This is a genomic window from Pedobacter miscanthi, from assembly GCF_032678605.1.
In the GTDB taxonomy this organism is placed as follows: Bacteria; Bacteroidota; Bacteroidia; order Sphingobacteriales; family Sphingobacteriaceae; genus Pedobacter; species Pedobacter miscanthi_A.
The window spans coordinates 403,464-461,134 of sequence record NZ_JAVTSU010000003.1 but is presented as its reverse complement, the minus strand read 5'-3'; the positions used below and the strand labels follow the sequence as shown (position 1 = coordinate 461,134).

General features: G+C 37.4%; 51 protein-coding genes, 5 tRNA genes and 1 pseudogene (2 of these 57 cut by a window edge). 15 read left to right on the top strand and 42 right to left on the bottom strand.

Annotated elements, in window-relative coordinates; genetic code table 11:
• Together R2R28_RS07125 and R2R28_RS07120 are read left to right on the top strand one after the other, a co-directional pair.
• Nucleotides 1-51: the end of an OmpH family outer membrane protein gene (locus tag R2R28_RS07125; RefSeq protein ID WP_025143235.1), read on the top strand. The gene continues 546 nt to the left of window position 1, outside the view; only the last 51 of its 597 coding nucleotides appear in the window; its start codon lies beyond the left edge, outside the window; its stop codon occupies nt 49-51.
• A 101-nt stretch (nt 52-152) separates the two neighbouring features.
• Nucleotides 153-629 carry a nucleoside deaminase gene (locus tag R2R28_RS07120; protein WP_316825001.1) on the top strand — a complete coding sequence of 159 codons (477 nt, stop codon included), beginning with the start codon at nt 153-155 and terminating at the stop codon, nt 627-629.
• Nucleotides 630-809: 180 nt separating this feature from the next.
• On the opposite strand, the gene R2R28_RS07115 is transcribed toward R2R28_RS07120, so the two are convergent.
• Nucleotides 810-2,732, bottom strand: coding sequence for a TlpA disulfide reductase family protein (locus tag R2R28_RS07115; RefSeq protein WP_316825000.1), 1,923 nt, complete (start codon nt 2,730-2,732; stop codon nt 810-812).
• A gap of 110 nt (nt 2,733-2,842) precedes the next feature.
• Here R2R28_RS07115 and R2R28_RS07110 point away from each other — a divergent pair, with 110 nt between their 5' ends.
• Nucleotides 2,843-3,616 carry an EcsC family protein gene (locus R2R28_RS07110; protein WP_316824999.1) on the top strand — a complete coding sequence of 258 codons (774 nt, stop codon included), beginning with the start codon at nt 2,843-2,845 and terminating at the stop codon, nt 3,614-3,616.
• 74 nt (nt 3,617-3,690) lie between these two features.
• On the opposite strand, the gene R2R28_RS07105 is transcribed toward R2R28_RS07110, so the two are convergent.
• The gene (locus tag R2R28_RS07105) at nt 3,691-4,089 is read right to left on the bottom strand and encodes an RNA-binding S4 domain-containing protein (RefSeq protein WP_316824998.1); all 399 of its coding nucleotides are present in this window, start codon (nt 4,087-4,089) and stop codon (nt 3,691-3,693) included.
• A 203-nt stretch (nt 4,090-4,292) separates the two neighbouring features.
• Between R2R28_RS07105 and R2R28_RS07100 the strand changes: the two genes are divergently transcribed.
• Complete coding sequence (locus R2R28_RS07100) at nt 4,293-5,111, top strand: 2,3,4,5-tetrahydropyridine-2,6-dicarboxylate N-succinyltransferase (RefSeq protein ID WP_187593748.1); 819 nt, start codon at nt 4,293-4,295, stop codon at nt 5,109-5,111.
• Between the two features lie 81 nt (nt 5,112-5,192).
• The gene (locus R2R28_RS07095) at nt 5,193-6,302 is read left to right on the top strand and encodes a glycosyltransferase family 1 protein (RefSeq protein WP_316824997.1); all 1,110 of its coding nucleotides are present in this window, start codon (nt 5,193-5,195) and stop codon (nt 6,300-6,302) included.
• A gap of 620 nt (nt 6,303-6,922) precedes the next feature.
• Here the strand turns inward: R2R28_RS07095 and R2R28_RS07090 are convergent.
• Together R2R28_RS07090 and R2R28_RS07085 are read right to left on the bottom strand one after the other, a co-directional pair.
• Entirely contained in the window at nt 6,923-7,474 is a 552-nt protein-coding gene (locus R2R28_RS07090) for a DUF4136 domain-containing protein (RefSeq protein WP_316824996.1), read from the bottom strand.
• A gap of 177 nt (nt 7,475-7,651) precedes the next feature.
• A complete protein-coding gene (locus R2R28_RS07085) occupies nt 7,652-8,203 on the bottom strand; it encodes a DUF4136 domain-containing protein (protein WP_316824994.1) in 552 nt (183 codons plus the stop codon).
• A gap of 233 nt (nt 8,204-8,436) precedes the next feature.
• Between R2R28_RS07085 and R2R28_RS07080 the strand changes: the two genes are divergently transcribed.
• The 4 genes from R2R28_RS07080 (at nt 8,437) to miaA (ending at nt 12,287) form a co-directional block, all read left to right on the top strand.
• Entirely contained in the window at nt 8,437-9,003 is a 567-nt protein-coding gene (locus R2R28_RS07080; RefSeq protein WP_316824993.1) for an L-threonylcarbamoyladenylate synthase, read from the top strand.
• A 90-nt stretch (nt 9,004-9,093) separates the two neighbouring features.
• Nucleotides 9,094-10,548, top strand: coding sequence for a CCA tRNA nucleotidyltransferase (locus R2R28_RS07075; RefSeq protein WP_316824991.1), 1,455 nt, complete (start codon nt 9,094-9,096; stop codon nt 10,546-10,548).
• 98 nt (nt 10,549-10,646) lie between these two features.
• On the top strand, nt 10,647-11,297 hold the full coding sequence (locus R2R28_RS07070; RefSeq protein WP_316824990.1) for an IS1096 element passenger TnpR family protein: 651 nt from the start codon (nt 10,647-10,649) through the stop codon (nt 11,295-11,297).
• Nucleotides 11,298-11,372: 75 nt separating this feature from the next.
• Nucleotides 11,373-12,287: a tRNA (adenosine(37)-N6)-dimethylallyltransferase MiaA gene (miaA, locus tag R2R28_RS07065; protein ID WP_316824989.1), complete on the top strand. Its 915-nt coding sequence runs from the start codon at nt 11,373-11,375 to the stop codon at nt 12,285-12,287.
• 147 nt (nt 12,288-12,434) lie between these two features.
• Here miaA and R2R28_RS07060 read toward each other — a convergent pair whose 3' ends face one another.
• From R2R28_RS07060 to rpsU, 25 genes are all read right to left on the bottom strand, one after another.
• Nucleotides 12,435-13,730 carry an SGNH/GDSL hydrolase family protein gene (locus R2R28_RS07060; RefSeq protein WP_316824988.1) on the bottom strand — a complete coding sequence of 432 codons (1,296 nt, stop codon included), beginning with the start codon at nt 13,728-13,730 and terminating at the stop codon, nt 12,435-12,437.
• A gap of 11 nt (nt 13,731-13,741) precedes the next feature.
• The gene (locus R2R28_RS07055) at nt 13,742-14,965 is read right to left on the bottom strand and encodes an OmpP1/FadL family transporter (RefSeq protein ID WP_316824987.1); all 1,224 of its coding nucleotides are present in this window, start codon (nt 14,963-14,965) and stop codon (nt 13,742-13,744) included.
• Nucleotides 14,966-15,042: 77 nt separating this feature from the next.
• Entirely contained in the window at nt 15,043-15,354 is a 312-nt protein-coding gene (locus R2R28_RS07050; RefSeq protein WP_316824986.1) for a DUF3467 domain-containing protein, read from the bottom strand.
• Between the two features lie 91 nt (nt 15,355-15,445).
• Nucleotides 15,446-17,680, bottom strand: coding sequence for an alpha-L-fucosidase (locus tag R2R28_RS07045; RefSeq protein WP_316824984.1), 2,235 nt, complete (start codon nt 17,678-17,680; stop codon nt 15,446-15,448).
• Between the two features lie 92 nt (nt 17,681-17,772).
• Nucleotides 17,773-18,900 carry an SGNH/GDSL hydrolase family protein gene (locus R2R28_RS07040; protein WP_316824983.1) on the bottom strand — a complete coding sequence of 376 codons (1,128 nt, stop codon included), beginning with the start codon at nt 18,898-18,900 and terminating at the stop codon, nt 17,773-17,775.
• A gap of 1 nt (nt 18,901) precedes the next feature.
• A complete protein-coding gene (locus tag R2R28_RS07035) occupies nt 18,902-20,635 on the bottom strand; it encodes a DUF4091 domain-containing protein (RefSeq protein ID WP_316824982.1) in 1,734 nt (577 codons plus the stop codon).
• A 122-nt stretch (nt 20,636-20,757) separates the two neighbouring features.
• A complete protein-coding gene (locus R2R28_RS07030) occupies nt 20,758-21,000 on the bottom strand; it encodes a hypothetical protein (RefSeq protein WP_316824981.1) in 243 nt (80 codons plus the stop codon).
• Nucleotides 21,001-21,093: 93 nt separating this feature from the next.
• Entirely contained in the window at nt 21,094-25,380 is a 4,287-nt protein-coding gene (rpoC, locus tag R2R28_RS07025; RefSeq protein WP_316824980.1) for a DNA-directed RNA polymerase subunit beta', read from the bottom strand.
• Nucleotides 25,381-25,467: 87 nt separating this feature from the next.
• Entirely contained in the window at nt 25,468-29,271 is a 3,804-nt protein-coding gene (rpoB, locus tag R2R28_RS07020) for a DNA-directed RNA polymerase subunit beta (RefSeq protein ID WP_316824979.1), read from the bottom strand.
• A gap of 157 nt (nt 29,272-29,428) precedes the next feature.
• The gene (gene rplL / locus R2R28_RS07015) at nt 29,429-29,806 is read right to left on the bottom strand and encodes a 50S ribosomal protein L7/L12 (protein ID WP_029279312.1); all 378 of its coding nucleotides are present in this window, start codon (nt 29,804-29,806) and stop codon (nt 29,429-29,431) included.
• Between the two features lie 64 nt (nt 29,807-29,870).
• Nucleotides 29,871-30,392, bottom strand: a complete 522-nt coding sequence (gene rplJ / locus R2R28_RS07010) for a 50S ribosomal protein L10 (RefSeq protein ID WP_108200815.1) — start codon at nt 30,390-30,392, stop codon at nt 29,871-29,873.
• Nucleotides 30,393-30,394: 2 nt separating this feature from the next.
• Nucleotides 30,395-31,093 carry a 50S ribosomal protein L1 gene (rplA, locus tag R2R28_RS07005; protein ID WP_187593734.1) on the bottom strand — a complete coding sequence of 233 codons (699 nt, stop codon included), beginning with the start codon at nt 31,091-31,093 and terminating at the stop codon, nt 30,395-30,397.
• Nucleotides 31,094-31,113: 20 nt separating this feature from the next.
• A complete protein-coding gene (gene rplK / locus R2R28_RS07000; protein WP_010601094.1) occupies nt 31,114-31,557 on the bottom strand; it encodes a 50S ribosomal protein L11 in 444 nt (147 codons plus the stop codon).
• Nucleotides 31,558-31,782: 225 nt separating this feature from the next.
• Nucleotides 31,783-32,301, bottom strand: coding sequence for a hypothetical protein (locus R2R28_RS06995; protein ID WP_316824978.1), 519 nt, complete (start codon nt 32,299-32,301; stop codon nt 31,783-31,785).
• A 132-nt stretch (nt 32,302-32,433) separates the two neighbouring features.
• On the bottom strand, nt 32,434-32,973 hold the full coding sequence (gene nusG, locus R2R28_RS06990; RefSeq protein ID WP_025143263.1) for a transcription termination/antitermination protein NusG: 540 nt from the start codon (nt 32,971-32,973) through the stop codon (nt 32,434-32,436).
• Between the two features lie 9 nt (nt 32,974-32,982).
• A complete protein-coding gene (gene secE / locus R2R28_RS06985; RefSeq protein WP_025143264.1) occupies nt 32,983-33,180 on the bottom strand; it encodes a preprotein translocase subunit SecE in 198 nt (65 codons plus the stop codon).
• A 110-nt stretch (nt 33,181-33,290) separates the two neighbouring features.
• Nucleotides 33,291-33,361: transfer RNA gene (locus R2R28_RS06980), tRNA-Trp, on the bottom strand.
• Nucleotides 33,362-33,417: 56 nt separating this feature from the next.
• Nucleotides 33,418-34,605 carry an elongation factor Tu gene (gene tuf / locus R2R28_RS06975; RefSeq protein WP_187593732.1) on the bottom strand — a complete coding sequence of 396 codons (1,188 nt, stop codon included), beginning with the start codon at nt 34,603-34,605 and terminating at the stop codon, nt 33,418-33,420.
• 127 nt (nt 34,606-34,732) lie between these two features.
• Nucleotides 34,733-34,804, bottom strand: a tRNA-Thr gene (locus tag R2R28_RS06970).
• 79 nt (nt 34,805-34,883) lie between these two features.
• A tRNA-Gly gene (locus R2R28_RS06965) sits at nt 34,884-34,959 on the bottom strand.
• Nucleotides 34,960-35,039: 80 nt separating this feature from the next.
• Nucleotides 35,040-35,122: transfer RNA gene (locus R2R28_RS06960), tRNA-Tyr, on the bottom strand.
• 39 nt (nt 35,123-35,161) lie between these two features.
• Nucleotides 35,162-35,234 (bottom strand) — tRNA-Thr (locus tag R2R28_RS06955).
• Nucleotides 35,235-35,786: 552 nt separating this feature from the next.
• Entirely contained in the window at nt 35,787-36,134 is a 348-nt protein-coding gene (gene hpf, locus R2R28_RS06950; protein ID WP_025143266.1) for a ribosome hibernation-promoting factor, HPF/YfiA family, read from the bottom strand.
• 14 nt (nt 36,135-36,148) lie between these two features.
• A complete protein-coding gene (locus R2R28_RS06945) occupies nt 36,149-37,030 on the bottom strand; it encodes a tyrosine-type recombinase/integrase (protein ID WP_316824977.1) in 882 nt (293 codons plus the stop codon).
• A gap of 161 nt (nt 37,031-37,191) precedes the next feature.
• Nucleotides 37,192-37,386: a 30S ribosomal protein S21 gene (gene rpsU / locus R2R28_RS06940; protein ID WP_025143268.1), complete on the bottom strand. Its 195-nt coding sequence runs from the start codon at nt 37,384-37,386 to the stop codon at nt 37,192-37,194.
• A gap of 168 nt (nt 37,387-37,554) precedes the next feature.
• Between rpsU and R2R28_RS06935 the strand changes: the two genes are divergently transcribed.
• Nucleotides 37,555-37,941 carry a hypothetical protein gene (locus tag R2R28_RS06935; RefSeq protein ID WP_316824976.1) on the top strand — a complete coding sequence of 129 codons (387 nt, stop codon included), beginning with the start codon at nt 37,555-37,557 and terminating at the stop codon, nt 37,939-37,941.
• A gap of 95 nt (nt 37,942-38,036) precedes the next feature.
• On the opposite strand, the gene R2R28_RS06930 is transcribed toward R2R28_RS06935, so the two are convergent.
• From R2R28_RS06930 to R2R28_RS06915, 4 genes are all read right to left on the bottom strand, one after another.
• Nucleotides 38,037-38,213 carry a DUF6496 domain-containing protein gene (locus tag R2R28_RS06930; protein ID WP_316824975.1) on the bottom strand — a complete coding sequence of 59 codons (177 nt, stop codon included), beginning with the start codon at nt 38,211-38,213 and terminating at the stop codon, nt 38,037-38,039.
• Nucleotides 38,214-38,398: 185 nt separating this feature from the next.
• Nucleotides 38,399-39,550, bottom strand: a complete 1,152-nt coding sequence (locus R2R28_RS06925) for an acyl-CoA dehydrogenase family protein (RefSeq protein WP_316824974.1) — start codon at nt 39,548-39,550, stop codon at nt 38,399-38,401.
• Between the two features lie 386 nt (nt 39,551-39,936).
• Complete coding sequence (locus tag R2R28_RS06920; RefSeq protein ID WP_316824973.1) at nt 39,937-40,203, bottom strand: helix-hairpin-helix domain-containing protein; 267 nt, start codon at nt 40,201-40,203, stop codon at nt 39,937-39,939.
• The gene (locus tag R2R28_RS06915) at nt 40,175-40,837 is read right to left on the bottom strand and encodes a helix-hairpin-helix domain-containing protein (protein ID WP_316824972.1); all 663 of its coding nucleotides are present in this window, start codon (nt 40,835-40,837) and stop codon (nt 40,175-40,177) included. Before R2R28_RS06915 ends, R2R28_RS06920 begins: the two co-directional genes overlap by 29 nt.
• Before the next feature lie 95 nt (nt 40,838-40,932).
• On the opposite strand from R2R28_RS06915, the gene R2R28_RS06910 reads away from it, so the two are divergent.
• The 5 genes from R2R28_RS06910 to R2R28_RS06890 all read left to right on the top strand — a co-directional run bounded on the left by R2R28_RS06910 (nt 40,933) and on the right by R2R28_RS06890 (nt 46,051).
• Nucleotides 40,933-42,684, top strand: a complete 1,752-nt coding sequence (locus R2R28_RS06910) for a lysophospholipid acyltransferase family protein (RefSeq protein ID WP_316824971.1) — start codon at nt 40,933-40,935, stop codon at nt 42,682-42,684.
• A gap of 340 nt (nt 42,685-43,024) precedes the next feature.
• Nucleotides 43,025-43,852, top strand: a complete 828-nt coding sequence (locus R2R28_RS06905) for a lysophospholipid acyltransferase family protein (protein ID WP_316824970.1) — start codon at nt 43,025-43,027, stop codon at nt 43,850-43,852.
• A gap of 201 nt (nt 43,853-44,053) precedes the next feature.
• Complete coding sequence (locus R2R28_RS06900; protein ID WP_316824969.1) at nt 44,054-45,202, top strand: hypothetical protein; 1,149 nt, start codon at nt 44,054-44,056, stop codon at nt 45,200-45,202.
• Between the two features lie 139 nt (nt 45,203-45,341).
• Entirely contained in the window at nt 45,342-45,617 is a 276-nt protein-coding gene (locus tag R2R28_RS06895) for a hypothetical protein (RefSeq protein WP_316824968.1), read from the top strand.
• 119 nt (nt 45,618-45,736) lie between these two features.
• The gene (locus R2R28_RS06890; RefSeq protein ID WP_316824967.1) at nt 45,737-46,051 is read left to right on the top strand and encodes a hypothetical protein; all 315 of its coding nucleotides are present in this window, start codon (nt 45,737-45,739) and stop codon (nt 46,049-46,051) included.
• A 124-nt stretch (nt 46,052-46,175) separates the two neighbouring features.
• Here R2R28_RS06890 and R2R28_RS06885 read toward each other — a convergent pair whose 3' ends face one another.
• The 9 genes and pseudogenes from R2R28_RS06885 to radC form a co-directional block, all read right to left on the bottom strand.
• Nucleotides 46,176-47,558, bottom strand: coding sequence for a hypothetical protein (locus R2R28_RS06885; protein WP_316824966.1), 1,383 nt, complete (start codon nt 47,556-47,558; stop codon nt 46,176-46,178).
• 116 nt (nt 47,559-47,674) lie between these two features.
• The gene (locus tag R2R28_RS06880; protein ID WP_316824965.1) at nt 47,675-50,458 is read right to left on the bottom strand and encodes a TonB-dependent receptor; all 2,784 of its coding nucleotides are present in this window, start codon (nt 50,456-50,458) and stop codon (nt 47,675-47,677) included.
• A gap of 111 nt (nt 50,459-50,569) precedes the next feature.
• Nucleotides 50,570-51,085: a DUF962 domain-containing protein gene (locus tag R2R28_RS06875; RefSeq protein WP_316824964.1), complete on the bottom strand. Its 516-nt coding sequence runs from the start codon at nt 51,083-51,085 to the stop codon at nt 50,570-50,572.
• A gap of 140 nt (nt 51,086-51,225) precedes the next feature.
• Nucleotides 51,226-52,797, bottom strand: a complete 1,572-nt coding sequence (gene rny, locus R2R28_RS06870; RefSeq protein ID WP_316824963.1) for a ribonuclease Y — start codon at nt 52,795-52,797, stop codon at nt 51,226-51,228.
• 331 nt (nt 52,798-53,128) lie between these two features.
• Complete coding sequence (locus R2R28_RS06865; protein WP_025143281.1) at nt 53,129-53,419, bottom strand: cell division protein ZapA; 291 nt, start codon at nt 53,417-53,419, stop codon at nt 53,129-53,131.
• A gap of 33 nt (nt 53,420-53,452) precedes the next feature.
• Nucleotides 53,453-53,743, bottom strand: a complete 291-nt coding sequence (locus R2R28_RS06860) for a hypothetical protein (protein WP_316824962.1) — start codon at nt 53,741-53,743, stop codon at nt 53,453-53,455.
• A 31-nt stretch (nt 53,744-53,774) separates the two neighbouring features.
• Nucleotides 53,775-56,174, bottom strand: coding sequence for a phenylalanine--tRNA ligase subunit beta (pheT, locus tag R2R28_RS06855; protein ID WP_316824961.1), 2,400 nt, complete (start codon nt 56,172-56,174; stop codon nt 53,775-53,777).
• Between the two features lie 258 nt (nt 56,175-56,432).
• Nucleotides 56,433-57,272, bottom strand: a complete 840-nt coding sequence (locus R2R28_RS06850; protein ID WP_316824960.1) for an endonuclease/exonuclease/phosphatase family protein — start codon at nt 57,270-57,272, stop codon at nt 56,433-56,435.
• Between the two features lie 94 nt (nt 57,273-57,366).
• Nucleotides 57,367-57,671 (bottom strand): annotated as a pseudogene (radC, locus tag R2R28_RS06845) (RadC family protein); it runs 393 nt beyond the window's last position.

Sequence of the window (57,671 nt, the reverse complement as noted above, 5' to 3'; positions counted from 1 at the left end):
GTAACTTCGGAAGTAATTAAAGGCTTAAACGCAGAATACAGCAAAAAATAAGCAAAAAGATATTTAAATCAGGATGCCCCGTATAAATCGGGGCATTTTTTTTGTGCTGTTATTTTGGAAATTTTAACGGCCAGGATATTAATAAAATCAACATGGAGAATCAACATCAGGAATATATGCAGATGGCAATCGACTTATCTGTAAAAAATGTAAGCGAAAGCATAGGTGGCCCGTTTGGTGCTGTAGTGGTAAAAAATGGTAAATTGATTGCTAAATCGGCCAACAAGGTAACCTCAACCAACGATCCTACGGCACACGCAGAGGTTTCGGCCATTAGGCTGGCCTGTACGGAATTGAATACTTTTGATTTAAGTGGCTGTGTAATTTATACCAGTTGTGAGCCCTGCCCCATGTGTTTAGGTGCCATTTATTGGGCAAAAATTGATACTATTTATTATGCGAATACCAAGGCAGATGCCGAAAATATTGGCTTTAGCGACAAATTTATTTACGAAGAGCTGGATAAACCAATGGAAAAAAGGAGCTTACCGGTAATCCAAATGATGCGGGACGAGGCTTTGTCGGCTTTTAAATTATGGGAAACCTCTGCGATGCGGGTAGATTATTAAGAAGTTACAATAAAAATATCTAAATAAAAAATCGTCATTGCGAGGCACAGCTAGTCCCGTTTTAGGAGAAAGCAATCTTAAAGCGTACGCCAGGCAGCGATCGTTGTAAGATTGCTTCGCTGGCTAAAAAAGATTTCTCGCAATGACGACCTTACTCAACACGAGGTGTAAAAAAGGTTCTTATTTACTTGCCTCTTTAGGCGCCAATAATCCGATCATGGCATCTATTTCTTTCACTACACCATCATCGGAACCAGAGAAACCTACCGCTTTAAACCTGATATTTCCATCTCCATCGATTACAAACTTGGTCGGGATTCCGTCAACTTTATAAGCACTTACTACATCAAATTTTGAAGGATCTTTCTCATTTTTTGTATCGTAAAGCACGTTGAAATTATATTTCTTTTCGGCAATAAAATCTGTAACCAGCTTTTCTCTATTATCTTCAGTTTGCCAGGTATTTACAAATAAAAACACCACATTAGGGTTGTTTGAATATTTTGCCAGCGCTTTTTGCATACCTGGAAAAGAGGCCACACATGGGCCGCACCAGGTTGCCCAATAATCTAAAATCACAATCTTTCCTTTTAGGCTGGCCAAGCTGATTTTTTCGCCCTTTAAATTGGTTAGAGAGAACGCTGGCGCCGGCATATTGATCATTTTTTTTGTCCACTCGGCCCTTTCTTTTTCAAATGCTGCTTTTTCTAAATTGGCAATATAGGTTTCGTAAGTACCTTCTTTCTTTAAAGTGATATAAAGTCTCTTAAAATCAGCTTTTAACGAATCTGTAGCTTTTCCATCCTTAATTAGTTTTTCGGCTTCACCATAAGCTTTATCATTTTGTCCTTCTTTAATGAGGTACGTAATATAACGGCCTGATACATCAGGTGGCACTGTACCATAGAGTGGCAATGCTTTTTCCTGTACGGCAAGGGCATCTTTAAAATTACCCTGACGGTAAAGTAACAATGCATAAGTATCGGCGTACATGCCATACGATTGATCCAAAGATTTCAGAAAAGATTCTTTTGAAGCAAAATAAACTGGTATATCGCCATTTTTTGCTTCTTCTAGTAAGCTTAGCGATTGCTTAGATAGTTTTGTAGCTAAATCTACATTCTCATTTTTCTCAGCCGATGGCCAGGCGAAAGAATTATACAGATTTGCCTTGCTTTGCTTATTACTCACTTTACCGGCATAAAGCTCAAATTTTTCGGTATTTTTTGCCTGTATGGCTGTGTTTGCCAAAATACCATATATTGCATTTAACTTATCTGCATCTGTTTTTTTGCTGGCATCAAATTTAAATTTGGCAATCATATCTGTTGCCTTTTTCTCTTGTACTACAAAATCTTTTGTGCCATAAAGGGTGTTCATATCTTCTCCCCAGGCAAAATTTCCGGTCGGGTATTTTTTTAGCAAAATTGCTTTTACCGAATCGGCCTGATTTTTCTTCTTCAACAACGAATATAAACCTACGGTACCACTAAGATCATCCTCCTGTGGATGCTTTATTTTTGATAACCTGGAAATATTTTCATTAATTAGTTTGGTACCGTTTTCTTTATCAGCTTTATACGCTAACGATAGGTATTGGTTTAAATTTTTCTTTTTCAGTTCCGGTTTTAAAGCAAAAGCCTGTTTATAATTCGCAATGGCTTTTTCGGGATCGCTGGTAAGCCCGAGATAATAATTTCCCGCCAATCCATATAAAAAAGCTTTATTCAGATAAGCCTCTGCCGGCACTTTACCGGCTTTTGTAAACTCTAAAATATAACCATCCGGTGCTTCATCTTTCTTATCACCCACCGCGAAAGCAAGTCCAACAAGGGTTACACTATCGGCTGTAGAAATTTCACCCTTATAAATAGCACCTTCTTTAACCAGTTCTATTTTGGCATTTTTAGGATTGGTTTTGGAAAAAAAAGTAAAACCGGTACATTTTACATCAGCCAGGTTTTCGAGGTTGGTTCCCTTTGGGTCGTACGTAAAAGTAACTTTGCTTCCTGCCACAGGTTTATCGGCAGAAAATTTCACACCTTGGGCACTAACCGCTCCCGCGGCCAACACCAGTAAGCATAATAATTTTAAGGCTTTCATAATGAAAAGATTAAGTTTTAATTAGGTAAACTAAATATATAGTTTAATTTTGATTTTCCATAGTTTATTTGTGTTAAATTTTAAGGAATAATTATTGCAGGTAAATAAACATGACCTACGAACAAAAAATGAACAACGAACTGGATTTCTGGAAGTTTAAAACCTTGCAAAAACCTTCTCTTTTTAATAAAGTAACCGATAAAGTTCAAAAGAAAATAAACAGCTATATCCCCGATAAGGTACACAGTGCTATTACTACAGCCATTAAACAGATGGTAAAAGCGGTACTTTTTGGTTCAACATTTACCACATCTAAACCAGTTACCAACCTAACATTAATGCACCGCGAAGCCCTGGTGAAGCAAAAAATAGATAATTATAAAAAAACCGGCGCTGCTGAAGGTGGAATTACAGGTGCCGGAGGTTTTTTAATGAGCCTGGCAGATTTCCCGCTTTTGCTGGGCATAAAAATGAAAATGCTTTTCGATATTGCCGCTGTGTACGGATACGATGTAAAAGATTACCGCGAACGTTTATACATTTTACACATTTTTCAGCTGGCATTTTCAAGCAAAGAAGAGAGTCAGCATGTATTCTTTAAAATGCAGAATTGGGACGATAAAGCGCATCAGTTACCCACCAATATAGATGAATTTGACTGGCTCACCTTCCAGCAGCAATACCGCGACTATATTGATTTGGCGAAACTTGCACAAATGCTTCCATTTGTTGGTGCAGCAGTTGGTGCTGTTGCTAATTATAAACTGATCGAAAAACTGGGTAAAACAGCCATGATGAGTTATAGAATGAGGCATTTTAGTCTTCAGTCTATAGTCTTGAGTCATGAGTCGACCAGCGATTTCCGACTTGAGAAAGGGAATTGAGTATTTTAGTTTTGAGTCTATAGTGATAAGCAGAACAGACTACCGGCTTTGGACTCAAGAATTTGGACTAACAACTATTCCTCTTCAAACATCCCGCCAATCAGGTCATCTGTTTCGCGCCTGTCTTTTTTAGTCGGTCTGCCCGTACCCCTGTCGCGCTTTAAGCTTGGTGCGTGGAACATCGATTTAAAGGCATGTGTGTCTTCAACAGGTGTTAAATCCTTATATTTTGTTAGTGCAGTTGGCGAATCAGTTCTGTTGTAAGAAAGTTCAACTACTTCTATGATTTTCTTTTCAATTCCTTTCGATACCTGATAAACTTCCCCCACTTTCACAATAGCCGAAGGTTTAATATTCTGGCCTTTCAGTTTCACCCTTCCGGCTTTGCATGCATCAGTAGCAAGGCTCCGGGTTTTAAATAACCTGATTGCCCATAAATATTTATCTATCCTAAGTTTTTCTGTCTCTGTCATAAAGGTTCAAAAGTAAAGAATTGTTAAATTGTTTTATTGCTTTATTGTTAAATCGTTACCGGCAACAATCTCTAAAATGTTTTTACACTGGCAGCAATCCTAACAATTTAACAATCTTTTACACTAAACGGAACAAACAATTTAAACAATTAGCCCTTTAATAAACAAAAATTGATTTATTTTGCGTAAAATTTAAAAACATCATGTATTCAGATTTAAAGAAATTAATTGAAGCCGCCTGGGAAGACAGAACTCTTTTACAATATAGCAACTATTGCGAAGCCATCGAAACCGTTATTCAAGGTTTAGATAAAGGTGAAATCCGCGTTGCTGAACCAGTTTTAAACTCTTGGGGCATTAATGAATGGGTAAAAAAGGCAGTGATTTTATATTTCCCGATTCGCGAGATGAAAGAAATTAAAAGCGGTCCGTTTGTTTACCATGATAAAATGGAATTAAAAACTGACTATAAAGCAACTGGTGTACGTGTTGTGCCAATGGCAAGCGCACGTTACGGTTCGTTTTTGGCTAAGGGCGTAATCATGATGCCATCGTACGTAAACATTGGCGCTTATGTTGATGAAGGTACAATGGTTGATACCTGGGCTACTGTTGGTTCTTGTGCACAAATTGGTAAACGCGTACACTTAAGTGGTGGTGTGGGCATTGGTGGTGTGTTAGAACCAGTACAAGCTGCTCCGGTAATTATCGAAGATGATTGCTTTTTGGGTTCAAGGGCAATTGTTGTTGAAGGTGTTAAACTAGAGAAAGAAGTTGTTTTAGGTGCTAATGTGGTATTAACTGCATCAACCAAAATTATTGATGTTACCGGCCCAACTCCGGTAGAATATAAAGGTATTGTTCCTGCACGTTCGGTAGTTATCCCTGGAAGTTATACTAAAAAATTCCCAGCAGGCGAATTTCAGGTTCCTTGTGCTTTAATTATCGGAAAACGTAAAGAAAGTACAGATAAGAAAACTTCGCTTAACGATGCGTTGAGAGAAAATAATGTAGCGGTGTAAAATTTGTTGAAAGGCGTAAGGTTTAGGGTGTAAGGTCACATCCCAAGCCTTATACCTTATGCCTTTAACCTTAAACCTTTAATGAAAATTGGATACGATGGCAAGCGTGCGGCCAACAACTTAACCGGATTGGGCAACTACAGCCGGTCTTTAATTGAGCATTTGGCGCATCAGTTTCCCCAAAATCAGTATCTTATTTATTCGCCAAAAGTAAAACAGGCCAAACAGATTGATGCTTTTCTTGAAAAAGAAAATATCGAACTCAAATTACCCAAAAATGGTACTTTTCTTTGGAGAAGTTTAAACATCTTAAAAGACCTTGTGCGTGATGAAGTTCAGGTATTTCATGGTTTAAGTCACGAAATACCCTTAGCCATCCAACATACCCACATTAAATCTATTGTTACCATTCACGATTTAATTTTTCTCCGTTATCCACAATACTATAAATTTATTGACCGGAAATTATACGAATGGAAAAGTAAATCGGCCTGTAAAAGGGCAAATAAAATTATCGCCATCAGCGAAAAAACCAAGGAAGATATTATCAATTTATATGGTATCAATCCCGAAAAAATAGAGGTAATCTACCAAAGTTGCGACGATAGTTTTAAAACTCCTTTTGCTACAGCAACTTTAAGCCGTATTAAAGCGACTTATAAATTACCCGAAAAATACATTTTAAACGTTGGTACCATTGAAACCCGTAAAAACCTTAAATTAGCTATTCAGGCTTTAAAAGAGGTTAACGAAGATTATAAACTAGTCGTTATTGGTAAACAAACCGCTTATTTTAAAACTGTAGAAAAGGAAATTGAGAAACTTGGACTAAAAAACAGGATTTTATTCTTAAAAAACATTCCCTTTGCCGACTTGCCAGGCATTTACCAAATGGCCGATGTTTTTGTTTATCCTTCATTTTACGAAGGTTTTGGCATTCCCATTATCGAGGCTTTATATTCGGGTATTCCTGTAGTTGCGGCAACAGGTTCGTGCTTAGAAGAAGCCGGTGGACCTAATAGTTTGTATATTTCGCCAGGTGACGCACATGGACTGGCAAAGGCAATTAATCAAATCCTGGAAAATCCTCAACTCCAAAAAGAGATGGTGGAAAAAGGGCTGGAATTTGTTCAAAAATTCAACGCCCCTCTTGTTACGCAGCAATTAATGGATTGCTATTTAACCCTTTAATAAGTTACCTTCTCTACTACTCACCATTTACAGGTAAATGTCGGTTCTCCGTTCATTGTCATCCTGAACGCAGTGAAGGATCTGTATCGTAAAGGCAAGGTGCTTTAATATTTATGCAGGGCGATTTGCAGAAATTAGTTTCATATTTGAAAAGCAGGGTTAGTGCTGCTATTAAATGTTACTCCTGCCAATGCTGCAAGTCCTCATCCGATGAAGGATCGGATTCCGGGCTTTCCGCGAATGTCAGGTTTAAATTGAGACAGTTACCTGCTTCAATATTCACCATTTACAGGTAAATGTCGGTTCTCCGTTCATTGTCATCCTGAACGCAGTGAAGGATCTGTATTGTAAGCCAAGTGCTTTAATGTTTATGCAGGGCGATTTGCAGAAATTAGTTTCATATTTGAAAAGCAGGGTTAGTGCTGCTATCAGCCGTTACTCCTACCAATGCTGCAAGTCCTCATCCGATGAAGGATCGGATTCCGGGCTTTCCGCGAATGTCAGGTTTAAATTGGGACAGACTATCGTAACAACTAAGAAATATAGCTAAAAACGCAAAAAAGGGCTGGAATTTCTTTAAAAATTCAACAGCCCTTTTGTTATTAGCTTAGTTTTATTGTTTATTTAGCTACAGTACCTACGGATGGGTATTGTGCCAATATTTCTTTTACGCCGGTATATAAACGTTGTTCTCTTTTATTAAAGCTATCCAGGTTAAAACCTGATCCCTGTCCGTGCCAGAATAAAATCTTTTTGCCTGGATCTAAGAAATCGATTATAATTGTTCCTTCAATATATTGGTTTACGTAGGTTCCGCCGCCGCCCCAGCCACCTCGCCAGCCACCCCAGCCCCAACCCCAGCCACCGTAGTAACCTGGACCGTAAACATCAGTTTTTTCTCTGGCAACTACCACCAAATTCACCAATAAATCAGGCTTTGCAGCTTTGGTAAATCCTTTGGCGTTCATTTCTGCCTCCACAGCAGCCATTAACCTGCGTTTATCAAGGTTGTTCAGTTTAACCCGCTCAATACCTTTATCGTAAAAATTGTAAGTTTTGTAACCGCTTAAATCAACATTTTTATCATAATCTGATGCGGTGCGGAGTGTTGTACATCCTGCTAATGCCAATACCACTGTAAAAAGCATTAATAATTTTTGTGCTGTTCTCATTTTTGTGCGCTGTTGTATAAATAACCTGACATAAATATAACGATTCTGAAAATCAAACGGAAATCATTTAACATTTTTTACAATCAGATTGTTATCTGTACAACGATTTCTATTTGATTATGTTTTAACGCTATGTATCTATGACTAAATATTTTACAATTGGATTAAATGCAACAATTAGTAAAGTGGTGGATATTCCGCTAGGATCTGTTTTACAGCAGAATTTATCCGTTCTTCTCTATTTTCATAATCATCAAAATTAAAACCCGATCCTATTCCGTGCCACATAATGGCTTTGGTTTCGGGATTCAAAAAATCAATGATAATGGTACCAGACTGATATTGCTTGCTGCTGTTAAGCGGTCCAAACTGTGAATCTCTCCACTGGTACGAAGATGAAGCTGCATCCCATTGATAACCGCCTCCACTATAACCCCAATCGGCCCTCGCTTTAATACTACTTAAAACCGCTACATTAACTAAAAAATCTGGTCGGCCAGCTTTAGTAAAGCCTTTTTTGGCCATGGCAGTTTCAAGGGCATTTAACATCCTGGGCTTGTCGAGGTTGTTTAATTCCAAATGTTCAATTCCCTTTTCGTAGTAAGCAAAGGATTTTAACTTAGAAAAATTAATCTTTTTGTCGTAATCTGATGCTGTAAGAATGGTCATACAGCTGGTAAATGCCATTACGATCGTAAATAGCATTGCCCATTTAAGTGTGTGTTTCATTTTTATGTTTTATTTAATAACCTATCACTAAAATACTAGTTTATTAGATTAAAACATATTAACAGAAGTAAACAAAAGATAAAGAATATGTTACGATTACAAGAAATTATTTCACAAGCTTAATCTTCGCTGGATTTTCGATGCTTTTTCCTTCGCAAAGCCCAATGAAACTTAGTAAAGAATATCACGCATTAACATTATTTAACTTCCTCTGAATAAATTAACTTTGCACCATGCTAAGAGACGAGATTAACAAAGCTTTTGAAGTATTAAAGTCAGGCGGCGTGATCCTTTACCCTACCGATACCATCTGGGGTTTGGGTTGCGATGCCACCAATGCTGAAGCGGTAGATAAATTGCTTAAAATAAAAAACCGACCGACCGAAAAAAGTTTAATCGTTTTATTGGATGTAGATAGTAAACTGCAAAGTTATATTGCCGAAATACCAGATGTAGCTTACGATTTAATTGAATATGCAGAAAATCCACTAACCATCGTTTTCTCGGACGCCAAAAACCTGGCCCAAAATGTAATCAATGCAGATGGCAGCGTGGGTATCAGGATTGTTAAACACGATTTCTGTACACCATTAATCCAGCGGTTCAGAAAACCAATCGTATCAACTTCGGCTAATTTAAGCGGGCAGCCTTCGCCAAAATTCTTTGATGATATTGATCCGGAAATTATTGATGCAGTTGATTATGTAGTAGACTTTGAACAGGAAAACCGAACCAGCAGAAAACCGTCGACGATTATGAAACTTTCTCCCGGCGGGCAGTTTGAGTTTATCCGGCGATAAACCCCAACCCCTTGAGGGGCTTTTAACTCCAAATAGTCTTTATCGACCAAATGTTTTGCTTAATTTTGAACAATTGAATTACCCTTATATATGCAGTCTGATTTAAACGAAGGGAACCCCAAGTCCACTTCAGGGGATTTAGGGGTTCACCTACAAAACCCCATATTTAAAACCTTATCAACCATTGCCGATAAGAACAATACCGAAGCTTATGTAATTGGGGGCTTTGTACGCGATTTATTTTTAAACCGTCCATCAAAAGATATTGATGTGGTGGTGGTAGGCAGCGGAATCGAATATGCAGAAGCTGTAGGCCGAAAATTAAGTACCAAAGTGGCCATATTTAAGAATTTTGGTACGGCAAATATTAAATATCAGGATTTAGAGGTCGAATTTGTAGGCGCCAGGAAAGAATCTTACCGATCAGATTCGCGCAAACCCATTGTTGAAGACGGTACTTTAGAAGATGATCAGCTCCGCAGGGATTTTACCATCAATGCACTGGCCATTAATTTAAATGCCGATCATTTTGGCCAACTTTTAGATCCTTTTGATGGCATTAAGGATTTAGAAAATAAACTGATCCGTACCCCGCTTGATCCGGAAATAACCTTTTCTGATGACCCTTTGCGCATGATGCGGGCGATCCGTTTTGCATCACAACTTAATTTTGATATCGATCCTGCTGCACTTAACGCTATTAAAACGCAAAAACAGCGCATCAGTATTGTTTCAAAAGAACGGATTACCGATGAGATGAATAAAATCATCTTATCTAAAAAACCGTCGGTAGGTTTTAAACATCTTTTTGATACCGGCTTGTTGCACCTCATTTTTCCGCAAATGGCACAGCTTTATGGGGTAGAAATCATTAAAGGCAAAGGCCACAAAGATAATTTCTACCATACTTTAGAGGTACTGGATAACATTTGCGCAGATACCGACGATTTATGGTTGCGCTGGGCTGCAATATTACACGACATTGCCAAACCAGCCACCAAACGTTTTGAAGAAGGCCACGGCTGGACATTCCACGGACATGAAGACCGCGGTGCGCGTATGGTACCGAAAATTTTTGCACAGCTGAAACTTCCTTTAAACGAAAAAATGAAATATGTGCAAAAACTGGTGCAACTTCATTTACGGCCGATTGTGCTGGCACAGGAAATTGTTACAGATTCGGCAGTACGGAGGTTACTTTTTGATGCAGGTGAAGAAATTGAAAGCCTGATGACACTTTGCAATGCCGATGTAACCACTAAAAACGAGTACAAAAAAACAAAATACAGAAACAACTTTGAGCTCGTAAAACAAAAGCTGAAAGATGTAGAAGAACGCGACAAAATTAGAAACTGGCAGCCCCCTATTTCCGGTAACGATATTATGGAAACTTTCGGACTTGAGGCAGGGAAAGAAGTTGGCCTGATCAAAAATGCCATCCGCGAGGCAATACTAGAGGGCGAAATCACAAACGATTACCAGGAAGCATTCAATTTTATGCTCAATCAGGCAAAACAAATGGGATTAAATCCTGTTAATAAATAATTTAATTGCCCAACCACAAAATTAGGATGTCTTTTATGGCATTTGGTATTTGTGGTAATTATAAATTAACTTTATTTTTACGGTTCCAAAATACAATAATGGCTATTTATAAATTTAGAATTACTTTCGAAGATTTTGATGATGTTGTGAGAGAGATCGACATTAAATCAAACCAAACATTTGAAGACCTGCATAAGGCTATCCACCGATCTACAGGTTACAATGCCGAAAAATCTTCCTCTTTTTACGTAAGCACCGATAACTGGTTAAAAGGTGATGAAATTGCTTATTTACCCAGTGAACGTAAAAAAGACCGTGTAGTTTTAATGGAAAACTCAAAATTAAGTGGTTTTATTGAAGATCCGCACCAGAAATTTTACTATATCTATAATTTTGACCGTCCTTATGATTTCCATGTAGAACTTGTAAAAATCATCCTGGATGCCGATCCTAATATCGAATATCCATTTTTGGCCAAAAGCAGTGGTGAAGCGCCTAAAATTTTCGAAAGCAGCAATGCCCCTATTGCCGATCCAGGTGCAGCTGTTGGCGGAGCCGCAAGTGAGTTCGATTTCTTAAATGAAATGAATTTTGTGCCCGAAGATACAGACGAACTGGAAGCCATGGGCGAAATGGGCATTAACGAGGAAGAAAGAGATGAAGAAGAGGAAAGTGAAGAAGATGAGTTTGGCGATGAATTTTCGGACGGTGATAACTTCGAAGATGATAGCCATAAAGACGACTATTAATCGGAAATAATATTTTCAATGTTTTAGAAAGCTGTCAAATAAAATTGACAGCTTTTATTTTATACAAATGCCACTATGCCCCATAAAAAAACTTTAATTTCTATTGTTGGCCCTACCGCAATAGGCAAAACGGCTTTGGCCATCCAGGTAGCCCGGCATTTTGACACAGAGATTATTTCAGCAGATTCGCGTCAGTTTTTCAGGGAAATGGCAATAGGTACCGCTAAGCCCGATGCAGAAGAATTAGCAGCGGCAAAACATCATTTTATCGATTCCCATTCGGTATCACAACTGTTCAGTACAGGTGATTTTGAAACAGAAGGATTAAAAACACTTGAAGAAATTTTCGAAAAGCACGATCTGGCGATTATGGTTGGCGGCTCTGGCTTATATGTAAATGCTTTGCTAAACGGCCTGGATGAAATGCCTGATATTGATTTATCGATCAGGGAAAAATTAAATAAACAGTTTGAAGAAGAAGGTTTAGCAGCAATACAGGAACAGTTGACAGCTTTAGACCCAGAATATTTTGCTAAGGTAGATCAAAATAACCCACAGAGAATGATCAGGGGGCTGGAAATTTTCTTATCAACAGGACAGAAACTTTCTTCTATGTTATCGGCCACCAAAAAAGAAAGGCCATTTAACATTATCAAAATCGGCCTTAACACGGATAGAGCTGTTTTATATAACAGGATCAATCAAAGGGTAGATCAGATGGTTACCAATGGTTTATTGGATGAAGTAAAATCTTTAACGCCATTTAAACAGTATAATGCCTTAAATACTGTGGGTTACAGCGAAATTTTTGATTATTTTGATGGAAAGTTATCGTTAGATGAGGCTATAGCTGCCATTAAACAAAATACCCGTCGCTTTGCAAAACGCCAGCTTACCTGGTTTAGAAGAGATGAGGAGATTAATTGGTTCGAACCTGAACAACGCTCAGAAGTTTTTGATTTTATAGCAAGTAAAATAGGCAATAAATAAAAAAGAGGTTGTATCGTAAAGGTGATTTTCAACTCAAAGGTTGTCATGTTGAGCTTGTCGAAACACCTTGAAAAGCATTAAACAAGTCCTTTAACAAGCTCAGGATGATAAACCTCTACTGATACAGCCTCTTTTTATCAATATCAATTATTTCGGGTCAGGAAATTTTACACCTCTATATTGTGTAATATCAATTGAAGGAATAGTAGAACCATATTTTGCATTAATGGCATCAATAAATACATTGGCAATTACGGCATTTCCGCGTGGCGTTAAATGGATGCCATCTAAAGAGAATGCGCCCCCACTAATAAATGCAGCATTGATACCAACTCCTTGTATCATCATTCCAGTTTTAACCTGATTAAAATAGGCATAAGTATCTGCAATGGCTAAACCTTTACTTGTAGCTAAAGATTTAATGCTGCTGTTGTAGCTGTTTACATAATCTTTCACTTTTACTACTTCATCTTTATCCAGCACCCAATTGCTGGTAATAGGATTTAAAGGATGTAAACCGTAAGGAATGGCACCTACACCAAATAAACCAGCTGATTGGAATGGCAAACGGATTAAATCTTCTGAAGTTGCCGCCCTTACCGCACCTGTTCCTGTTTGGATAAATACAGCTTGTGCAGCAGGATTGATTGCCTGAGCCGCTTTTAATAAAGCCGCAGGCGTAACGGTATTAAAATATGGAACAGCCGTTACATCCGGAATGGTAGCCACAATACCTTTCTGACCGCCAGCAGTTAATGCATCTAATAAATTAGAATATAATGTTGAAAATGTTACCTTATCCGTTAACACCGTGGTAGGATCACCAGGAGTAGTAACGGCACCATTTGTTGCATAACCCAATACGTCATTATTTCCTAACCAAAGCGAGAAAAAAGTATGGTTTCTTTTTTGGATATACTGAAAATAATTGGTCTTGCCTACCTCAGCATCGGTTAACAAACGTTCAAAAAATGGGTTAGCAGCGCTAAAAGTAAGGCTTGGGTCGAAAGATAAATCTACACGCATACCAGGGATACCTAAATTTTGGATTTCGCCGCTGTATTTATCTAAGTGTTTAGCTGCATCTCTTATAGCTAATTTATCCACTACAGGAGTTAATGTTGGCGTACCGTTAACCAGTGCAGATAAAGTAATATAACCTGAACCATTTGAATGCTCTTCAGTAAAAAACGGAGAGGTAAATGCCCCGCCACCAACCGAAGTCATTTTAGCAGCAATTAAATTTGGATAAGCTACCTTTTGCCCTTCTAAATATAAACCTCCATCAGCATAACCAGAAGTTAAAGAGTTACCAACAGCAATGTATTTGCTAAAATTAGCTTGTCCGGCAGTTGTACCTGCAGGTGTTTCAATTTCTGGTTTACAGGCTGCTGTAAAAAGGATGGCGGCAGCTACGAAACTATTTAATATATATTTCTTCATTGTAATTTCTCCTACCATTTATAAGTTAATGAAAGACCTGGTGCATAAACCAAAGTTTTAAAGGTACCATCTAAACCTGTTTCGATATTTTTCTGTTTACGTGATTTTACATCTTCAAAGAAGAAAGATGCATTCACTTCGAAATGACGGGTTGGTGTATAACCTAAACCTGCACTCAGGATGTAACGATCAGCATCTGGTGCTTCTGGTGTTACGTAACCATCCTGTACCGGAGAAAAAGCATAACCTACACCGGCTCTTAAAGCTAATTTTTCTGATGCCTGGTGGTTAATACCTAATTTAAATGATGAGCCATCGTGATAATTACGGGCAGATTTAGTTTGTGATGAGCCGTTAACAGGCTGAGCATAATTGAAAGTTAAATCCTGATAAACATGCCATTGTACCCAGCTCGCATCGAATGCTAAAAGTGTACTTTTTGACAATGGGATACCAACACCTAAGCTAGTGGTTGCCGGCAAAGGTAACTCGGCATTAAATGTATTTCCAGGAGGGAAAGATCCTTCCAAAGCTTTTGGAACCTGAAAATCAGCTGTGCCACCATCTAACTTGGTAATTACTTTCGATTTATGTACAATGGCAAAAGAGATATTGCTTAATGTTTTTATGTATAAACCTGCATTCCATCCATAACCTGTTCCCGTACCATCTAAGGTAACATGACCTGAACGGCCGTCAGGATAGTTTACAGGAAGTGCGCGTTGAAGGTTTACCTCGCCATGGTTATAAACAAAACCGGCTCCAATACCAATACGATCGGTAATTTTAATACTTAAAGTAGGTTGGAAATAAATTGCCTTTAAATTTAGAGAGGTTAAAGCGTATTTACCAGACCAGTTATCGCCCCAGTCTACCAAACCACCAAATGGCGTATAAACACCCAGTCCGAGCTTCCACTTATTTGATTTCGGACCCCAAACGGCATAAAATTCGAAGGGAGGAGCAATTTTGTTCTTTACATTTTCGGTAACATTTGAACCGCTTTGTTTAAAAGCCGATTTAAATAATAATGGGTTTACACCTGCGGAAACTGAGTTTTTCTCTAAGAAAGTTACTGCACCGGGATTGTAAAATACAGAAGCCTCATCTAAAGCCAATGCAGAACCTGCACCTGCCATACCAATTTGTTTCTGACCTTGTAAATTAACCTGGAAACCCTGCCCCAAAACCCAAAGTGGGGCAGAAAGTAATACGCTCAATAAAATTTTTTTCATCTATAAATGGTTATATCACAAATATATACTATGCTAACATAGTAAACAAATATTTGTTTGTAAGAATTTTATTTGCACTAGGCCTGCGCAGTTGGTCCGCCAAAACCCATCGGGAAAGGTGGTTCTTCCTGTGCTTTAATCCGGCCATTTACGGTCTCAAATTTCTGAATGTTATCTTCCAACGCTGATAATAAGCGCTTTGCATGTTCGGGTGTTAAAATAATCCTCGATTTTACCTTCGCTTTGGGTATTCCGGGCATTACGCGGATAAAATCCAATACAAATTCGGTATTCGAGTGGGTAATAATGGCGAGGTTAGAAAAAATTCCTTCTGCAATTTCTTCTGATAACTCTATGTTTAGCTGATTTTCGTTTTGTTGTTCTTCCATAATAATTCAAAAATAAAAAATTCCGCTGCTTAATGGCGGAATTTAAAGTATAAAGTGCTAAATAAAATTAAATTGGATTTAAAGTTGTTTTTTATTTCTCCAAAAAATCAAGTTCAGCAATGGCAAGTGTCTTTTTATTGCCTGCAATTGTAGTTGCTTTTAGCTGTACATATTTTGTTGAAATTACATTTTTAAAATAATGTGTTCTTGGTGTGGGATCGTTAACCAGGTTACCAAATTCGAAGTTTTCTATATCTTTCCAATTTTTACCATCGCTGCTGGTTTGTAGTATTCCTTTTTCTAGCATTCCATCAGCAAAATCGGTAGGTGGCGTATAAATAAAGCCCGTTAATTGATGTGTATTGCCCAAATCTACCGCAATGTAATGTTGATCGTGGTTTGCATTTGAAAGCCAGTAAGTTTGTTTTTTAGCATCAAATGCCATTGCTACACCATGTTTTGCATCATCACTATCAGTAGTTAATAGTTTCCAGTTCTTTTTCGCTAAACCAAATGATTCTGATGCCAGAGGTCCTTTTTCTTTATTGGTAATGGCTATCGCCTTTATTTCGCCTTTTAAAACTTCGATTGGAGAGATATACCTTTTAGCTGATGCATCAGGTATGCTCCCATCAGTAGTATAATAAATTTCGATGCCTTTATTCAAATTGGCCGTAGCGTTTTCTCCGTGGGGTTTCCAGCCAAATTCATGCGTTTTTGGAGAAATGGTGGTTAAACCGTTTATATCCCGGGTAAATTGTAACTGCGGTGGACGGGTGCGGTAATAATGTGCCGATATGGTAGCAATTGCAGGATTAGCCCTCGATGATAAAATGGTTAACCGCAACTTTGAAGTCGTAATTTCAGGAAAACGTAAAACCCGTTTATACCCGATATTAGTTCCTGCTGCAATTTTTTGCCATTTATTATCGATCCACGCTTCTAACTGATGCTCTTTTACGCGTTCGCTGTGGCTGGCAATATCTTCCTGTAAAACAATCCGGTTTACGGTAACTGGTTTAAGCGTGTTAATTTCTATACTTTTTTGTTGATCAGTAAGTAAAATAAAAGTATTTAAGTCCTGATCAAGCACTTGTTTTGCGCCTTTTGCACCTGCGAGCAAGTTTTTACTATAAGTTTCGTTAATCCTCTTACCTACTTCATTCAGTACGCTTACATCTTCATCAGCGAATTTTCCATTCCGGTTTGGCGGAATGTTGAGCAAAAAGGTAGAATTACCTCCTACTGAACGTTCGAAAATATCAAAAACATCATCGGCACTGCGTACTTTTTGTTTTTCATCATCACGATAAAACCAGCCTTCTCTTATTGAGGTATTGGTTTCGGCCTGTTGATAGTGCAGGTATTTCGCTTTATAAAGTTCGTTATCGCTGCCTAAATCTTTGGCCGTCATATCCGGAAAATGTGCTGCTGTATCAGGATCCGCGCTATAGGGTAAAACATTCCATTCGGTTTCGCGGGTTCCCCCGGCTTCGTTTCCACACCAACGGATATCTTCTTTCCCAAAAATTACTGCTTTTGGCGCTAAAGTATGGATCAGCTTTTTCCAGGCAGCGTAATTGTATTTCTGGCCACCTTTGGTTTTAGGATGCGCACCATCAAACCAAACTTCATCAACCGGACCGTATTCTGTTAATACTTCAAACAACTGGTTCAGAAAATATTCGTTATAATCATCAACTTCGAATTTAAATTTAGTTTTGTTTATAAATGGGCGGCCAACTATTTCCCTTGGGATGGTCCTGGTGGTTATTTTACTCAAATTGCCATATAAGCCATCAGGATTTTCAATCTGATATAAATCAGCAGGAGATAAATAAATGCCCAGTTTTAAACCATACTTTTTGCATGATGCTGAGAGGTTTTTCAAAATATCACCTTTGCCATCTTCAAAACCGGAAGACATGATGCCGTGTTTGGTATAACGGCTCTGCCAGAGCACAAAACCATCATGATGTTTTACAGTAATGATTACCATTTTCATACCTGCAGATTTCATGGACTGACACCATTGGTCGGTGTGCAGCTCTTTCAGGTCGAAAACTTTAGGATCTTCCTTACCATTTCCCCACTCCATCCTGGTAAAGGTATTCGGACCGATATGGATAAATGCAATAAATTCGTTTTTTAAAGCGCTTAATTGATTGGGGGTTGGCCCTACGTGGCTCGCCTTTGCAATAATGACGGCCTTACTATCACTTGGTAAAACCTCAATAGTATTCTGCGGTTTTATAGTATTACTTTGTGCTACAGCGTTTGCTATAAACGAAGCCATTATGGCCGATGTAAATATTAATTTTCTCATTAAATTGTTTCGCACCTAAAATTAAGTTTTGATTAACATCGATCCATAAAGCATTTTAGCTGTTTATTAAGGTAAATTAAAGATGAGTAAGCCTATTTTCTATCCATTAAAATTTTGCGGATGCTTTTTTCATAAGCATCGGCATATTGCATCATACCAAAATCGTTAGGGTGCGTACCATCAATGGTACTGTTATCAGTAAAACCGATCTCTTTTGCGGTTAAAACATAAAGATCTTTAACACCTGATTGCTTTAATTTTTGATAGGTTTTATATAAGATCTGAGAAGTCCAGATGTATCTGCCTGTTAATTCTGTATCCAGATTCACATTAGTCAGGCCAGAGCTATGTTCAACCAGTAAAATGGGCGTATTAGGGTGTTTTGTTTTTAAGCTTTGTACTGAGGCAGTAATGCGCTTCTCGATTTCTTCTGCAGGATACACTTTTTTATCGTGCAGGTTGGGCTGGCAATCGAGCACGAAAAGTTTTGCATCTGTCTGGTTCATTAAATCAATCAATGGTGTTTCTAACCGGCCATTGCCAGAAAAGCCCAGGTTAATAACTGGGAGCCCCAATTTCCGTCCAAGAATATTCAACCAGGCCATACCCGGTCTGCTTGCACTCGCACCCTGCATAATAGAGGTACCATAAAACACCAAGGGTGTTTTATCATTAGCTTCTTCTACCGCAAATTGATCATTTACACCCACTCCTATTTTTAACCATTTTGGTGTATTATATAGAGGCAGATACAAACGAAATTTCTTGATTTTTACATTCTGGTCGAAATTTGCATAACTGTAAGTAACTGTATCTCTATAACTATACGCCGCTTTCATCCAATGCCAGTTACCATAATTATCCTCTGCATATAAATCGACTCCGCTTACGCCCAATGTTGGCATATTATCTAAACTTTTCCCTCCCTTAAGCAGGTATTTCACCACGATTTTCTGTCCTGTGGTGCTAAAATCGATGTATTCGCCTGCGGTATTTTTGGCCAAATCCCATACTTCTTTACGTACATCTTTCTCGGATCCTGTAGGTAGCCGCGCATAATAATTGACGCTATCGACATTTTGCCATACTTTCCCTTTTAATGTTGCGTAACTATTGGCCTGTGGATTGAACCATTTAATATTGTTATCACCTTGTGCATATATTGGTTTGTAATAGATAAGGGAAATCAGCAGGGCAAGCAAAAAAAATTTAAGCCTCATTTTATTTATTTAATAGTGGTTTTACACTTTGTAATACTTCATCTGCCGTAATGGTTGATAGAGATTTGATTTCAAACTTTGTTAAAGCTTTATTTAACCCGGCAAGTGCAGCTGTATTTTTATTTTTGATATAAAGTGCTTGTAGTTGTTTAATTTTCTCGAAATCCTGTGCACCTTCGATCATTTTTTCGAAACGAACAGAGGTTAAGGGGCCTGGATAAACCATATAGGTATCGCCTGCAGGCCAGGCGGTAAAACGGGTATCGTTTAATGGATTTTTTGTCCAGCTATTGTAGGCCCAGCGCAAATAACCATCCATATTTTTATTGGCCGTGTACCAGCCCATCCATACCTGTTCTGCCGGGGAAGAAAAACTAAAAGCATTTGGATAAGGTTCGGTACAACAGGTGTACCACGTACTGGTTTTACCTGCTTTGTTGCGCTTCTGCAATACATCAGCAGGAAATTCCCATCTGGATGCAATGCAATAATTATCGATGTCTTTTTCTATTTCCTGGTGATATTCTCCTGCTAGAGCGATCTTCCACTGCGGATCAACACTTTTTAGCAATTTAATCACCGCCTGCATGGCCTTCATCGGACGTTCGTCCATAGCAATATATGTTTTCTGGAACCAGTTTTTTGCTTTTAAGTGTTGAGTAAAATCAGTAAGCATAGTTTTCCAAAAGGCATCATATGCAGGTGTACCGATCGCTTCGGTAAATACAGTTTCTTTTTGGGTTGCTTCATCCCAATAGGTAAAAGCAATTTTCCATGGTACCATGCTATAACAATTAATGCGCTGATTAATGCCTGTAGTCATCACGAAAGCCACATACTTATCAAACAGACTATAATCATAAATCCAATTGCCATCTTTTTTCTTTGTCCACTTGATTAAACTTGGGTAATCATCGTAAGTTTGGTGACCCCAGGGCTCGTTTACAATGCTAGCCGTAATGGTTTTCTGCCCGGCATTGGCTAACATCTCATAATAAGGTTTCATTAGGGCATAATGTTCTTCGCTCCATAATTTCACCTGATGTACACGGGCGATTGCTGCCGGATGCTGCCATAAATCGAGGTCATATTTCCATTGGGATGGAGCGGGTAAAGTTTTGTCAAGAACCTCAATTTTAATGGGTAAACTGTATTCTTTTTCTGCTTTGACTTTTATAGTTCCAGCGTAAATTCCGGCTTTTGTAGCAAATGGAACTTTTATACTTAACCAAACTGGTTGTGTATTTTTAGCATTTATGGTTATGTTAGTTGTTTTTGTATCGATCAGATCAGCAACATACGATGAATCAAAATCTGCAGCTTTACGGTAGCCGCAACCATTTCTAAACTCATCGGTAATGACATATTTAATGATACCGGCGCTAAGGTTTTCTTTTTTAATGCTGTTGCCTTTTGGATCTTTGAGATCAAACAGTTGTATACTTACATTAGCCCTGTTGCTTTTGGTCCAAAGTAGTATTTGGGTGTGTATTTTTTCACCTTTCCAGGCTGAGGTATTCCATGAGTTTTGAATGGAGACCGTTGGGGGTACTTCTTTCGCAAACCTTTGATTGCTATTGGCGAAGCTAATATTTAACGCGTTTGCGGTGTTTTCCCATTGTTTGTTTAGGGTTTCGCTGTTTGGTAGTTTTGGCTTCTGAAGGTCTAAACTTACATCCTGCGCGGCACTTGTTAAGCCTAAACCCATTATTAATATCACTGATAAAAACTTCATAAACCTAAGTTAATGAAACCGGTCAGAATAAGGTTAAGAGTTTGGGAAGCTGCCTTTACGCAAACGTTTGATGGATTGTAACGATATGGATAGATAAGATATCGATAGTAAAATAAAAAGAATTATTTAATCATAAAATTTACAATTCCTATTACAGATCCAATAATGGCTAAAAATTGAATTAACCCTACAACATATATTGTTTTCTGCATACTAGCTATATCTTCTTTAGTAGCTAAAACCTCACGTTTATTATCAAATTCAGATTTAACCTCGGCTTTTACAAAAGAAACCAACTGCTCAGCCTCTTGCTCTCCGAGTTTAGCCTTTAGAATCTGGAAAAGTTGAATTTCTGTAACACTCATGTGTTTATTTTTTAATTATTAAAGTTACAAAATCTATTCCAAACAAAAAAACCCCGACAAAATGCCGGGGTTTCAAATTATTTAGATTAAAATCTAAACTTCTACTTCTTCTTGTTTCGAAGCCAATAATTTATCGTATTCTTCCTGAGAACCAACGATGATTCTTTCGTAACCACGTACACCAGTACCTGAAGGAATTAAGTGACCAACGATCACGTTTTCTTTCAAGCCTAACATATTATCGCGTTTACCTGCAATCGCCGCCTCATTTAATACTTTCGTAGTTTCCTGAAACGAAGCCGCAGAAATGAACGATTTAGTACCTAATGATGCACGTGTAATACCTTGTAAGATAGAACTTGCAGTTGCTGGTCTTGCATCTCTAACCGTGATCTGTTTTAAATCTTTACGTTTCAACTGAGAATTTTCGTCTCTCAATTTACGTAATGAAACAATCTGACCTGGTTTGATATCTGTCGAATCACCTGCATCTTCTACTACTTTCTTGTCGTACATTGCATCGTTCTCGTCGGCAAAATCCCAACGGTCAACAGCATTGTTTTCTAAGAAGATAGTATCACCTGGATCTTCAATGTGAACTTTCTGCATCATCTGGTGAACAATTACCTCGAAGTGCTTATCGTTAATTTTTACACCTTGTAAACGGTAAACCTCTTGAATACCATTTACTAAGTATTCTTGAACCGCTGCAGGGCCTTTAATTGATAAGATATCTGCCGGAGAAATTGATCCATCTGATAAAGGCATACCTGCTTTTACAAAGTCATTATCCTGTACAAGAATGTGTTTCGACAATGGAACAAGGTATTTTTTAACTTCACCATCTTTCGATTCGATTGTGATTTCACGGTTACCACGTTTAACGCCACCTAAAGTTACCACACCATCAATCTCAGTTACTACAGCTGGGTTAGATGGGTTACGTGCTTCAAATAGTTCCGTTACACGAGGTAAACCTCCCGTAATATCTCGGGTTTTACCAGTTGCACGAGGAATCTTAGCGATAATCTGTCCAGTTTGGATAGCTTCACCTTCATCAACTGAAACGTGGGCTCCTACCGGAATGTTATAACCTTTAATGAATTCACCTTTCTTATCAACGATCTGAACTGAAGGGTTTTTTGTTTTATCACGTGTATCGATAATTACTTTTTCACGGTGACCAGTTTGCTCATCTGATTCTTCACGGAAGGTAACACCTTCAATGATGGCATCAAATTGTGCTTTACCGGCAAATTCTGAAAGAATAACCGCGTTGTACGGATCCCATGAACAGATTTTATCACCTTTTGCAAGTTTATCACCTTCTTTTACGAATAAGAATGCACCGTAAGGAATGTTGTTGGTTACAATGATACGTCCGGTTCCTGGCTCAACAATTTTGAACTCACCTGAACGACCCAATACTACCTGAACTGTTCCTTCTTCTGTTTGTGTATCAACAGTACGGATATTTTCGAATTCGATTACACCATCAAACTTAGCTACGATGTTTGATTCTGCAGCAATGTTTGATGCAGTACCACCCACGTGGAAAGTACGAAGTGTTAACTGTGTACCCGGCTCACCGATTGATTGTGCTGCAATTACACCAACTGCCTCACCTCTTTGAACACGTTTACCAGATGCTAAGTTACGACCGTAACATAATGCGCAAACACCACGTTTGTTCTCGCAAGTTAATACCGAACGAATTTCGATACCTTCTAACGGAGATTCTTCGATCAGTTTAGCAACTTCTTCGTTGATATCTTCACCAGCACTTACTAATAATGAGTTATCCAAAGGATTGTACACATCATGTAATGAAGTACGGCCTAAAATCCTGTCGTATAATGGCTCAACGATATCTTCCTGATCTTTTAACGCAGTTGTGTACATACCTCTTAAAGTACCACAATCAACAGAGTTAACAATCATATCTTGTGCAACATCATGTAAACGACGGGTTAAGTAACCCGCATCAGCTGTTTTTAACGCCGTATCCGCCAAACCTTTACGTGCACCGTGAGTAGAGATAAAGTACTCTAATACCGATAAGCCTTCTTTAAAGTTTGATAAGATCGGGTTTTCAATGATATCACCACCTGAACCAGATTTTTGAGGTTTCGCCATCAAACCACGCATTCCGCAAAGCTGACGAATCTGCTCTTTAGATCCACGTGCTCCAGAATCAAGCATCATATACACCGAGTTAAAACCTTGGTTATCGCTTGATAACTGGTTCATTACGAATGTAGTTAACCTGTTATTGATACGTGTCCAGATATCGATGATTTGGTTGTAACGCTCGTTGTTGGTAATGAAACCCATGTTATAGTTGTTTCTTACCTCTTCAACTTCGTTAGCAGCCTGCTCTAATAAAGTATGTTTTTCAACCGGAATGTTAACGTCTTGTAAGTTGAACGATAAACCTCCCTGGAATGCCATACGGAAACCTAATTCTTTGATATCATCCAAGAATTGAGAAGAACGTGCCATACCAGTCATTTTAACAACTTCACCGATAATATCTCTTAACGATTTTTTAGTTAATAACTCGTTGATATAACCAACTTCTTCAGGAACCATTTGGTTAAACAACACCCTACCAACAGTAGTTTCAGTTAATTTATTAACGATAGAACCGTCATTTTGCTTAACATTTACCCTTACTTTGATAAAAGCGTGAAGATCTAATTCTTTCTCGTTATAAGCGATGATCACTTCTTCCGGAGAATAGAAATTCGAATCCTGTCCTTTTACAACTCTAGTTTCATCTGTACGTCTTCCCTTGGTAATATAGTACAATCCTAGTACCATATCTTGACTCGGAACGGTTATTGGAGTACCATTTGCAGGGTTTAAAATGTTGTGTGCTGCCAACATTAATACTTGGGCTTCCAAAATTGCTGCGTTACCTAACGGTAAGTGGACAGCCATCTGGTCACCATCAAAATCGGCGTTGAATGCAGTACAAACTAATGGGTGTAACTGTATGGCTTTTCCTTCAATTAATTTTGGCTGGAAAGCCTGAATACCTAATCTGTGTAAGGTAGGTGCACGGTTTAATAATACCGGGTGACCTTTTAATACATTTTCTAAGATATCCCAAACTAATGGATCTTTTCTATCAACGATTTTCTTAGCAGATTTAACTGTTTTTACCACACCACGCTCAATCATCTTGCGAATAATGAATGGTTTGTAAAGCTCAGCAGCCATATCTTTAGGAATACCGCACTCGTGTAATTTAAGGCTAGGCCCTACAACAATTACCGAACGAGCTGAATAATCCACACGTTTACCTAATAAGTTCTGACGGAAACGACCTTGTTTACCTTTCAGGATATCTGAAAGTGATTTCAAAGCACGGTTACCTTCAGTTTTTACCGCGTTAACTTTACGTGAGTTATCGAATAACGAATCTACAGCTTCCTGTAACATACGTTTCTCATTACGTAAAATTACCTCTGGTGCTTTAATCTCGATCAAACGTTTTAAACGGTTGTTACGGATAATTACACGACGGTATAAATCATTTAAATCTGAAGTAGCGAAACGACCACCTTCTAATGGAACCAACGGACGTAATTCTGGTGGAATAACCGGAACGATTTTAACAATCATCCACTCAGGGCGATTCTCAATACGTGTATTAGCACCACGGAAAGCTTCAACAACCTGAAGACGTTTTAAAGCCTCATTTTTACGTTGTTGAGAAGTTTCGTTAGCAGCCTGGTGACGTAAATCATAAGATAAAGTATCTAAATCAATACGTTTTAATAAATCTTCTAATGCTTCAGCACCCATTTTGGCGATGAATTTATTAGGATCTTTATCGTCTAAATATTGGTTTTCTTTAGGTAATTTATCTAAGATATCTAAATATTCTTCCTCTGTTAAGAAGTCCATATAGTTGATACCCTCTTCAGCCATTAAGCCTGACTGAATAACTACGTAACGCTCATAATAGATAATTAAATCTAATTTTTTAGTAGGTAAACCTAATAAATAACCGATTTTGTTTGGTAAAGAGCGGAAGTACCAGATGTGTGCAACAGGAACCACTAAAGCAATGTGTCCCATACGCTCACGACGTACTTTTTTCTCCGTTACTTCAACACCACAACGATCGCAAACAATACCTTTATAACGGATACGTTTGTATTTACCGCAATGACATTCGTAATCTTTTACCGGACCAAAAATACGCTCACAGAACAAACCATCACGCTCAGGTTTGTAAGTACGGTAGTTAATGGTTTCTGGTTTCAACACCTCACCGCTTGAACGTTCCAAAATAATTTCTGGAGACGATAAGCTAATCGTGATTGATGTGAAATTGCTTTTTAATTTATTATCCTTTTTGTAAGACATATCTTTTTGTTTTTAGTAGCAAGTACTTAGTATCAAGTATCAAGATTGGATTATACATCTTGATACTTGATATTTAATACTCGATACTTAGTCTAACGTAATATCTAAACCTAAACCGCGTAACTCATGTACCAATACGTTAAACGATTCTGGTACACCTGGAGTTGGTAGGTTTTCACCTTTAACAATGGCTTCGTAAGTTTTGGCCCTTCCGATCACATCATCCGATTTAACGGTTAAGATCTCCTGAAGGATATTAGCTGCACCGAATGCCTCTAATGCCCAAACCTCCATCTCACCAAAACGCTGACCACCGAACTGGGCTTTACCACCCAATGGTTGTTGTGTAATTAATGAGTATGGTCCGATTGAACGGGCGTGCATTTTATCATCAACCATGTGACCTAGTTTCAGCATGTAAATAATACCTACTGTTGTAGTCTGATCGAAACGCTCACCTGTTAAACCATTGTATAAGTAGGTTTTTCCTGAAGCAGGAACACCGGCTTTAGCAATCCACTCTTCAACCTCCTGGTGGGTAGCACCATCAAAAATCGGCGTTGCAAATTTAACACCCAATTCCTGTCCTGCCCATGCCAAAATAGTTTCGTAGATCTGACCAAGGTTCATACGTGAAGGTACACCCAGTGGGTTCAACACGATATCAACCGGACTACCATCAGCTAAGAAAGGCATATCTTCATCACGTACAATACGTGCAACAATACCTTTGTTACCGTGACGACCTGCCATTTTATCACCTACTTTTAATTTACGTTTTTTAGCAACATAAACTTTTGCCATTTGTACGATTCCCGAAGGAAGCTCATCACCTACACTGATCGCGAATTTATCGCGTTTGTAAGCACCAAGTTCTTCGTTAACACGGATACCGTAGTTGTGAAGCAACATTTTAATCAACTCGTTTTTGTCCTCATCAGTAGTCCATTTGTTAGGGCTAATGTGGTTATAATCAAGTTCTGCTAAAATTTTCTGAGTAAATTTAGCGCCTTTAGCAACCAATAATTCTTTGTAAATGTTAAATACACCCTGAGATGTTTTTCCGTTTACGATAGTGAATAATTTATCAACTAATTCTGCTTTTAATTTTTCAGTGATATTGTTATATCCTTTGTCTAATTTCTCAATTGCCGATTTTTCTTCAGCTTTTGTAGTTTTCTTAGCACGGCTGAATAATTTAGTATCAATTACCACACCCTGGATTGAAGGAGGAGTTTTTAAAGACGCATCTTTAACATCACCTGCTTTATCACCAAAAATTGCACGTAGTAATTTCTCTTCCGGTGAAGGATCAGATTCTCCTTTTGGAGTGATCTTACCAATTAAAATATCACCTTCTTTTACATCAGCACCAATACGGATAATACCATTTTCATCAAGGTCTTTAGTAGCCTCTTCAGAAACGTTAGGGATATCTGGTGTTAATTCCTCTTCTCCACGTTTAGTATCACGTACTTCTAATTCAAACTCTTCGATATGCAATGAAGTGAAAATGTCATCACGAACAATACGCTCGTTGATTACAATCGCATCCTCAAAGTTGAAACCTTGCCAAGGCATGAACGCCACTTTCAAGTTTCTACCTAATGCCAATTCACCGTTTTGAGTTGCATAACCTTCGCAAAGCACTTGTCCTTTAGTAACTTTCTGACCTTTTCTTACAATTGGTTTTAAGTTGATACAAGTATTCTGGTTGGTTTTTTTGAACTTAATTAAACGGTAAGTTTTGCTATCACCTTCAAATGAAACTAAACGATCATCTTCGTTGCGCTCATATTTAATGGTAATTTCATTAGCATCCACATATTCTACAACACCATCACCTTCTGCATTGATCAAAGTTCTCGAGTCACGTGCAACTCGACCTTCTAAACCTGTACCAACGATTGGCGCTTCAGGACGTAACAAAGGCACGGCCTGACGTTGCATGTTCGATCCCATCAAAGCCCTGTTCGCATCATCATGTTCTAAGAACGGAATTAACGAAGCAGCGATTGAAGTAATCTGGTTAGGCGCAACGTCCATTAAGTCTAATTTCTCAGGCTCAATAATCGGGAAGTCACCCTCGTAACGCGCTTTAACGCGTGGCGTGGTAAATACACCTTTATCATCATACTCTGCATTGGCCTGAGCGATGGTTTTACCATCTTCATCTTCTGCAGATAAATAAATAACGTCTGAATCTACAACTACTTTACCATCTTCAACACGTTTGTATGGTGTTTCAATGAAACCTAAATTATTGATTTTAGCATGCACACAAAGTGATGAAATTAAACCAATGTTCGGTCCCTCTGGAGTTTCAATCGTACATAAACGACCATAGTGCGTATAGTGAACGTCACGTACCTCGAAACCGGCACGCTCACGTGATAAACCACCTGGACCTAGGGCCGATAAACGGCGTTTGTGTGTGATCTCTGCCAATGGATTCGTTTGATCCATGAACTGAGACAACTGGTTGGTACCAAAGAACGAGTTGATAACCGATGATAACGTACGGGCGTTAATCAAATCAGTTGGTGTAAACACCTCATTATCGCGAATGTTCATACGCTCACGGATTGTTCTGGCCATACGGGCTAAACCAACACCAAATTGTGCGTACAATTGCTCACCTACCGTACGTACACGACGGTTAGATAAGTGATCGATATCATCTACCTCTTCTTTTGAGTTGATCAGTTTGATCAGGTATTTCACAATCGCAATAATATCTGCTTTTGTTAATACTTTTACCTCATCAGGGGTATTCATTTTCAATTTACGGTTAATGCGGTAACGACCAACATCACCTAAATCGTAACGTTTATCCGAGAAGAACAAACGATCAATGATACCACGAGCAGTTTCCTCATCAGGTGGTTCTGCATTACGCAAAGCACGATAGATGTTCTCAACAGCTTCTTTTTCTGAGTTTGATGTATCTTTCTGTAATGTATTATATATAATGGTATAATCAGCCTGACTTGCGCCATCTTCTTTTGATAAGATGATGCTTTTTACGCCAGCTTCGATAACCATATCAATGTGTTCGTCTTCTAAAACGGTTTCTCTTTCAAGAATCACTTCATTACGGTCGATAGAAACTACCTCACCAGTATCTTCATCAACAAAATCTTCAACCCATTTTTTCAATACCCTTGCAGCGAGTTTACGACCGATGTATTTCTTTAAACCTGATTTGCTAACTTTTACTTCGTCGGCAAGATCAAAAAGTTCTAAGATATCTTTATCAGAATCGTAACCGATAGCACGTAATAAAGTGGTAACCGGGAATTTTTTCTTACGATCGATGTAAGCATACATTACGTTGTTAACGTCTGTAGCAAACTCGATCCATGAACCTTTGAAAGGAATAACACGTGCCGAATACAATTTGGTTCCGTTAGTGTGACGGCTTTGGCCGAAGAACACACCTGGAGAACGGTGTAATTGCGAAACGATAACACGTTCTGCACCGTTGATAACAAATGTACCTTTTGGTGTCATATACGGGATCGTACCTAAGTACACATCCTGGATAATGGTTTCAAAATCTTCATGTTCTACATCATTACAAGAAAGCTTTAGCTTTGCTTTTAATGGAACATTGTAGGTTAATCCACGCTCAATACACTCGTGTATATCGTAACGTGGCGGATCAACAAAATAATCAAGAAACTCTAATACGAAGATATTTCTTGAATCTGTTATTGGAAAGTTTTCAGCAAACACTTTAAACAAACCTTCGCTTGAGCGATCGTCTGATGTAGTATCTATCTGGAAAAATTCTCTGAATGATTGCAATTGCACATCCAGAAAATCCGGATAGTCTATAATGTGCTTACTAGTTGCAAAATTTACTCTTTGTTCGACTGTCTTTGCCAATGGACTAAAAGATTTTAGTTTAAGAATAAACTATTTGTTTGGTTTCGTTTCCAAGCATGCTCATTAACCAAACAAAATGAGATGTTTATAAACAGGTAAAGACACCGACATTTTCAGTCGGTGTCTAATACATTTTTAGCTTAGCTAAGTTAAGTGATTACTTAATCTCAACTACTGCTCCAGCTTCTTCTAATTGTTTTTTAAGAGCTTCTGCTTCGTCTTTAGTAACACCAGCTTTTAATTCTTTTGGTGCTCCGTCAACTAAGTCTTTTGCTTCTTTCAAACCAAGGCCAGTTAAGTCTTTAACAAGTTTCACAACTGCTAATTTAGCGCCACCAGCTTCTTTTAAGATTACATCAAATGATGTTTTTTCTGCAGCAGCAGCAGGTGCATCACCACCAGCAGCAGGACCAGCAACTACAGCAGCAGCTGCAGGCTCGATACCATACTCGTCTTTTAAGATTTGAGCTAATTCGTTAACTTCTTTAACGGTTAAGTTTACTAATTGCTCAGCAAACGATTTTAAATCTGCCATTTTATTAAGATTTTAAAAATTTACGTAAAAATAATTTTGTTTTATTGCGAACTTAAGGTGTTCGTTAACCTTCTCTCTCTTGTAGAGTTTTAACAATTCCTGCAATTTTGCCTCCGCTTGATTTAAGCGCAGATATAACATTCTTAGCTGGTGATTGTAATAATCCAACGATATCTCCGATAAGCTCTTCTCTTGATTTCAAGCTTACTAAGTTATTCAATTGGTCATCGCCAACATATACTGATGAATCTATAAATGCTGCTTTAAGCAATGGTTTATCAGATGTTCTTCTCAAAGCTTTAATCAACTTCGCCGGAGCGTTTGCTGTTTTTGAGAATAATAATGATGATGAACCTTTAAGGGCTTCGTATATCTCAGAAGCATCGCCATCTAAACCTTCAATCGCTTTGCGGATTAAAGAGTTTTTAGCAACTTTCATGATGATATCACCTTCAAAACATTTGCGACGGATATTATTGATCTGCTCAACAGAAAGGCTAGAAGTATCAGCAATGTAAAAATTGCCATACTCTTGCATTTGTCCTTGTAGTTCTAAAACTACTTCGTTTTTTTCTTCTCTGTTCATGATTAAATCCCCGCTACTGATTTTGTTTCAATTGCAATTCCAGGACTCATTGTAGAAGACACGTGAATGCTTTTAAAATAAGTTCCTTTAGCAGCAGATGGTTTTAATTTAGAAATTACCTGAATGATTTCAAGTGCATTCTCATAAATTTTATCTGCTGGGAATGATACTTTTCCTATCGAGGCGTGTATGATACCCGTTTTGTCTACTTTAAAATCAATCTTACCTGCTTTAACCTCTGTTACAGCTTTACCAACTTCGTTGGTTACTGTTCCAGATTTTGGGTTAGGCATTAAGTTCCTTGGACCTAAAACACGGCCCAATTTACCTACCTTAGCCATACAAGCTGGTGTAGTGATAATAATGTCTACATCGGTCCAACCACCTTCAATTTTAGCTACATACTCGTCTAAACCTACGAAGTCTGCACCAGCTGCTCTTGCTTCTTCTTCCTTATCAGGAGTTACCAAAGCTAAAACACGTACAGTTTTACCTGTTCCGTGCGGTAAAGTAGCAATACCACGCACCATTTGATTCGCTTTACGCGGATCAACACCTAAAGATACATCAATATCAACTGATGCATCGAATTTAGTGGTAGTGATTTCTTTTACCAAAGCAGCAGCAGCCTGTAAAGTATAAGCTTTACCAGCTTCTATTTTAGCATGTGCCTTTTTTTGATTTTTAGTTAATTTCGCCACTGTTGTAAACTGTTTTTTAATTAATTGTTCCAGGGTGCGTCACCAGAAACGGTGATCCCCATACTGCGTGCTGTACCGGCAACCATACTCATTGCAGATTCGATTGTAAATGCATTTAAATCAGGCATTTTATCCTCAGCAATAACTTTAATCTGGTCCCAGGTCACCGATCCAACTTTTTTACGGTTAGGCTCAGCAGAACCACTCTGTAATTTAGTAGCATCTTTTAACTGGATAGCTACAGGAGGGGTTTTGATGATGAAATCGAATGACTTATCAGCATAAACAGTAATTACAACTGGCAATACTTTACCTGCTTTATCTTGGGTACGAGCGTTGTACTGTTTGCAAAACTCCATAATGTTCACCCCCTTAGCACCTAATGCAGGCCCTACTGGTGGCGATGGATTTGCAGCTCCGCCTTTGATCTGTAATTTGATCATTGCACTGACTTCTTTTGCCATTTTGTGTTTTTTGTTTATTTAAAACTCAATGTTAAATATTGGAAGCATGTAACATTTATTTTCCTTAGGGCTCCTATAAAGCTTAAAGGACTGCAAAGATATGGATAATCTTGCAGACGCACAATAGTTTGAGAAAAATATATTTTTATTATATCTAATGCGTTAATAACATATCTCAATCAATTAGCCACTGGGTGCTAACCAGATTATTAAATTAAGCCATTCCTATTTCGCATTCAATATCTCTAAGATTTGATTTAAGGCATCCACTATTTCTTTATCAGACAATATTGTTGATGTTTTAGGCTGGGCAATACTTTTTATCACTTTATTACCATGCAAATAATAACGCGTTTCGACAGTATTTTTTATCTTAGAATCCTTCAAGTACATTGGCTTATCATAAAATATCTCCTTCCTGAATACAAAGAATAACTCATTCTTATTAAGGTAATAATCAGCTTCAGCTCTTCCTGTTTCACCATAGAAAACAGCATAAATCTTTTTTAGCCCACTTTTATCATAATAGCCGGTTACCTCTCCGCCTTCTGCCGACATGTCTGGCGCATTCTTAAATTTCTTTTTATAAAACCTTAAATATTTATTGATTGTAGAAAAGTCTGATTGTATTTTTTTGATGATAGTGGGCGTATCTATCGATATTTTTATGGAACGGTGATGCATACTGAAACCGTCAAAAGCATAACAAAATATACAGACCAAAAATACAATAAGTACTTTCATAGTTATAACGATTTTTAAACACTATTATCTTACTAAAGATAAACTAAACCTTAAATGGTCAGGCCTAAATTGATCTAAAACAAAAGGCCCTAGAAAATAAATTCTAAGGCCTTTAATATCATGAATAATTTATTACTCTTTTTCTACTTGCATGTAGTTAAGCTCTAGTGGGGTTTTACGACCGAAGATTTTAACCATAACTTTCAGCTTTTTCTTCTCTTCGTTTACCTCTTCGATAATACCTGAGAAACCATTGAAAGGTCCGTCCATTACTTTAATGCCTTCGCCAACGTAATAAGGAACATTCATTGTTTCTCCCTGCTCGCTCATTTCATCAACCACACCTAAAATACGGTTAACTTCTGCCTGGCGCATTGGGATTGGGTTACCAGCTTTATCGCCTAAGAAACCGATAACACTGTTAATGCCTTTAATAATGTGCTCTAACTCTCCATCTAATGTAGCTTCGATTAGCACATAACCAGGATAAAAGTTACGCTCTTTAGCAATTTTTTTACCATCTTTCATCTGGTAATATTTCTCCATCGGTATTAATACCTGGGGAACCAAATGAGAGAAACCTAAACGGCTGATCTCAGCATCTATGTACTGTTTTACTTTCTTTTCTTTACCGCTAACAGCCCTTACAACGTACCACTTTAGATCGCTCATTAGATAATATTAATTAGAAAGTGATTTATAAAAAGTATCCAATACAAACGTAGATCCTTTATCCATTGCAAAAATTACCAATGCAATAATCAAGGAAGCTACCAAAACAAGAATTGCAGAACTTTGAAGTTCGCCCCAAGTAGGCCATGTAACCTTATTGGTCATCTCATCGTACGATTCTTTTATAAACTCAACTACTTTAGCCATATTAAAATTGTTAAATGAATGAATGCCTAAATGAGTGAATGATAATATCCGAAAGTTACCTTTCAAATGCAATCATTCACTCATTCAAAATACTCAATCATTATATTAAGCACGGGAACAAGGATTCGAACCCTGATCAAAGGTTTTGGAGACCTCTATTCTACCGTTGAACTATTCCCGTGTGTATAAAAAAGAGCTAGCCTAAACTAGCTCTTTTTATATTGTTACAGCTTAAAATTAAGCTAAGATTTCAGTTACCTGACCAGCACCTACTGTTCTACCACCTTCACGGATAGCGAAACGTAGACCTTTTTCCATTGCAATCGCGTTAATTAATTTAACAGTGATTGTAACGTTATCACCTGGCATTACCATTTCAGTTCCTTCAGCTAGTGAGATCTCACCAGTTACATCTGTAGTACGGAAATAGAATTGAGGACGATATTTGTTGAAGAATGGCGTGTGACGACCACCTTCTGCTTTTGATAATACATAGATCTCAGCTTTGAAATCAGTGTGAGGAGTTACTGAACCTGGTTTACAGATTACCATACCACGACGGATATCAGTTTTCTCAATACCACGTAACAATAAACCTACGTTATCACCAGCTTCACCATAATCTAAGATCTTACGGAACATCTCAACACCAGTTACTGTAGATTTTAAGTTCTCAGCACCCATACCTAAGATTTCAACCGGATCTCCAGAGTTGATTACACCACGCTCAATACGACCAGTTGCTACAGTACCACGACCAGTGATCGAGAATACATCTTCAACAGGCATCAAGAATGGAAGCTCAGTTAAACGTGGAGGAATTGGAATGTAGCTATCTACAGCATCCATTAATTCCATAATTTTTGCTACCCATTTAGCATCTCCGTTCAAACCACCTAAAGCAGAACCTTGAATAACAGGAATATCATCACCAGGGAAATCGTAGAACGATAATAATTCACGAACTTCCATTTCTACTAATTCTAATAATTCAGGATCATCAACCATATCCACTTTGTTCATGAATACAACCAATGAAGGTACACCAACCTGACGAGCCAATAAGATGTGCTCACGAGTTTGTGGCATTGGACCATCAGTAGCAGCAACAACGATAATAGCACCATCCATTTGAGCCGCACCTGTAACCATGTTTTTAACATAATCCGCGTGACCTGGACAATCTACGTGTGCGTAGTGACGGTTTGCAGTTGAATACTCAACGTGCGCAGTATTAATAGTAATACCTCTTTCTTTTTCCTCAGGAGCTGAGTCAATTGAATCGAATGAACGTGCCTCAGATAAACCTGCATCAGCTAAAACTTTTGTAATAGCTGCTGTTAAAGTTGTTTTACCGTGATCGACGTGACCGATTGTACCGATGTTTAAGTGCGGTTTACTACGGTCAAATTTTTCTTTTGCCATTTTATTTATAACTAATTAGTAGGTTAACTTTTTATTAATTTTTTATTTATTGTTTTGATACAATGCAACACAAAAAACCTTGTCTACCCTGCATATTAAACAGATTTAACAAAGCTTTATTATCCTGAGCCAACTATGGGAATTGAACCCATGACCTCTTCCTTACCAAGGAAGTGCTCTACCGCTGAGCTAAGTCGGCTTTTAGTTTCCAGTTTCAGCCTTTTGTTTTTAACTAAATTAAAACCGCAACCAATAACTGCCCACTTTTCTAATTTTACTGGAGCGGAAGACGAGGTTCGAACTCGCGACCTATAGCTTGGAAGGCTATCGCTCTACCAACTGAGCTACTTCCGCTTTTAAAATTAGTGATTGATTGAATGAAAGAATGAGAGATTTATTCTATCATTAAAACATTTGGTCATTCATTTAAAGTGTGGGGAGAGAAGGATTCGAACCTTCGAAATCTTGCGATAACAGAGTTACAGTCTGTCCCATTTGGCCGCTCTGGAATCTCCCCATTTTTTACTTTAAAATGCTAACACTTTAACATAAAAAGAGCCTCCTATCGGAATCGAACCAATGACCTACTGATTACAAGTCAGTTGCTCTACCAGCTGAGCTAAGGAGGCTTTAAATTTTGTGCAATGATACGAAAAATCTTCATTTTTCATACTATTAACGTGTTTTTTTAAAACTTTTATCTTTTTAAAGAACAACCCTTTTCTTTCTGGCTTAACACCGTTTCCGAAAGGGAATGCAAATATACACACTTATATTTCACTTCAAAATTATTTTGAAAAAAAATGATAAAGTTATTTTAGTTAAGCAGCTTTACACACCTCAAGGAGCTTAATAATCAATCTCTTAAAATCGAATATTTTTTTTCTTTTTTTTCAAGCCTATCCCCTTAAAAAACAGCTTCAGGATCTATAACCACAATAAGCAATAAAAAACAAGGGAGAAATAAATTTCAATAAAAGTTAAAATTAGGTCATCAAGAATATTTTTTTGTAAGAATTACATAAAAAAAATGAAATTGATTTATGGAGAATCGAACAAAAAGAGCTTAACCTGAAGCAGAAATTTAATTCAATATTTTAAAATTTATGCTAAAGCCAGAAAAAAAAGAGCGATACATTTTATTTGTACCGCTCTTCTGCATTTATATTTTTTGTGCTATTTTAGTAATCAGCAGCTTCGCTTTCGCTTAAAATTGCTTTATGCTCGCTTAATTTTGCACGCGTTTTATCTTTATGTTTAGTGATTTGTTTCCTTAACGATTCGATGGCCAGATCAGTGGCTTCTTCAAATGATTTACATTGTTCTTTAGCAAACAGGGTACCTCCCGGCACAATGAGTTTAATCTCACTGATTTTGTTGGCCTCGTCCTCTACGTTCTCTAACTTTAAATACACTTCGCCGCTAATGATCTGGTCAAAAAACTGATCAAGCTTATTTGCTTTCTTCTGTATAAAATCTAACAACTTACTGTCTGCACTGAAGTGGATTGATTGAACTCCGATTTTCATTTTTCCTCCTTTTTTTACGCCTTTGGATGGGCTTGTTTATAAATTGTTTTTAATCTTTCGATCGAATTGTGGGTATAAACCTGGGTTGCCGCTAAACTGGCATGCCCCAAAAGTTCTTTGATCGCATTTAAATCTGCTCCTGCATTTAGCAGGCTGGTGGCATAGCTATGCCGCAACACGTGGGGACTTTTCTTTTCATTGGTTGATATATGGTTTAGGTATGAGGTAACAATACGGTATATCAATTTAGGATATGCTGCTGCACCTGTATTGGTAACGATTAATATAAGTAAATTGTTATTAAAGTTTTGCAACTTTTTTAGCTCGATATAGGTATTTACCTGATTGATAAGCTGTTTATTTATGGGGATAATTCGTTCTTTATTTCTTTTACCCAGCACTTTAATGGTGCCGGAATAAATATCGATGTCGGTATCTTTTAACTGCAGGAGTTCTGTTAAACGCATACCAGTTCCGAAAAGCAATTCGATTACCAGGTGATCGCGACGCGACGGGAAACCATCATCGAAATAATGCTCCGAATCCAACAAATGATCCATTTTCTGGGCTTCAACAAATACAGGAAGTCTTTTGGGGATTTTAGGTGCTTTAATTAAGGCACTAGGATTTTGATCAATCTTACCAGAGTGGTGCAAAAACTTATAAAAACTTCTTAAAGTGGAAATTTTTCTGTTGATGCTATTTTCTGAATTCCCTTTTTCCATCAGCTCAACCATATAACTTCTCAGTTGAGCATGTTTAACTTCAAGAAAATCCAGTTCTAATGCCTTAATAAATACTTCAAACTGATCTAAATCGGTTTGATAAGAAGTAACGGTATGCTGCGAATAGCGCTTCTCGTGGGTTAAATATGTGATAAAACTTTTTAGCAACATTCAATATCTTTTTGCGGGGCATTGATATGAAGTTACAAATTGTTTTGATATAAAGAAATCATTAATTAATTGTTTATTGTAAAGTTTTGGATAGTACAAAAACAAAAAAGCCCTCTCGATTTTACATCGGGAGGGCCTTAATACATTTATATCGTGAACAACTAAGAAGTTGTATCTAGATTCATATTCTGAATGTAAACAGCATGTTTAATTTCAGTACGGCGAGCAACGGATTTTTTCTCGTATGCTTGGCGACTACGTAGTTCTCTCAATACACCAGTTTTTTCAAACTTTTTCTTGAAACGTTTAAGGGCTTTATCTAATGATTCGCCGTCTTTAATGTTGATAATGATCATAACGCTGAAATACCTCCTCTCGTGGTTTTTTAAATTTTCCCGTGTTAACGGGCTGCAAATGTAAGCAAAATATTGAAAATGAGAAAGATTTTATAAAAGAAATTTTATTTAAATCATTCGCTAAACTTATCTGTTGTTTAGCTACATTTATATATACATTTATCATATATGACAACAGGCAAAAAAGTAGGCTCAATTATCGCAGTTATAGTTTTTATTATAGTCGTTGCTATCTGCTATTACCGTTATTTCTTTGTTTTTGGAGAAGGTGTTAAAGCCGGCGAATTAAACTACGTAGTAAAAAAAGGATACGTATTTAAAACCTACGAAGGTAAATTGATCCAAAGTGGCATAAAATCCCGACAAACGGGTACACTACAAAACAACGAATTTGAATTTTCTATCGCCAACAAGGAAATTGCTGATAAAATGATGGCCAATAGCGGCAAATTTTACGAATTGCACTATAAGGAATATAAACATACCCTGCCATGGCGCGGATTTAGTGTTTACGTAGTGGATAGTATTTTGACTACGAAGGATATACCGCAATAAGGGTTTAGGGTTTAGGGTTTAGGGTTTAGGGTTTAGGGAAAATTCTTATTTTGAAGATTTGTTTTTAAAACCTTACACCATAAACCTTTCGCCTTTTAACCTTTCTTCTTCGGTACCTTCGCACCTTCTTTTCTTGCTTCAGACAATCCAATGGCTACCGCCTGTTTTTTGGATGTCACTTTTTTCCCTGAGCCGCTTTTAAGCTTGCCCTCTTTCATTTCGTACATGGTTTTTTCTACTTTTTCACCAGCTTTTTCTGAATACTTTGCCATAACTTTAGTCTTTAGTCTTTAGTCTTTAGTCTTTAGTCTTTAGTTAAAACATTCATTCCAGCTAAGCGGTTTTGAAAATTTTTAAATTAAAAAAATCCGGAGGCGGTTAAACCATCCGGATTACTCATAATATATTTGGTTTGTTGTTTCTGCGTTAAGCAAGCTTTCAGCCTTAGTCTTTTAGATTAAGCTAATATTTCTCTGGCGATTACAATCTTCTGGATTTCGGAAGTGCCCTCGCCTATCGTACATAATTTACTGTCGCGGTAAAATTTCTCTACCGGAAAATCTTTGGTATAACCATAACCGCCAAATATCTGAACGGCATCTGTGGCTACTCTTACTGAAACCTCTGAAGCAAAATATTTAGCCATGGCAGATTCTTTTGTCATTGGCAAATGCCTGTTTTTTAAATCTGCAGCCTGACGGATCAATAATTCAGCCGCCTCAATTTCAGTTGCCATATCGGCCAGTTTAAAACTAATGGCCTGAAAGCTCGATATTGGCTGTCCAAATTGCTGGCGTTGTTTCGAATAAGCAACCGCAGCATCAAAAGCGCCTTTTGCAATACCTAAAGCCAAAGCAGCAATAGAAATTCTTCCACCATCCAATACCTTCATTGCCTGTTTAAAACCTTCGCCAACATTACCTAACAGATTGGCTTTAGGCACCCTGCAGTTATCAAAAATCATTTCAGTGGTTTCTGATGCACGCATGCCCAATTTATTTTCTTTTTTTCCTGCGGTAAAACCAGGTGTACCCCGCTCTACTACAATAGCCGAAATGCCTTTCGAACTTCCCTGCTCACCTGTCCTTACCATTAGAACGGCAATATCGCCGCTTTTACCATGGGTAATCCAGTTTTTGGCACCGTTAATAATATAGTCGTCGCCATCTTCAACTGCGGTGGTCATCATGCGCAAAGCGTCCGAACCTGTATTTGCCTCAGTTAAACCCCAGGCACCGATCCACTCGGCCGTTGCCAGTTTAGGTAACCACCTTTGTTTTTGCTCTTCATTGGCAAAGGCTAAAATATGACCAGTACACAAAGAGTTGTGCGCCGCTACTGATAAACCAATAGAACCACAAACACGGGCTACTTCTACAATTACATCAACATATTCCTGATAGCCCAAACCTGAACCACCATATTCTTCGGGAACCAAAACGCCCATCAAGCCTAATTCTCCTAATTGCTTAAACAATTCTACCGGAAAATGCTGTGCTTCATCCCACTCCATAATATTTGGACGAATGTTTTTCTCTGCAAAATCGCGGACCATAGCCTTTACATTCTGCTGAGTTTCTGTTTCTGAAAAATCGAAGCTTACGCTCATTAAATTTTATATTTTAAGTTAGTTGGAGGCAATTATAAACAATTATTTGATAGTTAGTTACCATTAAATATTCGTGCAATTACAGAATGAAATGGTATTTGGTTCAATTAGTTTATCGGTTAATTTTAAACCCTGCAATTGATTGGGAAAGTTTTTTTTTATTTTTTTTTTATAAAAATCTATTTACAATTAGGAAGGTGGTAATTTTGATTAATATGGTGGAAATTACAAGAAACGTCCCTACGGAACGAAACGCAATAACCTAGGGTTATTTGCTACCGGGAATCGTCCATGTGGGAGGGCAAACATTCATAATTCTGAAAGCAAGATTGTTATCCGAGTTAGTGAACGACGCAGCAGAGAAATCTGTATAAAGCATTTTACCTTTAAAAAGAAATGTAAGGTGCAATTTTATCAATCGTCTGTTGATTCAGGATGGCTATTTTTTTTAAATCAGCTATGCCGGAATAGTTACCATGTTGTTTACGGTACTGAATAATGGCATTGATTTGCTTATATGAAAGGTATGGGTTCCGTTTTAAATCATCAAAAACTGCAGTATTAACATTAATTGTTTTTAAAGGCGCATTACTTATTGAAACCTGGTCTTTAATTTCAGCATACTTAACTGAATCTAAACCATAAACTTCCATGAGCTGTTCTTTTTTGTAAAAAGCCACCTAAACGTTCACGGTATTTAAGAATTCTTTTAGCAAAAGCAGCACCAATTCCTTTAATTTCATCAAGCTGCGCAGAGTCTGCCTGGTTAATATCAATAATTACAGGTGCTTTTTTAACGTATTCTTTTTTCTCAAAAGGAAGATATTTTTTTGAGGCATTTACATTCTGATTTGCAATTTTAACATAAGGCAAAATCTTTTTATACATTTCGGGCGAAATGGTGTACATTTTCTGTAAATCCTCAGGTTTATAAAACTTTCCCCCTTTACCGGTATAATTAACAATTGCTTTTGCCTGTTTTGGCGATAAACCTAAAGTTTGCCAACCTTCGGCATTTAAGGTATTGGGATCGAAATTAAACAGTTTAGTTGTTTTTTCAGGGTATGAATTTTCAATCCGATCGCGTAGATTACTGGCGTATTTCTCATCAGCAACTGTTATTTTCTGCATTTTCGCTAAAAAACCAGGGTCATCTTTTTCTACTGGCCGGATATAACCATATATAAAAGGTATTGCCTTAAGCACAACAATAATCAATATCAACAACAACAATCCGTTGAACTCCCCTTTACTAAAACCGAAATATTTATTCAGCCAAATTCTCATTGATACGATATGACATGTGTATTATAAATATAAATCTTATTTTTGGGATTGCAAAACTGAGCAGGTTTTGCCTATCAACAACCTAAGAATTATATATGAAGATCATAACAACGTCTGAATTTGCTAAAGCAACGAAGATAGATAAGCTAGGTGTACCGGGTTTGGCAGGTTTGATGATGGAGATCATGAAACTGAATGATATTAACGACGTATTCGCTCAAAATCAACACTTTAAAGGTTTAGAATTTGTAGATAAAATATTAGAAACCATTGGCGTTTCGATCGAATTTGATGATGATGATTTAAATAGCATCCCTAAAACAGGACCATTTATTGCCATCGCAAACCACCCTTATGGTGGTGTAGAAGGTTTGGCTTTGGTTAAGCTTTTATGTACGGTTAGGCCTGATGCAAAGGTGATGGTAAATTTTATCCTGAAAAAAATACCAAATCTTGATGAGTTTTTTGTAGCGGTAAATCCTTTCGAAAACGTTCAGCATTCGTCAAGCATCAGTGGCCTAAAAACGACTTTCGATCTGCTTAGAAACGGAACACCGATTGGTATTTTTCCCGCTGGTGAGGTTTCTACTTTTAAACTGGATGCACAACAGGTGACCGACAGGATGTGGCATCCGGTGGTTGGAAAACTGATTGCAAAAGCAAAAGTGCCGGTTGTACCCATCTATTTCCATGGTAATAATGGTGTTTTCTTTAATATTTTAAGTTTTATACACCCAACTTTACGTACCGCAAAACTTCCTTCTGAGTTTTTAAATAAACACGGACGCACGATTAGGGTAAGGATCGGGAAACCGATTGCGATTTCCGAAATCTCCCACATGAACAGCAGTAATAAGTTAATGGACTTTTTAAGGGCCCGTACTTATGCTCTGGGTGTTGGATTAGACACGGAGAAAAAACTTTTCAATCCGCTGAATTTATTTAAGATTAAAAAGAAACCTGTTGAGATAATCGAAGAAACTTCGAGGATTTTGATCAAAGAGGAAGTAGAAAAATTAGAAGATTTTAAAGTTTGGACGGAGAAAAATTACGAAGTATACATCGTTCCGACCTTGAAAATCCCTAATATTTTAAGAGAGATTGGCCGTTTGAGAGAAATTACCTTCCGTGAAGTTGGTGAAGGAACAAACAAAAAAATCGATCTCGACAATTACGACATCTATTACAACCATTTATTTATCTGGGATAGGGATTTAGAAAACATTGTAGGGGCTTACCGCATTGGTAAAGGTGATGAGATTTTAGAAAGCATGGGCCGCCGTGGTTTTTACCTTTCGGAGCTTTTCAAAATGAAAGACCAGTTTTACCCGATGCTAAGGCAGGGGATTGAGCTTGGTCGGTCGTGGATAAGAAAAGAGTACCAAGGCAAACCGCTCCCCTTATTCTTACTCTGGAAAGGAATTTTAAAATACCTGATCGATAATCCTCAGTATCGTTACATGTTCGGACCGGTAAGTATCAGCAACAATTTTTCGAAATTTAGCAAGGCTTTAATTGTTGATTACATTACCAAAAACCATTTCGATTATGAGATGGCGAAATATGTTAAACCGAGAAACAAATTTAAGGCTGATTTATTACCTATTTCAACTGATACCCTGGTAGATAGCAGTGAATCTTTTAAAGATTTAGACAGTATTATTGGTGATATCGAAAACTCGCACATTAAAATTCCGGTATTGTTAAGGCAGTACATGAACCTGAATGCAAAGATTATTTCTTTTAACATCGACCCTAAATTTTCAGACTGTCTGGATGGTTTCTTAGTGGTAGATACACATAATATTCCACCAGAAATGTTGGAAAAACTTGGCAAGAACCTATAATTAAGGCAATAAAAAAACCCAGACATCCATCTGGGTTTTTTATTATCAACTAACCTAAACTTTATAAATACTAACCAAATATTTATGCCACAAAAGTATAGTTAGCTTGTTAAATTGGTATTAATGAAATGTTATTTATAAAATTTCTCCCATCACAATTTCTTAATAGATAAATAGCCGGTTGTTCATCTAATTCTGTTATCTTTAGGTACTCTGTATGAGCTATGATAAACATTTTTTTTTCAACAACAGGATGTTTCCCCTCTCTTATATTTAGCTCAAATAAAAAATCATTTATCGAACTGGTTTCAACAATGAAATCAGTTTTGAAGCATCACTTATGACACTCATTTCTAAAGAAAATTTCTCGAAAGCAACGGGAATCGGCAACATCCCTATTCCAGGCCTAGCGGCTTTTTTAATGCGGTTTTTGAAGATTGATGACTTTAATGGAATTATTAAAGATGCGAATACTTTAGAAGGCGAAAAATTTGCCAACCATATATTAAATGTACTGGGTGTTACTATCGAGATCAGCGATGAAGACCTTGCCAATATTCCGGAAGAAGGTGCATTTATTGCCATTGCGAACCATCCTTATGGTGGAATAGAATCATTGGCTTTGCTCAGCACCTTGCAAAGGATGCGCAGGGATACTATGTTTATGGGCAATTTTTTATTAAAAAAAATCCCAAATCTTGAAAAATGTATCATTGCCGTAAATCCATTCGAAAAAGTAATTGACGCTTCAAGTATCAGTGGATTAAAAATCACTTTACAAACCTTAAAAGAGGGTACTCCTATTGCCATTTTCCCGGCAGGCGAAGTTTCATCATATAAATTCAAAAAAAATCAGATTACCGACAGAGAGTGGCATCCGGTGGTGGGTAAAATTATTTCGAAGGCTAATGTGCCCATTTTACCCATTTATTTTGAAGGAAACAACGGATTATTCTTTAGCTTATTGAAACTGATCCACCCTACCCTACAAACGGCCAAATTAATTTCCGAAATGTTTAATAAAAAGGGCCATGTGCTTAAAATTAAAATAGGAAAACCGATTGTAATTAACGACATTGATTGTAGAAAATGTAATGTATCGCTCTTAAAATTTTTAAGAACTTCTGTATATACACTCAAAACCACAAAAAAGTTAGTGGTAAATTAAAACTAAATCCAATAGAGTTTAAAAACACAATCAACATCCCCTTCAGTAAATATCTGTATTAAATTAATATCATCAATTTGAACTTTGTTAACATAAACAAATTGTTGCTTTTGTGTTAATAATGGGTAAATTTAATACAACCAAATATGCTGCAGTTTGAAAAGAGGGATTTACATATATGCATTGTTCACTTGCCTGATAATGGCTACCACCATTGCGAGGGGACAAAACTATTCTTTCGATTTTTATAACGGAACCTTCAATTTCAGCACCGACTCTACCATAAATTTACGGGTATCAAAAACAGCAGAAGCAACTGAAGTTTCAAAATTTTACACCAAAATGGATTCAGGTAATTATCTGCCGCTGGTTTCTTCTCTTAAACAATACCAGGAGAAATATCATTTAAACGACTGGATCTATTATCAACTGATCCGCAAAACTGCAGAGCAAATCAGTCCCAAAGCGGATAATTACTTTCGCTATACTTTATATAAATGGTTTTTACTTAGCAAATGTGGTTACGATGCCCGGCTGGCTGTGGGCGATAAGCAGGTTATATTTTATGTAAGAAATGAGGAAGACATCAGCGATGTTCCATTTTTTATGATTGATGGTAAAAAATACATGTGCCTGAATTATCACGATTATGGTAAACTGTTTAAACAGGCAGATGTTTATCAACCCGTTAAAATTTTAATCCCCGAGGCTAAAAATCCTTTCTCGTATAAAGTTACGCGCATGCCCGATTTTAAACCGGAAAACTATCAGGAAAAAGACATCGAATTTAGTTATCGTCAAAAAGTTCATCACTTTAAACTCAAAGTGAACGAAGATGTTGAAACTATATTCAAAAACTATCCTGTGGTTGATTTTGAAACCTATTTTAATATTCCTTTAAGCCGGGAAACTTACAGTTCGCTTATTCCCACATTAAAAGAAAACCTGAAACACATGGATCAGAAAAAAGGAGTGGATTATTTAATGAAATTTACACGTTACAGCTTTTTATATGAGGATGATGATGAAAATTTCGGCAAAGAGAAACGTTTCTCGCCTGAACAAACACTATTAAGTACCTACAGTGATTGCGACGACAGGGCAGCTTTATTTTTTTACCTGGTAAAGGAAATATATAATTTGCCCATGATTGCATTGTTATATCCTAAACATTTAACCATTGCGGTACAGTTTGACAAGCCTGTTGGTGAAGCCATTACCTATAAAGGTAAAAAATACTCTTATTGCGAACCTACTCCCCAGTCCCAAAACCTAAAAATCGGACAGCTTTCTTCAAACTTGAAAAATAGTAAGTACGAGGTAGTATATGCTTATGAGCCGGTTAAATGATAATATCGACGTTACTTAAGTTAAATTAATGTTAAGCAATTGTTTAATCAATGTTATCTTATTAAAAACACGCTGAATAAATGGCTATTTGCATTACTTTTATTTTTTAACTGATGTTTAAAATTTAAAAAGGGTCCTTATGTCTGCAATAATTTATACCATTTTAAAAGAGTTTTTTGTTGAGATCCATCAACATCATGTTAAGGCCAGGATTATGTCGCCAATTAACGATAACAATGTATTCGTTTTTCAAACCAGTTTATACTATAAAAGTAAAAGCAATTCTGATCCAAATCAGCCTGCCTCTACATTTACTTCTTATGCCAATGCAGAAAGACACCTGCTTCAGTACCTGGAAGAGTTTCAGAATACGATAGATCTCGGTGGCCATGTAGCCGAAGGCACCAATTTCTAATCACATAAATTATAGCAAAATGTTTTACATGTTAACTCAAAATACAAGAGTTAACAAAATCATAATATTGATTTAATTTTTTGATAACATATCTTTGATGAAATCCCATTTTATTTCAGATGAAAAAGAATAAATCAAAATCAAGAAACCATTCGGCAGGCAAGAAAGTACGTAAAGAATTAGAAACAAAATTAGCTACAGCTTTTAGCGAAGTGGTATCAGCTTATGGCAAAGCGAAAAAGGCAGACAAAGTAATCGGAAAATTTGCCAGACAACTGGCTAAAAAGGTGACCATTTCAGCTTCGCAAGATTCGATAACTCCATTTATTAAAGAAGAAAAAATTGCACTTGCGGCTCCAAAAGCGAAAGCAGCTAAAACTGTTGCTGTAAAAACACCTAAAAAGGAGTTGGCAACTGAAAAAACCGAAGGTTAATTGGGCAAAGTTTACCAAAAGATTTGCCTCTGGCAATATACCCCGCATAAAAAAGTCCTTATCAATTTTGATAAGGACTTTTTATATTCAACCTGTGTTTAATAAGGCCTGATGATTATAATTTCTAGAAAGTTGCACCAGTTGCAGCAGCAGAACCAGCTTTAACAGTGAAGTTAGGAGCGGTTAAGCTAAACGGAGCGTTTAATAAAGCTGCAGCTGCAGTTTCATCAATGATTGTATTTCCTTTACCTGTTAAATAGGTTTTTAACAGATCAGCACTTGAGAATGAAAGTGTAGCACCATCAGCAACTACATCTTTACCAGCAGTAAATGATTGATAAATATTGTTTTTGATTAATGAAGTTCCATCTGTTAAGGCATCACCAGTTTCTTTATCACGGATATCGATTCCGAATTTAAAACCGATAAAGATTGAGTTAGCTAAAATCATTTTTGATCCTCTTCTCCATAGGTTGGCATATTCATGTTTAGCATCAACAGCTACGTTTCCAGGACCAATTAACGTCATATTTGAAATAATTGGACGTGTACGTGGACTAGAATCGAATACTTTTTCTGAGTTATCAGACTCAATGCCATTTGATTGACCAGCCTGATCAGCTAAAGATGGATCTCTTTGAGCTACTAAAAACTGTAATTTACCAGAGAAACCGTTATCAAAATCGAAAACATCATCAACGTTAGCGATAGAAACCAGGTGTTTTGCATTTACAGTACCACCGAACCATTCGAACGAATCATCACCAGAATAAGAAACCTGTACATAATCTACTGTAGTACCAGAACCAACAGATCCGAAAGTAACACCGTTAATTTCATTATTGGTAGCATAAGCAATACCTGGGAATTCTACACGCACATATTTAAGTGTACCAGAGTTATCTGCAGGGACATTACCACCGTGGTTTCCTTCAGGAAGTGTTAATCCACCTTCAATTAAGCCAGTACCACCAGGGATATTATTAGTTGATCTACCTAAAATGATAATTCCACCCCAATCACCCGGAGCTCTTGATCCAACGGCCTGGTTTGAAGTAAATACAATTGGTTTTGCAGCAGTTCCATCTGCAATTAATTTACCACCACGGGTTACTACCAAAGTAGCTTTTGAATCTTTATCGCCACGGATAACTGTTCCGGCAGGAATAGTTAATGTAACACCTTCTTTAACATATACAAATCCAACTAATTTGTAAACTTTAGTTGCATCTAATGTTCTGTTTGCATCGATGGATCCTTGTAAAGTTTCAGTTGCCTCTGCGTACACCGTTACTTTAGGTGTAAAATTGGTCCAGCTTGCAGTCCAATCTGTAGAACCAAATGCGCCTTTGTAAGATACTTTATCAAAAAATGCGTCTGCTAATGATTCGCTAGAATCTTGTTTTGTAGGCTCCTCAACTGGAGTACCATCTTTTTTACAACCAGAAACTACTGCAGCACCTGCAACCAAAATTGCAAGTAAGCCCAAGTTTAATTTGTTTTTCATTTTCATTTTGATTTTCCTTTTCCTTTTATGATTTGTACAAATGTATTTTCTGTAGATTATGCCAAAATCAATTCAGCATTAAATGAACAGCGTTTTTATGTTAAAAATTTATGATACTATTTAAATTTATAAGATAGTGTTAGCGAGATTGTTGATCCAAAACGATCTGCGATGTTGATATTATCAGTCTTTTTATCGAAACTGGCATTCGGATCAGAGCCTTTAACTTTTTGATAGAAATAAGCCTTGTTATTAAAGATATCGCTGTAGTTAACTTTTAATTCACCTCTTGATTTCGCGAATTTTTGTGAAACCTGTAAATCCATGATATTTCTTGAATACTCATAAATGTCAGGATCTTCCACATTACCAATTGCCCAGATTCTTGGTCCTACCCTATTGTATAATATGGTTACACCTGTAGAATTTTCTACCGCAGATGCGTATGATAAACCTGCATTAATTAAATAAGGAGATTGTCCTTGTAATGGTCTTGAACCTTGTGCATTTACCAATCTGGATACCTGAACTTTTGATTTGATATAAGAACCGTTTGCATTAAATGTGAAGTTTTTTAAACTGTTATCGATAAATTTCAATGATTTTCTTATTTCGACTTCTGCACCATAAACGGTAGCCGAAGCTGAGTTTGCGTAACTTAAAGATCTGCCTGAAGTACCTAACTGAAGTGTTTGTTCTATAGGAGAATCAAAATATTTGTAAAAGGTAGATACCGAGAACGTTTCGCCTGATGAGGGATATATCGCGTAACCTAAATCGATATTTGTTGTTTTAGATTGCTTTAATCCTGCATTACCCCTTACGTTAACGTTTTTATTAAAATCGTAGAAAGGAAATGGTGCTAATTCTCTAAACTCTGCTCTTCCGATAGTTTGTGAACCAGACAAACGGATGTTTGCTTTATCACTTAAATTATAGATTAAATTAGCGGAAGGAAGTAGATTAGTTGCAGTTGAATCAATATTTACAGGTTTTCCGTTATCTTCACTGGTTAATGAAAGTTTATAAGATTCTAACCTTGCACCAATACCCAACCGCAGTTTTTCGGTTAAATAACCATCAAACATTACATAACCGGCATTTAATAAAGAGTTGGCCTGATATTGATCGCTTCCGTTTGTAATTTCATTTAACACAAAACCATTGGCACGGATATTTTCCGGTGAAAATATCTGATCCTGAGGAAGGGTCAACAATGAAGTATCAAAATTTCCATTTCTGATAAAACCGATTACCCTTGCGCTAAAGTCGCGTTTACGGTATTGACCGAAATAACCCGCTTTGATCTTATTATTATCTCTGAACAACTTAACCGGGATGGTTAAATTCGCTGCGCCACCATATGCATTTTCATTAAGTACTGATGAAAAATTACCTGCTAAACCAGCCACCGCAGATCCTGATTGAATAGAGGCAATGCCATCTTTAGAATAATCCATACGTTTATAACCTGGTTCTTTCCTATCGGTATTTGCATAATTTAAATTCCAGTCTATTTTGATTTTACTTTCGGGAGATAATAAATGTTCACCTGTTAACTGGTTAGACATTAAAGATCTTTGAAGCAAATAATCGCCTGTTCTGATAAATTCACCACCAGCATCATCTTTACCAACGCGATACGTAAACTGATTTTCTAAAACCCTGTTGTATAAGTTTTTTAGTGAAATTTTATTATTGCCCCATGAGTAGGCAAAATTGGCTAACGCACCAATATTGGTGTTAAAATTATACATGTCATCATGATATACATCTCCCAATGCCTGCCCAACATAAGCTTTTTGATCGCTGGTTTTTAAACGTTCATCATATCTATAAGTTAATGACAATACCGCCCCAAATTTCGATTTATCCTCAAAAACCTTACTGGATCCATAGTTTACCTGAAAATTCGGTCCTATGGTTGATTTGCCAGAGCTATATCCCCAATTGTTTTTGAATAATTTAGATAAAGTAAAAGTTTCGCTGGCGCCGTTTGGCAATGCGCGGTAATCTTTTGAAGAAGGAAATCCAGCAGGAATATCCCGGTCTTTATTATAAAACCCAAAAATTTCATTGCCACTTTTAGGAGAGGAAAGGAAATCTTTAAAGGTAGATTGAGTATTGTAAGAAGTTCCTAAAGAGGCGTTAAAAAAAGTATTAACAGGGAAATCTTTTGTAGTTACCTGTACTACCCCTCCAGAAAAGTCGGCAGGAATATCGGCAGAAGCCGTTTTGTTAATTACAATAGCATCGATCAGGTTGGATGGAAGAATATCAAATGAAAATGCTCTTTTATCTACTTCGGTATTTGGAAGCATAGAGTTATTTAACATTGCAGAGTTATACCGATCTGATAAACCACGAACAATAACAAACTTATTATCTTGGATACTTGCCCCGCTTACACGTTTTAAAACTTCAGATGTATTACGGTCAGGGCTTCTTCTAATCAATTCAGCTGATATCCCACTCGAAATACTGATACTCGATTTCTGATTGGCGTATAAGGTATTAACCGATTCTTTACTTGCACTACCTGTAATTACGACATCATTTAACTTTTGTGAATTCGATTCATTAAGCAGAATATCTAAATTAGTAGAAGCATTATCTTTTACCTCTACATCAACAACATTTTTAGTTGCATAACCTACATAAGAAACTTCAATAGCGTATTTTCCTGAAGTTAGGCCTGCAACTACATACCTGCCCTCAATATCAGTTGAAGTACCCTTTGTTGTACCTTTAATTTTTACCGTTACACCAATTAGGGTTTCGCCAGTTTTTTGATCAGAAATTTTACCAGAAATTTTTCCGGTTTGCGCATACGAGAGTACGCTGATCGTCAAAGCGAACACAGTAAGTGCCGCTCTTTTAAAAGAGTTTAGTAAATCCAATTTGCCTTTATTTGATAAAGACAAAAGTATTACCGCATTGTTAACAGCAAGTTAGGTGTTAATTAATATTCCTTTACCTTAAAGTTAACCCAAGGTTAACCTCTTTTTTGGTTAGTACCTAATACCTACTTTCTTGCAAATGAAGTGCAATAACCAGATCGGACCAATTAACAGGAATTTAATATCATCAAGAAACGAGGGCTTTTTCCCTTCAATTTTATGACCGATAAACTGACCAACCCAGGCAGCAACAAATATTGCGGCATAAATGGCATATGCAGTCCCACTGCCCAAACCAACGGCTTGTTCAATTTTTACGATGATATAACTCATTAAACCAACCACCCAGATCATTAAGAAAAACAATACAGGTGATAAGGTAAAATAATAATACAAGCTAAAGGCCAAAAGGAACGATGCCCAATTGAAGAAACCATTATAACTCCCTAAAAACCCGATATGTGGAAAAGGAATTTGCCAGATCAAACCCAGTAAACTGAACACAATTAATGGAACACAGATCCAGTGTACCAATTTATTAGTCGGATTTTGGTGACTTTCGGCGTACTTATCAAAAAGTACATCTACCGGCCGTTTTGGTTCGAGTTGGATGGTTTGCTTGCTCATTATGTAAAAATAAAAAAAAGCGATGGAATATCCATCGCTTTATATTTTGTTTCGCTATTTCGGTTCGTGGAGACACGAACCAAGGCTAGTGAGATAAATTTTGATCCGGTGCAATCACTAAATCGGTAAAATTACCTTCTTTATTTAGCAAAGGCTACAGAACGGGTTTCCCTGATTACGGTTACCTTAATCTGCCCTGGGTAAGTCATTTCGGTTTGAATACGGGTAGAAATATCAGCTGCTAAAAGTTCCGCCTGCGCATCGGTTATGCGTTCGCTTTCTACAATTACACGTAATTCTCTTCCAGCCTGGATAGCAAAAGTTTTTTCTACACCGGGATAAGATAAAGCAAGTTCTTCAAGATCTTTTAAACGTTTAATGTAACTTTCTACTACCTCACGACGGGCACCCGGACGTGCACCAGAAATGGCATCACAAGCCTGAATGATCGGCGAAATCATTGAAGTCATTTCGATTTCATCGTGGTGGGCTCCAATTGCGTTACAAATCTCTGGATGTTCTTTATATTTTTCGGCCAGCTGCATCCCTAAAATTGCGTGTGGCAGTTCAGGATTATCATCAGGCACTTTACCTATATCGTGTAATAAACCTGCACGTTTGGCCATTTTAGCATTCAAACCAAGCTCTGCAGCCATGGTAGCACAGAAATTTGCTACCTCACGCGAGTGATGCAACAAGTTTTGGCCATAAGATGAACGGTAACGCATACGGCCAACCATACGGATTAACTCAGGGTGTAAACCATGGATACCTAAATCGATCACTGTACGCTCACCAATCTCTACGATTTCGTCTTCAATCTGTTTTTTGGTTTTCGCTACAATTTCTTCGATACGTGCCGGATGGATACGACCGTCGGTTACCAAACGGTGTAAAGCCAAACGGGCAATTTCTCTTCTTACCGGATCGAAGCCTGATAAAATAATGGCTTCAGGGGTATCATCAACGATAATCTCGATACCAGTAGCAGCTTCTAAAGCACGGATATTTCTACCTTCTCTACCAATTACACGACCTTTAATTTCATCGCTTTCAATGTGAAAAATAGATACAGAATTTTCGATGGCCGCTTCGGTAGCGGTACGCTGAATGGTTTGGATAACCACTTTTTTAGCCTCTTTGCTGGCAGTAAGTTTTGCTTCGTCTACAATGTCCTTAATCTGGATCATGGCCTGTGTACGGGCTACTTCCTTTAAGTTTTCTACCAGCTGGTTTTTAGCTTCGTCGGCTGATAAACCTGCAATGGTTTCTAATTGTGTTAAATGTTGATTTTTTAAAACTTCTACTTCTTCCTGCTTTTTAACGGCAAGTTCTGTCTGTTTTTCGAGCTGGCTCTTTTGTTTATCGAGTTCTTGCTCTTTTTTGTTAAAGTTTTCCATGCGCTGGTTCACCGACTGCTCTTTCTGCTTCATGGTGTTTTCGCGCTGGTTAATGTTGTTATTCTTAGCATTCACCTCTTGTTCATGCTCAGCTTTTAACTGTAAAAATTTCTCTTTGGCTTCTAAAAGTTTATTCTTTTTTAAAATTTCGGCATTATTTTCTGCGTCTTTTAAAATCTTTTTCACCTTATTCTGTGCAGCAACTTCCTGCTGTTTAAGCAAGTTACGCAGGAGGAATCTTCCTACCACTACTCCGATAGCTATACCTGCTATTACGGCAAATACGTATCCTAATATTTCAACTATTTCCATTTTGTTTTTTAAGTAAAAAAAAACCGCAACTAATTTTTAAAGTCTCATACATTTTAAACCTCAACTAAGCATAATTAGGGTTTAAGCCATTTTCAGGTGCCATAGCAGATGAAATACGCCCTCTTAACCCTATAGATATTGAAGTGTTAAGTTTTATAAAATTTGAAACTCAAAAACTAGCTGCGGCTATATTTTTGTGCTAATATCGTGTCCTGTCCTGAAGCAGAGCGCATAGAGCCGAAAGCCTGATAGGCTAAATGTCTAGTATCCAGGATTTATTTCCTAGACTCTTCATTGCATTCATTGTGACAAAAAATATAAAGAACGAACCTTATTTTGAAAAGAAATTATTGAGTAAAACATCCAATTCTTCAACTTTATCGGCAACAGCAGTATCCTGGTTTTGTACTTTATTTTCTGTTCTTAATACGGCGGTTGCATAGTGCAATACTGCCATAGAAAGAAGATCCTGCTTATCTCTAACCGCATAATTATCCTGATAATCTTTTATGCGTTCGTTGATCATTTTTGCTGCCCGTCTCACAATTTCTTCCTCTTCCATATTCACCTTTAAAGGATAGATACGGTCGGAAATGGTTATTTTAATCGAGATTTCTCCCATTTGTTTAGCTTAGTTTCTGATTTTTTCGCATCATTATTTCTTCAACAATGCGATACTCTTATCAATCTCCCGCACAAAATCGTTAATTTTTTGCTTAATGTCAAGCGATTTTTCGCTTGTTCCCTCTATACTTTTGGCCAATTTTGTAACCCTGAGTTTTTCATCAAGTTCTACATTTTTGCCCTTAGATGTATCGAGTGCGACTTTTAACGATTGATTTTCAAGCTTTAATAAATCATTTTCTTCCTGTAGCGCATTACATAACTCAATTACCTGAGCCGTTTTTTGTAATACCTTATCTAATTGATCTGCAACAGAAGTCATGAATTTATTTCTAAAAATACGAATTTATATTTTATTTCCTAATTTCTGCACCAGCTTGTGCCGTTAAATTCGCGATTAACTTCTGCATGGTATTTTCAATCTGCTTATCAGTAAGGGTTTGTTCCTCATCCTGCAAAATAAAATTAAGCGCATAAGATTTTTTACCTTCAGGCAGTTTATCACCCACATACACATCAAAAACACCAACCTCTTTAATAAGTTTTTTATCGGTTTTGAAAGCAATGCCTTTTAAAGTATCGAAAGTTACATTTTGATCGATCAATAAGGATAAATCTCTACGCACCTGAGGGTACTTAGAAACTTCTTTATTGATGATTCTGTTTTTCTTTACAATATCCAACAAGGTGACCCAATCAAAATCGGCATAAAATACTTCTGCATTTACATCAGCTACTTTACGGTCGGCTTTTGAAGCGGCTCCGAAACTTACCAAAGTTTTATCCCCACGGAAATATTTAATGCCATAGGCAAAATTTTCATCGTTCAAAGCATCACTTTGATAGCTTGCGATCCCTAAACGTGAGATAATCGCATCAACTGCTGATTTTAAATTGTAAAAAGTTGCCGGTTTAGCGTTATGGTTCCACTGTTCGCTTTGTTTTGCTCCCGAAACCAATAACAACAACCTGGAACGCTCTACGTACTTCTCGTTGATTAAATGATAGGTTTTACCAAACTCGTAAAATTTCACGTCAGCATTTTTACGGTTCTGGTTGTAGGCTACACTTTCCAATGCTGGCATCAATAAATTCTGACGCATTACATTCAAATCACTACTTAAAGGATTCAAAATAAATACAGCCTCATCCAAATTTTTCGAATAAGCCGATTTGGTTAAAGAGTTACACATAATTTCAGCATATCCGTTTGAAGTCAGCATATCTGCAATTACATTATGGGTATTTTCTTTCTCTGGCTTAACGCTATACGAAAGCGATGCATTTACTTTTGCAGGAATTTCGACATTATCATACCCGTAAATACGCAATACCTCTTCGGTAATATCACATTCGCGGGTCACATCCACTTTAAATGATGGTACACGCAAAGCCAGTGTATCATCAGAAGTATTGGTTGCTGAAATGCCCAAAGCGGTAATGATATGTTTAATTTCGGCCGAAGGAATATTTGCACCGATTAATTTATTGATATTGGTATAACTCACCTCAAATTCAAATGGCTTGATGTGGCTTGGGTAGTTATCAGAAACTGATGAAGAAATTTCTCCTCCTGCCAATTCCTTAATTAATAAAGCCGCATATTTTAAAGCAGTAACGGTAATTTCAGGGTCGGTACCACGCTCATAACGGAAAGATGCATCGGTTTTTAAACCATGTCTTTTAGAAGTTTTACGCACAGACACTGAATTGAAATAGGCACTTTCTAAGAAAATATTTTTGGTATGGGTATCAACACCTGATGATTTCCCGCCAAAAACGCCTGCAATACACATTGGTGCTTCGGCATTACAGATCATTAAATCATCTGCATTTAATTTACGTTCTACCTCATCAAGGGTTACAAAAGGCGTACCTTCTGCCACTTTTTTTACCATTACTTTTCCGCCGGTAATTTTATCGGCATCGAAAGCGTGTAGTGGCTGACCTAAACCATGTAACACATAATTGGTAATATCCACAATGTTATTAATCGGACGTAAGCCGATTACCTTTAATTTATCTTTTAACCATTCAGGCGATTCTTGTACGGTAACGCCGGAAATGGTTACACTGCTATAACGTGGGCAGGCCGCCAAATCTTCTATCTCTACCGGAATAACCAGGTTTTCGTTATCTGTTTTGAAAGCAGAAAGATCAGGCATTTCGTATTCACTTCTGAAATAAGCAGCTAAATCCCTGGCCACGCCTAAATGTGAAGCGGCATCGGCACGGTTTGGCGTTAATCCAATTTCGAAAACAAAATCATCATCCATTTTGAAATGATCTTTAGCACGGATCCCAATTTCGGTATCTGCCGCCAAAACCATAATGCCATCATGTGATTTGCCCAAACCAATTTCATCTTCAGCACAGATCATGCCTTGTGAAAGCTCTCCCCTGATTTTTGATTCTTTGATTTTAAAAGGCTCACCCTCTAAAGGATATACAGTTGTACCTACTGTAGCCACCACCACTTTTTGTCCAGCGCCTACATTTGGAGCACCACAAACAATCTGAAGATTTTCGGCACCGCCAACGTTAACGGTGGTAATGCGCAAACGATCAGCATTGGGATGCTGAACACAGGTTAATACTTCACCAATTACCAAACCTTCAAGACCACCTACTACAGGCTGTACCTTTTCTACACTTTCTACCTCCAAACCCACATTGGTAAGGATTAATGAAAGTTCCTGAGGTGTTTTATCGATCTGTACGAATTGTTTTAACCAGTTATATGATATTTTCATTTTGGAGTATCAAGTAGTGAGTGTCCAATATCAAGACAAATCCCGAAGGGCACTCTAATTTCATAAAACGCAAAGATATTATTTAAAGCCCAAAGGAGAAAGTTAAACAGGAATAAATGATGGAAAATGGAAGAGGTATGATGGATGACGGAATCGTAATAAAAGTTCAGCGGTTTGTCCTCACAAAACACGCTGCGAGACTCACGAAATCTTTCTGCCTTCTTACCCTTGCAAGACTTCGTGAGACTGGCCGGCCTGCTAAAACCAAAGTCTGCAGAAAACCGGAAGGTGATCTGAATAATACCTTTTATCTTTACTATCGGTTAGCACTGCAAATTTCTGCACTTTAAAACCTTTATTTACAAAAATATAGTCGATACGATCTTTCAGGTCGCTATCGAAATGAAAACCGTTAAAGGTACCTGCCGGGCCGTAAGGCGGCTCTACAGAAATCTCTTTTGCATCTGTAAGAAAAGATTTAATGGTGGCAATCGCCTCTGTTTCTGGCGTTACGTTTAAGTCGCCTGTAAAAACAACCGGTAGCGTCGGTGCAATTTGCTGTATTTTTTGTTTGAGCAATTTGGCTGATTCGATCCTCGCCTGCACGCCAATATGATCGTAGTGTGTATTGAAAACAATAAATTCTTTTTTATTCAGTTTATCGTACAATTTAACCCAGCTGCAAACACGGTTTAAAGCTGCATCCCATCCTTTGGAAGGTACATCTGGGGTTTGCGACAGCCAAAAAGTGCCGCCGTCTTTTTTGGTGAAACGGTCTTTATCAAAATATACAGCAGAAAATTCGCCTTTTCTTTTGCCATCATCACGGCCAACACCTACTACATCGAAATTAGAATTTTCCAATAGCGCATCGAACTGTTCAGGCAATGCTTCCTGTACACAAAGAATATCGGCATCATGGAATTTCACCAAGGCCTTTACGTTATCTTTTCGGTTTGGCCAGGCATTAACACCATCAGAAGCTACATTTAAGCGAACGTTATAGGTAATGATATTAATGGGCACAGTAACTTTCTGAGCGAAGGCAAAAACCGTTAATAAAAGAAAAACAGGGATAATTTTTAAAAAATTCATCATAACTATAATTTTAATTCCGCTATTCCGGAAGCTTATAAATAAACTGCGATGATACTAAATTAAGGTTAATTGTATTTTAACAATCAAACATCTTTTAAATTAAATCTTCATCTCTATAACTATAATAGCGGTTGTTGGCAAAAATGACATGATCTACCACATGGAGCGTAAGCAGGTTACCCGAGGCCACCATATTTTTTGTCAGTTTATCATCGCTTTCACTGGGTTTTAAATTTCCGGAAGGGTGATTATGCGTGAGCACAATATTTGCCGCATTATTTTCTAAAGCGGTTTTAAAAATAATTTTCGGATCGGCTATCGTACCTGCCTGTCCTCCTTTACTGATCAGGAATTTACCGATGATGCGGTTAGACCTGTTGAGCAACAAAATCCAGAATT

Coding starts and splice junctions, on each gene's coding strand:
- R2R28_RS07105 (WP_316824998.1), bottom strand. CDS start 4,089: ATGACAGAGACAGAAAAACTTAGGATAGATAAATATTTATGGGCAATC.
- R2R28_RS06885 (WP_316824966.1), bottom strand. CDS start 47,558: ATGAAAAACAAATTAAACTTGGGCTTACTTGCAATTTTGGTTGCAGGT.
- R2R28_RS06935 (WP_316824976.1), top strand. CDS start 37,555: ATGACAACAGGCAAAAAAGTAGGCTCAATTATCGCAGTTATAGTTTTT.
- R2R28_RS07100 (WP_187593748.1), top strand. CDS start 4,293: ATGTATTCAGATTTAAAGAAATTAATTGAAGCCGCCTGGGAAGACAGA.
- R2R28_RS06860 (WP_316824962.1), bottom strand. CDS start 53,743: ATGACTTCTGTTGCAGATCAATTAGATAAGGTATTACAAAAAACGGCT.
- R2R28_RS07070 (WP_316824990.1), top strand. CDS start 10,647: ATGGCTATTTATAAATTTAGAATTACTTTCGAAGATTTTGATGATGTT.
- R2R28_RS07060 (WP_316824988.1), bottom strand. CDS start 13,730: ATGAAGAAATATATATTAAATAGTTTCGTAGCTGCCGCCATCCTTTTT.
- R2R28_RS06915 (WP_316824972.1), bottom strand. CDS start 40,837: ATGAGAATTTGGCTGAATAAATATTTCGGTTTTAGTAAAGGGGAGTTC.
- R2R28_RS06875 (WP_316824964.1), bottom strand. CDS start 51,085: ATGAGCAAGCAAACCATCCAACTCGAACCAAAACGGCCGGTAGATGTA.
- R2R28_RS06920 (WP_316824973.1), bottom strand. CDS start 40,203: ATGGAAGTTTATGGTTTAGATTCAGTTAAGTATGCTGAAATTAAAGAC.
- R2R28_RS07095 (WP_316824997.1), top strand. CDS start 5,193: ATGAAAATTGGATACGATGGCAAGCGTGCGGCCAACAACTTAACCGGA.
- rplL (WP_029279312.1), bottom strand. CDS start 29,806: ATGGCAGATTTAAAATCGTTTGCTGAGCAATTAGTAAACTTAACCGTT.
- R2R28_RS06905 (WP_316824970.1), top strand. CDS start 43,025: ATGACACTCATTTCTAAAGAAAATTTCTCGAAAGCAACGGGAATCGGC.
- rpoC (WP_316824980.1), bottom strand. CDS start 25,380: ATGTCTTACAAAAAGGATAATAAATTAAAAAGCAATTTCACATCAATC.
- R2R28_RS06930 (WP_316824975.1), bottom strand. CDS start 38,213: ATGGCAAAGTATTCAGAAAAAGCTGGTGAAAAAGTAGAAAAAACCATG.
- R2R28_RS06910 (WP_316824971.1), top strand. CDS start 40,933: ATGAAGATCATAACAACGTCTGAATTTGCTAAAGCAACGAAGATAGAT.
- R2R28_RS07040 (WP_316824983.1), bottom strand. CDS start 18,900: ATGAGGCTTAAATTTTTTTTGCTTGCCCTGCTGATTTCCCTTATCTAT.
- R2R28_RS07075 (WP_316824991.1), top strand. CDS start 9,094: ATGCAGTCTGATTTAAACGAAGGGAACCCCAAGTCCACTTCAGGGGAT.
- R2R28_RS07115 (WP_316825000.1), bottom strand. CDS start 2,732: ATGAAAGCCTTAAAATTATTATGCTTACTGGTGTTGGCCGCGGGAGCG.
- R2R28_RS06900 (WP_316824969.1), top strand. CDS start 44,054: ATGGCTACCACCATTGCGAGGGGACAAAACTATTCTTTCGATTTTTAT.
- R2R28_RS06995 (WP_316824978.1), bottom strand. CDS start 32,301: ATGAAAGTACTTATTGTATTTTTGGTCTGTATATTTTGTTATGCTTTT.
- R2R28_RS06865 (WP_025143281.1), bottom strand. CDS start 53,419: ATGGGAGAAATCTCGATTAAAATAACCATTTCCGACCGTATCTATCCT.
- R2R28_RS07080 (WP_316824993.1), top strand. CDS start 8,437: ATGCTAAGAGACGAGATTAACAAAGCTTTTGAAGTATTAAAGTCAGGC.
- rpsU (WP_025143268.1), bottom strand. CDS start 37,386: ATGATCATTATCAACATTAAAGACGGCGAATCATTAGATAAAGCCCTT.
- pheT (WP_316824961.1), bottom strand. CDS start 56,174: ATGAAAATATCATATAACTGGTTAAAACAATTCGTACAGATCGATAAA.
- rny (WP_316824963.1), bottom strand. CDS start 52,797: ATGGAAATAGTTGAAATATTAGGATACGTATTTGCCGTAATAGCAGGT.
- rplK (WP_010601094.1), bottom strand. CDS start 31,557: ATGGCAAAAGAAGTCAGTGCAATGATCAAATTACAGATCAAAGGCGGA.
- hpf (WP_025143266.1), bottom strand. CDS start 36,134: ATGAAAATCGGAGTTCAATCAATCCACTTCAGTGCAGACAGTAAGTTG.
- R2R28_RS07055 (WP_316824987.1), bottom strand. CDS start 14,965: ATGAAAAAAATTTTATTGAGCGTATTACTTTCTGCCCCACTTTGGGTT.
- secE (WP_025143264.1), bottom strand. CDS start 33,180: ATGGCTAAAGTAGTTGAGTTTATAAAAGAATCGTACGATGAGATGACC.
- tuf (WP_187593732.1), bottom strand. CDS start 34,605: ATGGCAAAAGAAAAATTTGACCGTAGTAAACCGCACTTAAACATCGGT.
- R2R28_RS07085 (WP_316824994.1), bottom strand. CDS start 8,203: ATGAAACACACACTTAAATGGGCAATGCTATTTACGATCGTAATGGCA.
- R2R28_RS07030 (WP_316824981.1), bottom strand. CDS start 21,000: ATGAGTGTTACAGAAATTCAACTTTTCCAGATTCTAAAGGCTAAACTC.
- miaA (WP_316824989.1), top strand. CDS start 11,373: ATGCCCCATAAAAAAACTTTAATTTCTATTGTTGGCCCTACCGCAATA.
- R2R28_RS07120 (WP_316825001.1), top strand. CDS start 153: ATGGAGAATCAACATCAGGAATATATGCAGATGGCAATCGACTTATCT.
- R2R28_RS06925 (WP_316824974.1), bottom strand. CDS start 39,550: ATGAGCGTAAGCTTCGATTTTTCAGAAACAGAAACTCAGCAGAATGTA.
- R2R28_RS06890 (WP_316824967.1), top strand. CDS start 45,737: ATGAAAAAGAATAAATCAAAATCAAGAAACCATTCGGCAGGCAAGAAA.
- R2R28_RS07110 (WP_316824999.1), top strand. CDS start 2,843: ATGACCTACGAACAAAAAATGAACAACGAACTGGATTTCTGGAAGTTT.
- R2R28_RS07035 (WP_316824982.1), bottom strand. CDS start 20,635: ATGAAGTTTTTATCAGTGATATTAATAATGGGTTTAGGCTTAACAAGT.
- R2R28_RS07045 (WP_316824984.1), bottom strand. CDS start 17,680: ATGAGAAAATTAATATTTACATCGGCCATAATGGCTTCGTTTATAGCA.
- R2R28_RS07090 (WP_316824996.1), bottom strand. CDS start 7,474: ATGAGAACAGCACAAAAATTATTAATGCTTTTTACAGTGGTATTGGCA.
- R2R28_RS07050 (WP_316824986.1), bottom strand. CDS start 15,354: ATGGAAGAACAACAAAACGAAAATCAGCTAAACATAGAGTTATCAGAA.
- R2R28_RS06850 (WP_316824960.1), bottom strand. CDS start 57,272: ATGATGAATTTTTTAAAAATTATCCCTGTTTTTCTTTTATTAACGGTT.
- R2R28_RS06945 (WP_316824977.1), bottom strand. CDS start 37,030: ATGTTGCTAAAAAGTTTTATCACATATTTAACCCACGAGAAGCGCTAT.
- rplJ (WP_108200815.1), bottom strand. CDS start 30,392: ATGAACAGAGAAGAAAAAAACGAAGTAGTTTTAGAACTACAAGGACAA.
- R2R28_RS06895 (WP_316824968.1), top strand. CDS start 45,342: ATGTCTGCAATAATTTATACCATTTTAAAAGAGTTTTTTGTTGAGATC.
- nusG (WP_025143263.1), bottom strand. CDS start 32,973: ATGAGCGATCTAAAGTGGTACGTTGTAAGGGCTGTTAGCGGTAAAGAA.